Genomic DNA, 57,671 nt, shown 5'->3' with positions numbered 1-57,671 from the left:
TCAATGGTTTCAAAGATAGCGGGAACCGGCCATGAACCGTAATCCACTTCTGCTGCAAGTCCTTCCGGAAGCATACGCGGAATATTTTCCTCAAATCCGCCGCCCGTAATATGAGCTGCGCCGTGTACTTGATAGTTTTTAAAGACATTAAGCAACGGTTTTACATAAATGCGTGTTGGAGCCAGCAGCTCTTCGCCCAATGTTTTTCCATCCGTTCCAAAGCTGCCGTCCAAATCCAGCTGGCCTGATTCCAGAAGAGCTTTGCGGACGAGGGAATAGCCGTTGCTGTGGATGCCATTGGAGGCAAGCCCGATAAGAACGTCTCCTTCTTTTACAAGGTCAGGGTGAATGAGTTTGGATTTTTCTGCAGCGCCGACCGAAAAGCCGGCAAGATCATAATCACCATTGCTGTACATGCCTGGCATTTCTGCCGTTTCTCCACCGATCAGGGCACAGCCTGCCTGCTCACAGCCGTCGGCCACCCCTTTGACGATATCCTCAATTTTCACAGGATCCAGCTTTCCGCATGCGATGTAATCCAGGAAGTACAGCGGCTCGGCTCCCTGTGCCACGATATCGTTCACGCACATCGCCACAGCGTCCACTCCAATGGTATCATGTTTATCCATCATGATTGCGACCATAAGCTTTGTGCCCACTCCGTCCGTACCGGAAATCAGAACCGGCTCCTTGTACGGCAGATTGGACAAGTCAAACATTGCCCCAAAGCCGCCAAGGCCTGCCATGACTTCAGGACGGCGTGTACGCAATGCGTGCTTCTTGATTCTGTCTACCGCCTCGTAACCCGCTTCAATATCCACTCCGGCCTGTCTATATGCCTCTGCCATTGTATTTCCTCCCTTTTTTGCCATTACACCATTTCTTTTTCATACGGAAGCACGGTATCCGGATAAATCTCTGTTGGATACTTCCCGGTAAAGCAAGCCAGGCACTGTCCGTTATTCGGATCGCCGTCCGGGCGTCCGATGCCTCTCAATAATCCTTCAGGTGATAAGAAGGCTAATGAATCTGCTCCGATAATGTCTCTGATTTCCTCTACCGAGTGATTGGAGGCGATCAATTCAGCACGCTCGGATGTATCAATGCCGTAGTAGCACGGATGAGCAATCGGAGGCGCGGTAATCCGCACATGCACTTCAGTTGCTCCTGCTGCACGCAGCATTTTCACGATTCGGCGGCTCGTCGTTCCGCGGACGATGGAGTCATCGACCATCACCACGCGTTTGCCTTCCACGATTCCCCGTACAGGGGACAGCTTCATTTTCACACCAAGCTCCCGCAATTCCTGTGAAGGCTGGATGAATGTCCGGCCCACATAACGGTTTTTGATCAAGCCGATTTCGTATGGAATGCCTGATGCTTCGGCATAGCCGATCGCGGCTGAAATACTGGAGTCCGGAACCCCTGTCACGACATCCGCTTCAACTGGCGCTTCACGGTACAATTCTTTTCCAAGGTTCTTTCTCGCACTGTGAACGTTCACCTGGTCGATATTGCTGTCAGGCCGTGAAAAATAAATATATTCCATTGAACAAATCGAACGGTTCGTCGGTGAAGAAAAACGGTCCGCTGTCATTCCATTATCGTCAATAATCAAAAGTTCTCCCGGTTTCACATCGCGAAGATACTCTGCACCCACCACGTCAAAGGCACAGGTTTCGGAAGCCACCACATAAGCATCTCCCAGCATGCCAATGGAAAGCGGGCGCAATCCGTTTGGATCAAGAGCGACCATCAGCTTGTCCTCGGTCATGATGACAAATGCATAAGCACCTTTCAGCATGGTAAGAGCATTTCTTACCTGATCCTTGAGATCCATATATCCGCTGCGTTTGATCAGATGGGCCAAAACTTCCGTATCAGATGTCGTCTGAAAAATGCTTCCTTGTGCTTCGAGCTGGTGTTTCAGCGCGTTCGCGTTCACAAGGTTTCCGTTATGAGCGACGGCAAGGCTTGACGTTTGTGAGCGGAAAAGCAGGGGCTGAACATTTGCATATTCATTGCCCCCTGCTGTGGAATAGCGCACATGGCCGATGGCCGCATGCCCTGTCATTCCTTCAAGTTCTCCGCGGCTGAACACCTCGGTAACAAGCCCATGTCCTTTGTGCATTTTCAACTTTTCACCGTCTGTTACAACAATTCCTGCGCCTTCCTGTCCTCTGTGCTGAAGGCTGTGCAGCCCGTAATAGGTGAGCTGGGCAGCATCCTGATGTCCCCAGATGCCAAACACACCACATTCTTCGTTTAAGCCTTTGATGTCAGCAAGCATGGTATGGCTCCTTTCCAAGCCGAATGAAGTTCATCGTAAGTTGCGGCCAGCACTTCTTCATTTTCATGGTCGATGCGCAAAACCGCGTTATCCGTTACAAATCCGATCTGTTTCGCGTCTTCATTCATCGATTCAAACGCTTTAGCGTTTTCCGGTTTTACTGAAACAAGGAAGCGTGATTGGGTTTCGCTGTAAAGGGCTGAAACAAGGTCTCCCTCAAGCTCAACGGACGCCCCTGTATTGCCGTTCATCATGCTTTCGGCAAGTGCGACAGCCAATCCGCCCTCTGCTACGTCATGAGCAGATTCCACAAGGCCGTTCTGAATCGCTTCAAGCAATTGCTTCTGGCGTTTGACTTCCGTTTCAAGATTCAGCGCCGGTGCTTTTCCTGAAATTTTGCCAAGCTGCATTTTTTGCAGCTCGCTTCCGCCAAATTCCTGATGGGTTTCACCGACCACATAGATCAGATCTCCCGGTGTTTTAAAGTATTGGGTTGTAATATGGTCAAGGTGAGAAATTAGTCCAACCATCCCGATCACAGGCGTCGGATATACGGCCACACCGTTCGTTTCATTATAAAGAGATACGTTTCCGCCAATAACCGGTGTGCTTAGCGTGCGGCATGCTTCACTCATTCCGTCCGTGGATTTTTCCAGCTGCCAGAAGATTTCCGGCTTTTCCGGATTTCCGTAGTTCAGGCAGTCCGTAATGGCAAGCGGTTGGGCACCGGAACAAACGAGGTTTCTCGCTGCTTCTGCCACTGCAATCTTTCCGCCGGTTTCCGGATCAAGGTAGAGATAGCGTGAGTTACAGTCAGTTGTCATCGCTAGTGCCTTATCCGTTTCACGGATGCGGATAACAGCGGCATCCGATCCCGGAGGCACGACCGTGTTCGTGCGAACCATATAGTCATACTGGTCAAATACCCACGATTTGCTCGCGATCGTCGGCTGTGATAACAGCTCCAGAAGCGTTTCCTTTTTGCTTTCTACTGTTGGAACGAACGCTTCCTCGTTTTGAAACTGTGAAAACATCTCGGGTTCCTTGGATGGCTTATGATAAACCGGTGCTTCTTCTGCAAGTGCATCAACCGGAACATCGGCGACGACTTCGCCGTGATGAAGAAGGCGAAGCTGTTTTTCTTCAATAACCGTACCAACGACTACTGCTTCAAGACCCCATTTTTCAAAAATATCAATGGCTTCCTGTTCTCTGCCTTTTTGCATAACGATCAACATACGTTCCTGAGATTCAGATAGCATCATTTCGTAAGCGGTCATGTTCAATTCACGCTGCGGCACAAGGTCAAGGTTCATCTCGATTCCCATTCCTGCTTTACTTGCCATCTCAGCGGATGAGCTGGTAAGGCCGGCTGCTCCCATGTCCTGGATACCGACAAGAGCATCACAGTTCTGAATCAGCTCAAGGCACGCTTCAAGCAATAACTTTTCCATGAACGGATCGCCCACCTGAACGGCAGGGCGCTTCTCCTCAGAAGCTTCGGTCAATTCCTCGGAGGCGAAAGTCGCCCCGTGGATTCCGTCGCGTCCTGTTCTTGCTCCAACATACATAACCGAGTTGCCAGCGCCTTTTGCCTGTCCTTTTTGGATGTCCTTGTGGTCGATCAAGCCCACACACATCGCGTTGACAAGCGGATTTCCGTCGTAGGAAGCGTCAAACTGAACTTCGCCCCCAACGGTTGGAATCCCGATACAGTTGCCGTAGCCTGCGATCCCGGCTACCACTTCTTCAAACAAATATTTCACGCGAGAAGACGTCAATTCGCCAAAACGAAGCGAGTTTAACAGCGCAACCGGGCGCGCACCCATGGAAAAGATGTCACGGATGATGCCGCCCACTCCTGTGGCTGCACCCTGGTACGGTTCAATCGCAGATGGGTGGTTGTGGCTTTCAATTTTGAAAACAACTGCCTGGCCATCGCCGATGTCTACCACTCCGGCTCCTTCTCCTGGTCCCTGAAGCACGCGTTCTCCATCCACCGGGAACTTTCGAAGCACCGGCTTGGAGTTTTTATATGAACAATGCTCACTCCACATGACCGAGAACAATCCGGTCTCCGTCCAGTTCGGAAGGCGGCCGATGATGGATTGGACCAGCCCAAACTCCTCATCATTCAAGCCCATTTCACGATATAATTTTTGCTCCTGAATTTGCTCTGCAGTCGGCTCATGAAGATAAGACATGGTTTTCCCTCCAGCTTTTTACGATTGATTGAAACAATTTCAGTCCGTCGGCACTGCCCAAAAGCTCGCTTACCGCGCGCTCCGGATGCGGCATCATGCCAAGCACGTTGCCTTTTGCATTCATGATTCCGGCAATATCCGAAATCGATCCGTTCGGGTTATTTTTATAGCGGAAAATAATGCGGTTCTCTTCTTCCAGCTGTTTTAGTGTCTCTTCATCACAATAATAGTTTCCTTCGCCGTGAGCGATCGGAATAACAATCTCTTCGTCCTTCTCATAGGAAGAGCTGAACATGGTTTCGTTGTTTACAACGTTCAATGTTTCGGGCTGGCAGATGAATTTCAATGATTCATTCCGGCGCATGGCCCCCGGAAGCAATCCGGTTTCTAAAAGGATTTGAAATCCGTTGCAGACGCCAAGCACTGGCTTGCCCGCTTGTGCCGCTTTTTTTACTTCATCCATAACATTGGAAAACTGGGCGATGGCGCCTGTACGAAGGTAGTCGCCATACGAGAATCCGCCCGGCAGCAGGATGCCGTCAAAACGGTCGAGATTTTCTTCGTCATGCCACACGTACTCGGCTTCTGCACCAAGCTCGTCCTTTACGGCGTGAAACATGTCAATGTCACAGTTGGATCCTGGAAAAACAATGACCGCAAACCTCACTGTGCGACAACCTCCTCCACCTCATAGCGGTAATCTTCAATGACCGGGTTGGAAAGCAATTTTTCACACATTTCTCTGACGGATTTGTCTAAATCCTGAACGCTGTCTTCAATCGTAAGCTCGAGGTATTTACCGATGCGGACATCCTGTACCTCGTTGTACTCCATGCGGTGCAATGAGCCTTTAACCGCTGTTCCCTGTGGATCCAATACGCTTTCTTTCAATGTGACGAATACTTTTACTTTATACATGAAGGTTTCCCCCTAAGCGTTCTAAGATTTTTTCATAAGCATCTGTTAAGCTGCCAAGATCTCGGCGAAATACGTCTTTATCGAGCTTTTCATTCGTTTCACTATCCCAAAGGCGGCACGTATCCGGTGAAATTTCGTCGGCCACCAGAAGCTCACCTTTGGCATTGGTGCCGAACTCCAGTTTGAAATCTACTAATCTTATATTTTTCTCTGCAAAAAATTGAACAAGAACGGAATTGACCAGAAGCGCAAGCTCCTTCATTTCTTCAAGCTGCTTTGGAACAGCAAGCTCTAAGGCTGCGATATGGTCGGTGTTAAAAAGAGGATCGCCAAGGTCGTCATTTTTGTAATAAAATTCGACGATCGGCTTACGCAGAACGTGTCCTTCCGGCAGTCCCGTCCGTTTGGCCAGTGTTCCTGCCACCACATTACGGACAACCACTTCCAGTGGAATGATCTCCACATGCTGGACAATCTGTTCGGTTGGAGATTGTTTGGAGATAAAGTGAGTTGGAATGTTGTTTTGCTGTAAAAGTGCAAACATCAGGCTGGTGATCTCATTGTTCAAGCGGCCTTTTCCATCGATGGTTGCTTTCTTCTCACCGTTAAACGCAGTTGCTGAATCCTTGTACTCCACCCACACGGTGTTTCTGTCTTCTGTGCTGTAAATCTTCTTCGCCTTTCCTTCATAAAGCAAGGTTTGCTTTTCCATTCAAAATCCCCCTGACATAAGTCGAATTCCATTGCAAAAATCACGAATATTGGCAATATTGAGTGTGGTGCTGAGGCGCCTTGCTTAGAGACGACCAGTATTGGAGGGCTTTTGCATAAAACGCTTTTTGTTTTCTGCAAAAGACCGAAATGATCGAGTCTCTAGGCGCCGAAGCCGGATCATGTAGTGCTGAGGTGTTCAGAAACGAGTGGATTACCCCTCTCGCCCCCTATTGCCTCAAGACTTTATATTACAATCCCAGTCGCTCGAAAATCGTATCAACATGCTGCAGGTGGTACGAGTAGTCGAAGCAGTCTTCGATGTCTTCTGGTGTAAGTTTTTCCGTAATGCGCGGCTCTTCCTGTACGAGCTGCTTGAACTGGATGCCTTCTTCCCAAGCCTGCATGGCTTTCGGCTGAACAATGTCATAAGCAGCTTCACGGCTCATGCCTCTATCGATCAGCTTCAACAGCACACGCTGCGAGTAAATCAATCCGTACGTCCTTGTCATGTTGCGTTTCATGTTTTCCGGGAACACTGTTAAGTTCTTCACGATGTTGCCAAAGCGGTTAAGCATGTAATCGAGCGCAATGGTTGCATCCGGCAGAATGACACGCTCTGCAGAAGAGTGAGAGATGTCACGTTCATGCCAAAGTGCCACATTTTCATACGCGGTCATCATGTAACCGCGGATGACGCGTGCCATACCCGTCATGTTCTCGGAACCGATCGGGTTGCGTTTGTGAGGCATCGCAGAAGATCCTTTTTGGCCTTTGGCGAAGAACTCTTCCACTTCACGCGTTTCACTTTTTTGCAGTCCGCGGATTTCAACAGCGAACTTCTCAATGCTTGTTGCTACAAGCGCCAATGCTGACATGTAATGCGCATGACGGTCACGCTGCAGGGTTTGTGTTGAAATTGGCGATGCTTCAAGCCCCAACCTTTCGCAAACATATTTTTCAACGAATGGATCGATGTTGGCATATGTACCAACAGCTCCGCTGATCTTTCCAACGCGTACGGTGTCAGCTGCCTGCTTGAAACGCTCAAGGTTTCGCTTCATCTCTGCATACCAGAGCGCGAGCTTCAAACCAAAGGTAGTCGGTTCTGCGTGAACACCGTGCGTGCGGCCCATCATGACCGTGTATTTATGTTCTTTCGCTTTGTTTCCGATGATCTCGATGAACTTCTCGATGTCTTTGATCAAAATTTCGTTCGCCTGCAAAAGCAGGTAAGATAATGCTGTATCCACTACGTCGGTGGAAGTCAGTCCGTAATGGACCCACTTGCGCTCTTCGCCGAGTGATTCCGATACCGCGCGTGTAAAAGCAACCACATCATGGCGTGTTTCCTGCTCGATTTCAAAAATACGATTAATATCAAATGATGCGTTCTCGCGCAGTTTCTTAACGTCCTCTTTTGGAATCTCCCCAAGCTCTGCCCATGCTTCACAAGCCAAAATCTCGACTTCCAGCCAAGCCTTAAAGCGGTTTTCGTCTGTCCAAATCGCTCCCATTTCCGGGCGTGTATACCGTTCAATCATGTCGTTACCTCCAGCTTTTCCATCTTGAGTACAGCAGCTTTAATGTATTCTGCTTTGTTGAGTGCTTCGCTTACCGTGTTTCCGAGCACGGTGATGTGTCCCATTTTTCGTTTCACTTTTGCTTCTTCTTTTCCGTAAAGATGCAGCTTGGCGTCTTTCAGAAGTTCCAGGTTTTCAAGCAGCGGTTTCACAAGTTCCCCGAGCACATTGATCATGACTACGGGGCTGACCAGTGACGTCCGGCCGAGCGGAAGTCCGCAAACAGCGCGTACATGCTGCTGAAACTGTGAGGTTTCACAGGCTTCGATGCTGTAGTGGCCGGAATTATGAGGCCGCGGCGCCAGTTCGTTCACGTAAATTTCCCCGTTGATGCCAAGGAACATCTCCACAGCAAGCGTTCCGTACAGGTTAAGCTCATGAGCAATTTTCTTGGCCATGTCATACGCATTGGCCGCTGTTTCCTCTGAAATTCTTGCCGGCACAATCGACTGGTGAAGAATGTTTTCCAGGTGGATGTTCTCCGCCACAGGGAACGTGCTCATTTCACCTTTTGTGCTTCGGGTGACGATTACCGACAGTTCTTTTTCAAAGGATACCCAGCTTTCAAGAACACATTCTCTGCTCCCCGCGAAAAGCTCCTCTGCTTTTTCCATATCCCCTTCTGTCCGGATGACCGCCTGGCCTTTTCCGTCATATCCGCCCTGGCACGTTTTCAAAACGGCAGGAAGACCGAGCTGGCTGACAGCCGCCTGGAGCTCTTCCTTGCTTTGTACAGGAAGGTAAGGAGCAACACGTACGCCCGCTTTTTCAATCGCCTGCTTTTCACGAATGCGGTGCTGAGTCAGATAGAGAAGCTCGCTGCCCTGTGGCATATAGGCGTTATTCTCAAGCCATTGCGCTCTCTCGCTGTCCACGTTTTCAAATTCATAGGTGATCACGTCACTTTTTTGAGCCAGTTCTTCAATGCCCTTTACATCGTCATAAGGTGCAACAATCTGGTGGTCGCTGATTTGTCCACACGGTGAATTTTCACCAGGGTCCAAAACTACAATTCCGTATCCCATTTCTCTAGCGCTGATTGCCATCATACGGCCCAATTGGCCTCCGCCCAAGATGCCAATCGTTTGGCCCGGCAAAATCGTTTTGTTTTTAGCCAAGAGAATCACTGCTTTCTATAACGGCTTGTTCAATCTTCTCACGCCGCTTCGTTAAACGATTGTTTAAATCCTGATCTGTAATGGCTAGAATCTGTACGGCCAGGAGACCTGCGTTGGTGGCTCCAGCTTTCCCGATGGCAACAGTTGCTACCGGAACGCCTCCAGGCATCTGCACGATGGACAGAAGAGAATCCAGTCCGTTTAAGGCTTTGGATTGTACTGGAACGCCGATGACCGGCAGCACTGTTTTAGCCGCCACCATTCCCGGCAGATGGGCTGCACCGCCCGCTCCTGCAATAATAACGCCAATATTTCTGCTTTTTGCCTCTTCAGCATACTGGAACATGCGGTCAGGCGTCCGATGAGCCGACACCACCTGCTTTTCATAAGGAACCTCCAGCTCCTCAAGAATATCACAGGCATGTTTCATTGTTTCCCAATCAGATGTACTTCCCATAATTACGCCAACTTTGTTTTCCATCGTATCCTCCCCGCAATCGAAAATGCTATGTGAAATGAATTTTTTGCAATAAAAAAGTCCAGTGTACTCACCTTCTCTATCTATGAGAGAAAGCTACTACGCTGGACATACTTCATCACCTGCGGATATGCCGAAAACAGCAGTGTGCTTCCCCTCATAGTCCGATGAATAACGGTCATCGGGTAGAGACTTACGGGCCATAATCCCGTGATTATATGAGGTACTATTGTTTTGTCACCCTTATTGTAACGAAGGGTCTTCTCCTATGTCAACCAAAAATCGAACAATAATATATTCTGACAATTTAATGTTCGGTTTTTACTGCAATTTCCCTTCAAAAACGATGCGTTGTTCGTAATATTCCTGAACCATTTTCCCATTCTTCTTCACTTCTTTAAACACAGGCTCTTCCATACGGCGTACGGGAGAATAGCCTTCCCCGGCCATGCGGTCCAGACAATCAGAGATCGTTTCACCGGGCTCTACTTCAAACTTTTTCTTTTTTGGCTTTTTATCCATGCCTACCTCCGTATGCTTTTAACCCAGAATCCACCATGAAAGGCTTTCGGTTCATGAGAAATAATGAACGCCTTCGGATCCAGTGCTCTGACAGTTTCATAAAGGTTGGATTCCGATTTTCGCGAGGTCAGGATTTCCATCATCTGCCGCTGCCCTTCTCGCCCTGAAGCCATCCAGTCGGTTACGCCATATCCTTTTGACCGGATTTCATTCGGCAAGCCCGCTGAGATATTTGTGGTAATAACATTAACCGTAATATAACCGAGTGCCAGCTTTTCTTCAATCTTCATGCCGACGAGTACGCCAAGACCGTAACCGAGCGCATAAGCAATCAGGTTCTGGATTTTATCCAGATTGTCCAGCACAAGTCCAAGACCAATGACATAAATAATAACCTCAAACACACTGATCAATGCGGCGAGGTATCTTTGATTTTTTAATGTCAAAATCATTCTAATTGTGAAGAATGAGACATATACCACATTAATCAGAAGAATAATCCCAATCATCACGAAACCGTTTTCCAACATCATTTACACTCCTTCTTTAGCCTGTCCATTATGATGCCATAAAAGTAATTTACCATGTTTTTCGCTGGTTGAAAAATGAAGATTTATCCAGTAATTTCTATCGTTCACATCAAGCCGGATAGGCACATTTTCCATGTTTCTTCATAGGCTATAAAAGCTTTTCGGGAAAGGAATTGATATCATGTACCCTTATTATTATCAAGCACCCCAACCACCGTTTGAAGAAACCCATTATTATTACGACCCCTACGAGGCAGAGCGTCAGCAGCAGCAGGCCCAGCAAAGCCAGCAGCAGCAATCGTATCAGCAGCTGTTAAATGTGTTAATGTCGAGCATCATTGGTGAAGCGACAGCTGTTGATTTCTATACACGTTTGGCGAAAGAGGCGCCAAACGAATACAGTCGGAAAGTTTTATTGGATGCGGCCAAAGATGAAAAGACACATCTACAGTTGTTTACCCGTCTTTACACATCTATAACAGGTAAGCAGCCGAACTACAAGATTCGTCCGGTAAAAATCCAAAACTTCCGTCAAAGCCTGTTTGAAGCGTATGAAGATGAACTCGCTGATTATGAAAAATACCGTGATGCGTATCTGATGACACAGGATCCCACCATCCGGGATACCTTCTTTCGTCCTTTCTCAGACGAAATCAAGCACGCGACCAAATTCAGCTACCTGCTAAATGCCCGCTAAAAAAGAGTGCCGGACTACGGCACTCAGCTTGTGGAGAAAGCTCTGTTTTTTCTCCACAAGCTTTTTTATTTGTTTAGAATTACTGCCCTGTTGTGTGATTTCTCTGAAGAAAAAGATCCTCACACACCTAGCCAAGCTTGGCTAGGTGTGTGGCGATCTTTTTCATATTCTGACAGGCTGCTGTGAGAAGCACCTGCTCACTCGCATTCTGTAATCCCCTCAACCTGCAATAGCGAAGCCCATGCAGCTCTTTCGAATCTGCGAAGCTTCGCTCCACCTTTTCTTTTCTAAATTTATAAAGCATCTTTCCAGAAGCCGACAGTCTGTTGTCGCGTACTTTTTCTTTATGTTCTTCCCAGACATGGCGCGTTACGACTTTTTGTTTGTTTTTTGAACGCGTGCACTCATTTAATAGTGGGCATTCTGCGCATAGCTTGGGATCCGATTTATACTCCTGATATCCTTCCCTTGTGGTTGTGCAGTAGACGAGTTCCTGGCCATTGGGACAAACATATACTTCCCGTTCTTTATCGTATGTAAATTTCCATTTCGGCATCAGCCCTTTTGTTGGGTGGTATCTGCGGTGGGCGATCACCCCGAAAATCGTCCGGTCATAAAGTCCCTTACAAATCGGAGTGGTGAGATAGCCTGAATCTAAAGCCACAGCTTCTACCCCTAATTGAAATCGTTCGATTTGGCGGTCTAAACGAGAAAGGTAAGGCACAGAATCATGCACGTTCCCAGGGGTGACATAGGCATCGGTGATAATATTGAATTTCATATCGGTCGTTCTATGATCTAAATAACAGAACATTTCTTGTTTATGGTCTCGCGACATAAAACCACAATCGGGATCAGTCGTACTTTTGCGAATTTGCTTCTTTTCTTTCACCTCCTCTTTCTCTTTTAAGGGCTTTTTTCCGTGCTTTTCTCTGTCCTCCTCGACCGCCTGATTTAATTCTTCAATGTATCCTCTTGTTTCTGCTTCCACTTCTTCTCTTGTGAATTTATGTTTATTGGCATTCGCTTTAAGGTGGGTAGAATCGGAAAATAAGACTCTTCCTCCCACCATTTTATGATTCATGGCTTGAAGGACGATCTCATCAAAGATCTCTTGAAAGACGTGGGTATCTTTGAAACGAGTCCGCCGGTTCCAACTGATCGTGGAATGATCTGGAACAGGGTCATTCAGTTTTAAGCCAAGAAACCAGCGATAAGCGATATTGGTTTTGACTTCTCGTTCAAGTTGTCGTTCTGAGCGAATGCCGTAGAAATAGCCGATGAACATCATCTTGAAAAGCAGAATAGGGTCCGAAGGACGTCCTGTAGATTCTGAATAATAAGGACGAACTTTCTCACCGATAAAAGAAAAATCGATATAGCGATCAATCTTCCTCAAGAGGTGGTCTTCAGGAACCAAATCTTCGATAAAAACAAACTCTGCTTCATTCTGAGTATCCTTTTTAGGCTTATACATACAAACACCGTCCGATCCTTATTTGTTAGTTATATTATAACAAATTAACGCGGTGAATAAATAAAGTTGATGGATAAAAAAATAGACTGTCGAGAGTTTCTCGACAGCCTGAGTGCCGGACTACGGCACTCTTTTATTGTAAATAAAAAGCTTAAGGACCGTATTTATCCTTAAGCTTACCTTATTCAGGTTCATCTTGGGTCTGATGCTGCTGATGAATGCCCTCCTGCTGAATTTCATCAATGATAGTTTCCATATCCTCCAGGTGGGCCTCTCCGGTTAGTCCAATATTGAGGGTCCCCTTGAGCTCTTTGACATGCAGTTCCTGAATTTTATAATTAATGTTTTCAATATTCACAGGCTTGATTCTGCTTAACGCTTCTTTCAGGGATTGGTTTTCATGCTGCAGTTCAATAATTTGCTGCTGAAGCTGCTGTAAAATATGGTACAGGTCTTGGTCCATCTCATTGAACCTCCTTCATCTCTCCAACGTTTCACCCACTGGGCGAAAGCTGCATATACTGTCAGGGCAAGGGAGTGAGAGCTATGAATCCTTCATGGGGCAAGGGAAACGAATGGAAAAAGTATGCCGACCAGGTACTCGGTAAGGACTTCTTTGAAGACTTTAAAGAATTTGGATTAGCAAACCAAGGGCCTCTAGTTAATATATATGAAAACAAAGAAGAAATTTACTGCTTAATTAATCTCCCGGGTGTAAAAAATATTGAAGATGTGAATCTGTACGTACATTACCGCACCCTGAAGGTCACAGGAAACATCGATTTTTCCATAAAAAAATTTACGTGTGTTACCGAGGAAATTGTATCAGGTCCGATCGAACGGGAAATTCCTCTCCCCCATTCAGTAGAAGACCGACCGCTGGATGCCGGCTACTATCGTGGACTGCTTTATGTGCGCCTCCAGCGCCTGAAACAGGAAAAAGAAAATCAAAAAGTAAAAATCTACGACTATTTTGAATAAGACCCAGAGGCCTGTTTGAAGCCCTCTGGGTCGTTTTTTCGTTGTGGTGGATTTTAAAACCGTTTAAGGATTGGACACCAGCATGATTGCGATGTAGTAAAGAAGGCAGGCATTCGCCAGAAGCTCGGCTGCCATTTCTTCAGACTGCTTTTTAATATTATCGATGTCAGCCTGTACGGGAGTTGTTTTCGGCTTTTTTGAAGCTGATGACGGCCCCTGGGTTTGGGATTCACCCGGGTTTTGGCTGTTTTGCTTCGCTTCCTTTTGTAAGGAATACCGTTTGATTATGAGCGTTTTACCGATGTTAAGAGAACCCTTCATCATGATTGCATCTACATTTACACTTTTAATCGAAATTTTCATGAGCTATCCCTCTTTACGGTTTTAATGGGATCACCATTACACCAATATATGAGGGAGATAGTGGGATTATGTTTAGTTGGGGTTTTGTGGGATTTTTGACGCGGCATGTGGCTGGGAAGAAGTCTGAATTGTTCCTTTCGTTCAAATAACTCTGTTGCATGCAATTATTGGCTAGTTTCGTGCAATTAAGGCGCTGATCGGTGCAATTATGTAATGATTCCCTGCAATTCTCGCCTTCCGTTCAATGTTTTGCTCAATTATGATAACTTTTCGCCCAATTATCATGTAGTTCCGCCTAATTCAATTAAATACTATTTTGGTTCCTTTATTTTAATTTCGGTTCAATTCTGACTTCACAAACACTATTTCAACAAAAAAAGAACAAAAAAAAGAACGGAACGAATTTTCATTCGTCCCGCCCTTTTTGCCCGGCAACGTCCTACTCTAACAGGGGGAAGCCCCCAACTACCATCGGCGCAAAAGAGCTTAACTTCCGTGTTCGGTATGGGAACGGGTGTGACCTCTTCGCTATTGCCACCAGACATATATCGGTTTGTGATCAACGGCGATTTTCTTCGTCAGCTTCACTCCTCCTCTTCCTCATGTACGGTAAAGTACACTCCGGAGAGTCGTCGTTTTGCTTCCTCGAATCTCTTGTCGCTGACAAACCTTTTGTTTTTGAGGCATATTCCCTCAAAACTAGATAACCTTCATCCAAACATTCGCTGATGATAACGTCCAGCTCCATGAACCATATCCTCGAGGTCGTTTCGCCCCTTCCGACGAACACCAAAACCGTGTTCTTGTCAGGGTCTCCAACGCTTGTCGGATATAAACGGTTCATTCCGCTTTAGTTAATTAAGGATAAGCCCTCGACCGATTAGTATCTGTCAGCTCCACGTGTCACCACGCTTCCACACCAGACCTATCAACCTCATCATCTCTAAGGGGTCTTACTCACTTGACGTGATGGGAAATCTCATCTTGAGGGGGGCTTCATGCTTAGATGCTTTCAGCACTTATCCCGTCCACACGTAGCTACCCAGCTATGCCCCTGGCGGAACAACTGGTACACCAGCGGTGTGTCCATCCCGGTCCTCTCGTACTAAGGACAGCTCCTCTCAAATTTCCTGCGCCCGCGACGGATAGGGACCGAACTGTCTCACGACGTTCTGAACCCAGCTCGCGTACCGCTTTAATGGGCGAACAGCCCAACCCTTGGGACCTACTTCAGCCCCAGGATGCGATGAGCCGACATCGAGGTGCCAAACCTCCCCGTCGATGTGGACTCTTGGGGGAGATAAGCCTGTTATCCCCAGGGTAGCTTTTATCCGTTGAGCGATGGCCCTTCCATGCGGAACCACCGGATCACTAAGCCCGACTTTCGTCCCTGCTCGACTTGTAGGTCTCGCAGTCAAGCTCCCTTGTGCCTTTACACTCTGCGAATGATTTCCAACCATTCTGAGGGAACCTTTGGGCGCCTCCGTTACGATTTAGGAGGCGACCGCCCCAGTCAAACTGCCCACCTGACACTGTCTCCGAACCGGATCACGGTTCCAGGTTAGAATTTCAATACAGTCAGGGTAGTATCCCACCGACGCCTCCATCGAAGCTGGCGCTCCGACTTCTCAGGCTCCTACCTATCCTGTACAAACTGTACCAAAATCCAATATCAAGCTGCAGTAAAGCTCCATGGGGTCTTTCCGTCCTGTCGCGGGTAACCTGCATCTTCACAGGTACTATAATTTCACCGGGTCTCTCGTTGAGACAGTATCCAAATCGTTACACCTTTCGTGCGGGTCGGAACTTACCCGACAAGGAATTTCGCTACCTTAGGACCGTTATAGTTACGGCCGCCGTTTACTGGGGCTTCAATTCAGAGCTTCTCCCCTAAGGGATAACCCCTCCTCTTAACCTTCCAGCACCGGGCAGGTGTCAGCCCCTATACTTCGCCTTGCGGCTTCGCAGAGACCTGTGTTTTTGCTAAACAGTCGCTTGGATCTATTCACTGCGGCTCTCTCGGGCGATAAACCCTACCAGAGCACCCCTTCTCCCGAAGTTACGGGGTCATTTTGCCGAGTTCCTTAACGAGAGTTCTCCCGATCATCTTAGGATTCTCTCCTCGCCTACCTGTGTCGGTTTGCGGTACGGGCACCTCTTTCCTCACTAGAGGCTTTTCTTGGCAGTGTAGGATCAGGGACTTCGGTACTGTAATTTCCCTCGCCGTCACAGCTCAGCCTTCACGATTGCGGGATTTGCCTCACAATCAGCCTAACTGCTTAGACGCGCATTTCCATTCGCGCGCTCTCCCTACCTTCCTGCGTCCCCCCGTCGTTCAAACGGAAAGGAGGTGGTACAGGAATTTCAACCTGTTGGCCATCGCCTACGCCTTTCGGCCTCGGCTTAGGTCCCGACTAACCCTGAGCGGACGAGCCTTCCTCAGGAAACCTTAGGCTTTCGATGGACAAGATTCTCACTTGTCTTTCGCTACTCATACCGGCATTCTCACTTCAAAGCGCTCCACCAGTCCTTCCGGTCTGACTTCACCGCACTTCGAACGCTCCCCTACCACTGTACCTGACGGTACAATCCATAGCTTCGGTGATACGTTTAGCCCCGGTACATTTTCGGCGCAGAGTCACTCGACCAGTGAGCTATTACGCACTCTTTAAATGGTGGCTGCTTCTAAGCCAACATCCTGGTTGTCTGGGCAACTCCACATCCTTTCCCACTTAACGTATACTTTGGGACCTTAGCTGATGGTCTGGGCTGTTTCCCTCTTGACTACGGATCTTATCACTCGCAGTCTGACTCCCGCGGATAAGTCTCTGGCATTCGGAGTTTGACTGAATTCGGTAACCCTGTGGGGGCCCCTAGTCCAATCAGTGCTCTACCTCCAGGACTCTAGCCGCGAGGCTAGCCCTAAAGCTATTTCGGGGAGAACCAGCTATCTCCGTGTTCGATTGGCATTTCACCCCTACCCACACCTCATCCCCGCACTTTTCAACGTGCGTGGGTTCGGGCCTCCATTCAGTGTTACCTGAACTTCACCCTGGACATGGGTAGATCACACGGTTTCGGGTCTACGACAACGTACTATGGCGCCCTATTCAGACTCGCTTTCGCTGCGGCTCCGCCTTCTCGGCTTAACCTTGCACGTTATCGTAACTCGCCGGTTCATTCTACAAAAGGCACGCTGTCACCCGTTAATGGGCTCCAACTACTTGTAGGCACACGGTTTCAGGATCTCTTTCACTCCCCTTCCGGGGTGCTTTTCACCTTTCCCTCACGGTACTGGTTCACTATCGGTCACTAGGGAGTATTTAGCCTTGGGAGATGGTCCTCCCGGATTCCGACGGGGTTTCACGTGTCCCGCCGTACTCAGGATCCACTCAGGAGGGAACGAAGTTTCAACTACAGGGCTGTTACCTTCTTTGGCCGGCCTTTCCAGACCGCTTCATCTACCCCGTTCCTTTGTAACTCCATGTAGAGTGTCCTACAACCCCAGAGGGCAAGCCCTCTGGTTTGGGCTGTTTCCGTTTCGCTCGCCGCTACTCAGGAAATCGCATTTGCTTTCTCTTCCTCCGGGTACTTAGATGTTTCAGTTCCCCGGGTCTGCCTTCTCATATCCTATGTATTCAGATATGGATACCATCCCATTACGGATGGTGGGTTCCCCCATTCGGAAATCCCCGGATCAACGCTTACTTACAGCTCCCCGAGGCATATCGGTGTTCGTCCCGTCCTTCTTCGGCTCCTAGTGCCAAGGCATCCACCGTGCGCCCTTTCTAGCTTAACCTTTAACACGATCGTAAGATCGTTAAAAATAGTACTAAATCAGCGCACAACTAATGAATTAGTTGGCTTGTTTGGATGTTTCGTTATCTAGTTTTCAAGGAACATGACGTGCATTTCATCGGTGTTGCCTTCAAGAGACAACTTTTATATTATACCGACTAAAAAAGAAAATGTCAACAGCATTTTCTAATGGTGGAGCCTAGCGGGATCGAACCGCTGACCTCCTGCGTGCAAGGCAGGCGCTCTCCCAGCTGAGCTAAGGCCCCATCTTGTCTTTATTAGAATGTGTATGGTGGGCCTAAATGGACTCGAACCATCGACCTCACGCTTATCAGGCGTGCGCTCTAACCAGCTGAGCTATAGGCCCATGCACCATATATAGAGAGAAGTTCTCTCAAAACCAAACAAAAGCTCAGAGTAAGATTCATGAGGCACCTGAGTGCTCATGTCTCCATAGAAAGGAGGTGATCCAGCCGCACCTTCCGATACGGCTACCTTGTTACGACTTCACCCCAATCATCTGTCCCACCTTCGGCGGCTGGCTCCAAAAGGTTACCCCACCGACTTCGGGTGTTACAAACTCTCGTGGTGTGACGGGCGGTGTGTACAAGGCCCGGGAACGTATTCACCGCGGCATGCTGATCCGCGATTACTAGCAATTCCGGCTTCATGTAGGCGAGTTGCAGCCTACAATCCGAACTGAGAGTGGCTTTTTGGGATTGGCTCGGCCTCGCGGCTTCGCAACCCTTTGTACCACCCATTGTAGCACGTGTGTAGCCCAGGTCATAAGGGGCATGATGATTTGACGTCATCCCCACCTTCCTCCGGTTTGTCACCGGCAGTCACCTTAGAGTGCCCAACTGAATGCTGGCAACTAAGGTCAAGGGTTGCGCTCGTTGCGGGACTTAACCCAACATCTCACGACACGAGCTGACGACAACCATGCACCACCTGTCACTCTGTCCCCCGAAGGGGAAAGCTTGATCTCTCAAGTGGTCAGAGGATGTCAAGACCTGGTAAGGTTCTTCGCGTTGCTTCGAATTAAACCACATGCTCCACTGCTTGTGCGGGCCCCCGTCAATTCCTTTGAGTTTCAGCCTTGCGGCCGTACTCCCCAGGCGGAGTGCTTAATGTGTTAACGTCAGCACTGAGGGTGGAACCCCCCAACACCTAGCACTCATCGTTTACGGCGTGGACTACCAGGGTATCTAATCCTGTTTGCTCCCCACGCTTTCGCGCCTCAGCGTCAGTTACAGGCCAAAAAGCCGCCTTCGCCACTGGTGTTCCTCCACATCTCTACGCATTTCACCGCTACACGTGGAATTCCACTTTTCTCTCCTGCACTCAAGTCTCCCAGTTTCCAATGACCCTCCACGGTTGAGCCGTGGGCTTTCACATCAGACTTAAAAGACCGCCTGCGCGCGCTTTACGCCCAATAATTCCGGATAACGCTTGCCACCTACGTATTACCGCGGCTGCTGGCACGTAGTTAGCCGTGGCTTTCTGGTCAGGTACCGTCAAGGTACCGGCAGTTACTCCGGTACTTGTTCTTCTCTGACAACAGAGCTTTACGACCCGAAGGCCTTCATCGCTCACGCGGCGTTGCTCGGTCAGACTTTCGTCCATTGCCGAAGATTCCCTACTGCTGCCTCCCGTAGGAGTCTGGGCCGTGTCTCAGTCCCAGTGTGGCCGATCACCCTCTCAGGTCGGCTACGCATCGTCGCCTTGGTGAGCCGTTACCTCACCAACTAGCTAATGCGCCGCGGGCCCATCTGTAAGCGTCAGCCGAAACCGACTTTCAAAAAAGAAGCAGGCGCTTCTCGTTATCATCCGGTATTAGCTCCGGTTTCCCGGAGTTATCCCCGTCTTACAGGCAGGTTACCCACGTGTTACTCACCCGTCCGCCGCTAAATCAGAGGAGCAAGCTCCTCGTCATTCGCTCGACTTGCATGTATTAGGCACGCCGCCAGCGTTCATCCTGAGCCAGGATCAAACTCTCCAATAAAGTGTTTGATATAGCTCTTAATGTTTAAAAATAAGAAATTGATGGGATTGTAAAATCCCTGACTTACTCTGGCTTTTGTTTGGTTTTCAAAGAACTGTTTGTTTCCGTCGCTCTCGTTGGCGACAAGAAATATCTTATCAAATCCTGCTTGCTAAGTCAACAACTTTTTTCAATGTTTTTTTGAAGGAAAGTATGTATCAAAAGCAGCAACGTTTACTACTATACCAGCGATTTCAGGAGTGGTCAACCCTTTTTATCAAAATAAAAAAAGAGCCCGCAGATGAAAACGACCGGGCTCTTGGAATGATTATTTGGTTGCTTCTTTAAGGAGCTCCATTTTTGTAGTCCATGCTTTTTCGCTGAGGTCCACATGATAGGTCTGCGGATTCAGCTTTCGCATGTGCTGAGGCCAGAACATCTTAATCTGGCTGCGGAAATGAGATTTGATTTCATCCACCTGCGGCAAGTCATAAACAAGTTCTCCCTCATTAAAGACCGGCTTGAGCAGTTCTTCCGCTCGGTAGTTATGGATGGTTTTGCTTTTATAGGTTTCCACCGGATCAAAAAGGTAGATGTCTTTTTCCGGAAGGGTTTCGCCTACCATCGCAATGTAATCCGCTTCGGCTTTCCCTGTGTCTTCGTTTACGATACGATATACCGTCTTGAAGCCCGGGTTTGTCACTTTTTCCACATTGCCTGATACTTTTATGGTTGGAACATACTCGCCATTGCTTTCACGGGCAACAAGCTTGTACACTCCGCCAAGTGCCGGCTGGTCAGCAGCTGTAATGAGCTGGGTTCCCACGCCCCAGGAAGTGATTGTAGCACCCTGGCTTTTCAGCTCAGAGATTACTTCTTCATCCAGATCGTTGGAGCCAACGATGACCGTATCCGTCAATCCGGCTTCATCCAGCATTCTTCTCGCCTGAATGGAAAGATACGCAAGATCCCCGCTGTCGAGGCGGATGCCTTTAAGTGCCTTCCCTTTTTCTTTCAATTCCAGGCCAATTTTGATGGCATTTGGAATTCCGCTTTTCAACGTATCGTATGTGTCAACGAGCAAGGTGCTTTGATCCGGAAGAGCTTCGGCAAACTTCCGGAAAGACTCTTCTTCCGTTTCAAAGCTTTGTACCCAGGAGTGAGCGTGAGTGCCCTTGGTCGGAATCCCAAAGTATTTGCCTGCCAACAAATTGGAGGTAGCTCCAAAACCGGCAATATAGGCCGCTCTTGCTCCCCAGATGGCAGCGTCCGCTTCCTGCGCGCGGCGCGATCCGAATTCCATAAAGTAATCTTCAGGTGCCACCTGCTTAATTCTTGCCGCTTTGGTCGCGATCAAGGTTTGGTAATTCATGAAGTTCAATAGAGCCGTTTCGATCAGATGAGCTTCAAAAATTCTCGCTTCGATCCGGAGGAGCGGCTCTCTTGGAAAGACGATGCTCCCTTCCTGGACTGAAGCCAGGCTTCCCGTGAACCGGAATTCCCTCAGTTCCTGAAGAAATCCTTCCTCATATTGTTCTTCCTGTTCTTTTAAATAATTGATATCTTCTTCTGTAAAGCGCAGATTCTGCAAATAATAAACAATACGTTCAAGCCCTGCAAATACAGCATAGCCATTGCCAAACGGGTTTTTGCGATAAAATGCTTCGCAAACGCATTTTTTATTTTGTGTACCGTTTTTCCAATGAGCATACATCATATTGATCTGGTACTTGTCGGTATGTAGTGTCAAATCTTCATGCCGCATCATCGTTCTTCACACCTTTCTCGCCTTATTTTCCCTTAAGTTCACAGTTCCTACTCTACTCGTTATTAAAAAATAAAGAAAGCCCTGAGACCTGAGTCCCGGGCTTACCTTAATATTCAATTCCAGACTTCGTATGGGACTTCTTAAATTCCTCGGGGTTTGGATCAAAATATTTCAAGGTGTAATTCCTGACAAAGCGGCCGTTCTGAAGATAGCCAGAACCCCAGGTCGGATCCATGGTGAGCCAGCGGCCGTCCACCTTTGTTTCTATCCAGGCATGGTCCTGGCCGGCATATCCGATGGCCATCCTTGCTTCCAACCCGCCTGCCCTCAGCAGAGCAATCGCCAAATACGAAAAATCCTGACAGACCCCTTTTTTCTCATGAAGGGTTTTAAGCGCACTGTCATCAAAAGCAAAGGACCGTTTGTCGAGCTTATTGACATCATACTGAATGTTCTTGGCTACGTACTCGTACACGGCTTTTGCCTTGTCTTTGTCATTGTGCCGGTTGGCCATTAACTGAGCCGACAGCCTGCCGATTTCCATATCGTCCGATTGTATGCCTCTTGACGGGAGACTGTAACGGGCATCATGCTGGTTGTTGTTTTCCATCGTAAAATGGGCAATGCCAACAAAATGCTGAACGCTTGTATTGGCCGAGGAAATTTCCGGCGCAAACACATTCACATCATATTTTCCGGGGCCGAACCGAAGATAAAACTTTCCATCAAACGCGTAGTCTTTCACAGGGACAGCGTACATGGCTTCAAGCGATCCCTTTTTGGTTTGAACAAACACGGTGTCTGTATCTTTGGCAAACGGAGCGTTCGAATCAATTTTTCCTTTAAGTTCATAATCCAGATCGGTTTTTATTCCGCCTGCAGCAGGAGACTCCAGTGTGAATCCTCGCTCGCTGTATTCTTTTGAAAACTCGATCGGCTGGGAAATGGTGTCGGATGTGTTATCTACTTTCAGTTCAGCAGCCTCGTTATAATAATTGGCCACGTTAGATGCAGGTGTCATGACTTTCAGGGTATGAACGCCCTCACCAAAATAAAGAGGCACCTGAGTATCAAAATGTCCGTTTTCAACAGGAACCATAATTTTCGTGACCTGAGTTCCTTTGGACATTTCCACCAGCAAATCCTTCGCTTTATCATCATCGATGGATCCCTTGATATCCACATTTCCGTCTTTTTTCATGTAGCCATCAATGGAGGAGTTCAGCTTCAATTTCTGCTGATACGCATTTTGCGTGTACAGCACATCGCGTTTTACTTCCGGGTTCACGTTGGTTACGTTCATTTGAGCCAAGTCATAATAATAATCCTTGCTTTCATCGCTCGGAAGGCTGACTCTCACATCATATTTGCCTTTCCCGTTAAACAGCTGGACTTTTTGCTTGAACCGTCCATTTTCGATGGGTGCCAAATACTTAAAATTGCTTCCGTCTTTTTCACTGCGGATCGTAATCAGCGTATAGCTTGATTTTAAACGCTTGGTATTATTGATTCTTCCCGTAACCATAAAGGAAGAATTCACACTGAATTCTTTGTATTTGGGGCTTGTTAGCGTAGCACCGACCCTTCGGCTGTAGCCGCTGAGCTCCAAACGTTTTAAATCGGCTGTCTCATTATTCTTCTCCGCCGCTTGAGTAAGGGCATTGCCTGGTGTGTCTTTTTCTTCAGTAGGGCTGCCTGAGTCCAATAAACTGCAGCCTGGCAAGCTTAAGAGCAGAAACGGAAGAATGAAAGTGAGGATCGTTTTCCTCATTGTTTTCACTCCTTACTGTACTTACCTCTATTTTAAGGCATTTACAGGTTGGTGGCTAATCGTATTCAATGTATAGGACAAGACAACGTTGACTCCTACTACTTTATCGACCGGCAGCTGCTTGTATGACAGCTTTCTCACTGGGTCTCATTTCCAATTAATACCCGTTGCCAAATTGCGGTTAAACTAAAATGTGAATCCTCCTCCCGCTTTTCACGTATGACAATACATATTAAAATATAAACAGAACCTTATGAGGGTACAGGTTATGAAGGAGTGTTTACGATCGAGTCTCTTGAATTTTTGCAGAAGGAATTGGAAAGTGTTGAGAAATGGGAAAAGGATCAAAAGGATTTATGGTTTTGGGAAAAGCTTGGGCGGATCCCTTTCAAGCTTCTCGATAAAATCACACCAAAATTTTTGCAGGACAAGGCGCTTCAAATTCTCGATGAGATTGGAAGCTATGTTCAAACAGGCGGCAAGTATCTCGTCAGCGAGAAATCCATCTTAAAAAAATTTAAAGAAACAGGAATCCTGCAGGAGGAATTCGCTCCATCAGACATCGCAAACCTGCCGCTTGGCGCCATGGACCAGACCGCTTCTTATTTTAAAAGCAGCCGTACGAAAATGGCCACCGTACAAGGAGCAACAACCGGTGTTGGCGGGCTGTTCACATTAGGGATCGATATTCCTATCATTCTCGGCCTGTCACTGAAAACCCTTCAGGAAATTGCGATCTCCTACGGCTATAATCCCAACAGCAAAGAGGAACGGATTTTCATCATCAAATGCCTGCAATTCGCTTCTTCGGATTATGTAGGGAAACGGGCGATTTTAGAAGAACTATCCATGACGGATGGCGAGCGGAACCGCCAGGCCATCTCCCAGCTTCAGGGCTGGCGGGAGGTCATCGCTGCCTACCGGGACAACTTCGGGTGGAAAAAATTGTTTCAAATGGTGCCTGTAGCAGGGATTGTTTTCGGGGCGTTTATCAACAAGTCCACCATTGATGAAGTGGCTGAAACGGGCATGATGCTCTACAGAAAACGCAGAATCCTGGAACGAATCCAGCAAATTCAACAGGGACCGGCAGATGAGTAAGGAAGAACTGCTCGCTATTGTGCCGTGCCACCGGAAGCCGGAACGCTGTTTGAAAATCAACGGAAAACCGATGGCCTTGTGTGCACGATGCACCGCACTTTATAGCTCTTATCTGCTGCTTCCTTTCCTCTATTTTGTTCCGCAGCTGCACAGCCTTGCGATCGCACTCCTTCTTCAGCTTCCCATGCTGGCAGATGGCCTGTCACAACAATGGAAATGGCGGGAAAGCACCAATACAATAAGGGTAGTGACCGGAGCCATGAGCGGAGTCGGGCAGTGCTTTTTCATATGGTTTATGGCAGATTGGCTGAGCCAAGCACTCAGTTAACTTTCGTAGGAAAGGATGGTTGGAATGTTTATTCTTCAGCTTGTTGCACTATTGAGCTTACTGGTTGCCGGTGTCCAGGTGCTTGCGGTTGGAAACGTGATCGCTGGTGTTTCCCTGATCGGTTCAGGGTCGGTCATCAGCGCTGGCACGTATTATCTCTATTCCAAAAAAGCAAAAAACCGAAAAAAGCAGTCAGGCAAAAAGTCAAAAAGCCTGGATTGCTGTGATTTTGATCTCTGTGACTAATACATAAAAACAAAAAGCAGCAGGACCTTCGTGGTCCTGCTGCTTTTTGTGTTAGATTTGCGGCACCGCTTGTTCGGCCTCTGGAAGAGGAGCTTCCTCTTCAGCCGGAGTGTTATCCGTTGCATCCGTAGTTTGCGCTTCTTCCTCTGATACCTCTTCTTTTGGTGTTTCTGAATGACCTTGTTGTACACTTTCTTGTTCAGTATTGCCTTCTTCAGTCTTTACTTGTTCGGTTTCTTTTTTGTTAGTTGTTTCTTTGGATGGTTCTACTGTTTTTTCTTTACTTACTTCTTTTTTAACAGGTGGTACTTCAGTGTTTTTTTGATTATCAGAGCTGCTGGTGTTATTAGGTTTGCTTTCTGCTTTATCCTCTTCATACAGAGCTGTTAATTTTGCTTTTGCTTCTGTTTTAATCTCACTACTTACTTTTTCTGAATTTAGCAACGTTTTGTAATAGCTAACCGCTGTAGTAAGCTCTTTGTCTTTAATTTTATCTGCTTCACTTAACAGGCTCGCTGACTCTGATTGAAGTACCTGATTCATAAAATTCCATTTAATTGTTGCTTCGTTCAAATATACTACAACTTTTTCATGACTATCTTTTTTCTCAATCATCGCTTTATTGTAATCATCAATAGCTTCTTGACGCTTTTTTGCATCTGCCTTAACATCATTTGGCATTCCTACTGCACTTGTTATATTACGATATGCCTTTAAAAGTTTTTGGAAAGACTCTTCCGCCACCTCTATATTTAATATTTTTTGTGCAGCGCTGATCATAATCAAATCATTTTGATGTTTATTATACAAACTATTGGATTCACTTCCATAAAAAATAACATCATACTGAACATTTATGTCATTACTATTTTGTTCCTCTAAACTCTTTGCTTTTCGATAATATCCAAACGCTTTTTTACGATCAAAAGCTTTATTTTTAATCGTATTATCAACATTTGGTGTTGTGCTTAATAAGTCGTATATTTTTTCCTCTTTATCCATATCTTTTGCAGAATAGGATTCAGCTTTTTTAAGCAATTTGTCAGCAATTTTATTCATTGCTACTTGAAGAGGACTACTATCTTTCGGATTAGCACCCCACTTATCAATCGATTCTGAAGCTAGTATTACCTTTTCAGAAGGATCTGCTGATTCTTCTGCCTGAAGCATAAGATAATATGCATCTAATCTTGTTCCAGCAGCAGAACTTACTTCCTGAGGTACCCCTGATTCTTCTGTAAGCACCTGGTAGTTTCTAATAACATCATTTTTAATTTCATCTTGATCTTCTATGAATCCTTTTTCAATCAAGATATTCGTTTCATTCAGCAGAGCTCTGCTCGCGTTATCAACTACAGGTTTTACCTCCGGATATTCAGATAAAAAATTCTCGTTACCACCCTGTTCAATAATACGCACATACTCTTTTTTCCCAAACAGGTCATTCATTGTTTTTAACTCTTCGCCAGCTGGAATCTCCTCATATTGGCCAGGGATTCTAGGCTCAGTTTTACTTCTTTCATCATTGATTTTATTATTGACGATATTTTGAATATATCCATTTGCTTCTTGCCGATAAGCAGGTGCATATTGTACGAGAAGTTGATATTTATTCAATGCTGCTGCTAAATTATTTGCCAACATATCCTGAAAAGCAGCATCCATGACAACACGATCTGCATGACTGTAATCACTAGGATTCAAGTCATCATTTGGTTCACCATCAAGCTGGTCAACTTTATTGTAAGTTCCTATATAGTAAAGAATTTGCTGAGCTTTTTCTTGATCAGGCTGCTGAGCTTGATCCTGGTTTGTTTCGTCTGGGTTTTCAGGGTTTACTTTCTTGCTCAAATAAATTTCAATTTCTTCTTTGGCAAACTTTTTATAGATTTCATTCCTAACCTCAGCTTTGTAAGCATCTAATTCTTTATTAGAAAAACCAAGAGAGGATATCATTTGGTAAGTTGCCAAATTCTCTTGTGTTAACAATTGTTTTGTTTTTGTCTCAGCAGCTGCATCGACTATCCATTGAATCAAATCTTCTTTAACCTTCTCATCGTCAACGTTATCTATAGCCGCTGGCCCATATGACATTACATTATATAGATCCTTATTTCTAGGGTCATTCCCCTTTATTCCACCATGGTACTTAACCACTCTTTCATACACTGTTTCCGGAACAACTAACTGCACTTTAGGAAACATATCCTGCCACTTTACATCGCCTTGATTATCCCCACCACCGTTGCCTGGATCGGTCGGATCAGTAGGCCCAGGCCCTCCTGGATCAGTTGGATCTGTTGGTCCTCCTGGTGTTCCCGGATCCTGGTCACCAGGATTGCCGCCATTATCACCGCCACCGTTGTCAGGAGGGGTAGTAGTTCCATCATCCGTTTGATCTCCAGGTTGGTCAGGATTTGGATTTTCTGTACCTGGATCTTCTGTACCTGAGTTTTCCTGGTTATTCGGATTATCACCTGTCAGATCTGGTACTGAATCATCATTTGGCGGTAATATCGGCAAAGATGGTTCATCCCCTTTAGGAATCTCCGGCGGTGGCGGTGTTGGGATCACAACCTTATCCGGATCCACAAACAATTGCGTAATCGGTTCATCCGGATTGGATGCATCCACAAGGTATACCGGGCTGTCGGTGTCGTCGTTCAGGGCGAAGTCGTCACCGGTGTTGTCCGGGGAGATTTCGGTTGCTCTTCTTTTTGGCTGGTTATCCCTGTCGTCCTTGACCTGGTTGTCATCGGTATTGAGTGTGATGTCTTTGGCTGGTTTACCCTTGTTCTTTTCTGATTTTGTGGTTTCCACGCTGGCTGTCTCCGTCTTTTGGGTTTGCCAGTAATACGTGCCGGTACCTGCAAGTGCCACAAGTAAGGCGGCAGAAGATGTGAGCATTACCCTCTTCGCTTTGGGGCTTAAAAAACTTTCATTTTCCTGGTCTGCCATGGTTGTCCCTCCCTAGATCAAAACCTTTTTCGATTTCATTTCTTTGATGCGCTGTTTCGCAAGGCTCACATCGGTAGCGTCGTCGTTGATTTGAATCACCTTTTTCAGCAGCGGCAATGCTTTTTTGTAGTTCTTTTCTTTAATCTGGAACATTCCGTACACAAAATAGGCGTGGCCGTAAATTGGATTCAGTTTGATAACTTGCTTGTACGTTTTTTCTGCCTTTTTCTTGTCTCCGACTTTTTCGTACAGAATGCCAATATTGAGAATGGTTGTTTTCTCCTGAATACCCAGGTCGATCACCTGGTTGTACGAGTTCAACGCTTCTTTATATAAATTTTGGCTTTTCGCCTTTTGCTTTTTATCCTCGGCATATAATCCGTATTCATAGTAGAGCTGGCCGGTCATATTCAGGTAATCGATATTCGTATAATCATCGCGAAGCAGTCCGTTCGCCAGCGTAATCGCATTTTCGTAGGTTTTTACCTTTGTGGCATCATCCGTTTGGTTCGTCTTGTTGTTGGTGATGTAAGCTTCAACAAGCTTCTTGGCGTACTTTTTGTTCCCCGGATCCAAATCCACCGACTGTTCAAAGAAATCTACTGCCTCTGAGCTCTTCCCCTGTCTGGTGGCGAGATCGCCTTTTAGATAGGCCACAAACGCCTTGGACTGATTGTCCTTCCCTTGCAGCTGCTCCACCAGCGCATTTGCTTTTTTCAGCTGGTTAATGGACGCATAGCTGACAACCAGGTCACGGATGGCGTCCTGGTGGTATTTGTTCTTTTTATCCTTGTATGCTCCCTGGTAATAAGGAATGGCGGCGTTATAATCCTTCTCCAAAAAGTAGGCGCGGCCCATCAAATAGTTGGCCTCGGTATTTCTCGAAGACAGTTCCTTCTTGAATTTCAAGTCATTCATGTACTGAATGGCCTGCTGGTTCTGCCCCTGGCTGATATAGATCGTGGCCATTTTCGTGTAAAGATCTTCGGTCGGCTTTTTATCAATCGCCTTTTGAATATACTGTTCAGCCTCGCTGTATCTCCGTTCAGAGAACGCTTCGGTTCCCTGCTTTATGTAATCGTTCCATTTCTTCTCCTGAGCTGCCTCGTACAGGTAATAAAGTCCGATGCCAAGGCAGACCGCAGCAACGGTTCCGGCTATCCATTTCCAATGGCGGGAAAAGAACACCTTTGCGTTGAATTTCTGCTTTTCCGCCATTTGCGCTTCAAAGGGCTCAGCCAGTGCGGCGGCTGTTGCCTGTTCCCGTTCCTTGGCGATCAGCTTCAGTTTTTCCGCAGTGGACTGCTGCTCCGCCTCTGCCCTGATCTGATTTTGAATTTCCTCGATAATGATCGACAGCTCTTCCTTGGTCGTAAAGTCAACCGAAGGCAGCTGGGTGCATCGCGTATAAAAAATAAGGGCGGTATTCCAGTCCCGGAGTTTTTCAAAATGCTGGGCAGCCTCCAGATAATGCGACGGAACGAGCTCGGGCCGGCGGCTTTCTTCCTCATCACTCAGCAGCATCTGCAGCTCTTCGACGACCGACTTCTGTTCAGGAAACTGCTGCATGATGTATTGGTACTCACTGTGCGCCGCTTTTTTATTGCCCAGTCCTTCAAACGCTGCGGCAATTTGCAGCAGGGTGTCCAGGCTCATGGAGCCGAGCGGCACGGAAGGTTTTTTTGAAGCCATATACAGTTCATGGCTGTGCATCACAAAGCTTTTCACATTTTCGGGAAAAATCTCGTACCACTGTGAAAACGAAGGACATTCTTGCAAACTTTCACTCTTCCAAGCTTGTTCGAACAATTCCTCTGCTGCCTGACCCATGGTCTCCCGAAGCACACCTTTAAGCTTTTTATAGCGTTCACTCTTACTCTGCATCTCATAGGTATCAAAATAACTGAAGTCATCTGCTTTCAGACTGCGAACTTCCTTATCGTGCCAGGATGCCATTTCCACGATCAAAACCGCTCCGGCAAAACGGTCGGCCTCCTTTGACCAGATGCCATCCTTCACATAATTGGCCGCATATCCGGGCGATCCACCCGGCAGGGCTTTGGGCTCGTCCAATTCGGGTGCGTATAGCTCCTCGATATCAATCAGTTCAATATCGGCAAAAATGGGCCGGGCACTCTCCTGAAGAAACGGCAACATCACATTGCTTGATGACAGGTCACAGTGAGCCACGCCTGCCTCTTCCAGCTCTTTTAAAAGAAAAGCCATCATGCAGGCAATACGAAGACAGGTATCTTTGGACAGTGCCTGTTCACCCATCAGAATGTCGGCCCATGTAGGACCATCGATCCATGGCATGATCAAGGCATAGTTCAAGTCGTCATACCGGCCGACCAGCCTCGCATGCTCTTCTTCCTCGATCACCGAACGCAGACAGGCAGACAGCCCGTAAAAGGAAGAATAGTCTTTAAGCTGTTCGGATAGGCGGACCTGATTCTTATTTTTAAACCTGTCCCTGAACACCTTCAGTGCCGCTTTATTTCTCGTATTCTCTTCTTTGATCTGGTAGACCGTACCCTGGCGCCCTTCCTGTCCGTATGGAATATCAATTCCCACAACGGCGGGGTGCTTGGGGAACGTATATCTCCTTCCAAACAGGCGAATGCTTTCGCCAACTTCCGGCTGAAAACTCATAATGCCAAACTCCTATCCCTGAGACCATTAGGCTATGTAATTGCCAATGATATACATTCTCTTTTTTCGACAATGATAAACCATGAATCTATTGCTTTCTGTATTATTTTACAAAACCCGCGCTCAATAATACACACCCTTTTTATCTCTCAGGCCGTCTTGCTCATGCCATCGATGGCCAATCCGAGCAAAAGAAAAAAGAGGAATGAAACGACAATCATGGCAAGCCTTGCGAGCAGTCTATTCCATTTGTATACGAAGGCGGCAATGTAATAGGCCGGTCCAAAGAGCAGAATCGCTGCAATCGACACGATGATCGTAAAGTCGTTCTCCACACAGCTTTCAAACATTCGTTTAACGCCCCGGAAGCTGAAGATAAAGAGAATACTATAAATAAGATTGGCGGTAAGAATGAGTACAAGTACAAATAGCAGAGCAAACATAGCATCACCTGTTTTATATATTTACTGCACCAATCACTGGAACCCCATGGTGCTTTGCCTGGCCGCCCTTTTCTGTTCAAGAGGCTCAAGCGTCTGTTCAAGGGCTTCTTTATCCAGCAGTGTCTGATACGTGGGAATGATTATTGGATCCTTCCCGTGCCGTTTAATCGTATATCCCTGAATAAGATACGTTCTGACGTCTGACGCGTTCAGCCCATACCGGATATCCTCCACCTCTTCAAAAGGAATGAACAAATCCTTCACCAGAATCCCCTGTTCATTATAGGAAAGGAAGACGGATTTTCTTGGCTTGCACATAAAAAACAAAAAAACAACGGTCATGATGAGGAAAAACAGAAAAGCAATGACGAGGAAAGAGGTCCACAGAAGATGAAAGCCGGGACTTCCCTCCCCCCAGTCACTGAATAGAAAAGCGGCGACTGCCATCGAACACAATAGAAGGCCAGCAAGCACTTTAATCAGCAGGGATTTTCTCTGATAGGTTACATGAATCCATTCCATTCCCCCAACCTCCTTGAAGCTTGCTCACTATTCCAGAATGCCTTGATGAAAATATTGAATGGTAATAATCGGCTGTTCATCATCATGCGTCATCAGCCAGGTGTGATCACTGCCTTTTAAATACAAATAGCTTCTCACGCCTTCGTTTTGCTTTTGTTCATTGAATGAAATCATAAAAATGCTACCGAGAATTCCTTTGCTTGCTGCCAAATCCTGCACCAGGGCATTCACCTCGCTGATACTGTCGGAACGCTGGGACAGCAAACCTTTGATCTCATCCGCATTTTCATTACGGGCATATTCGAGAATCCGGTCAAATTCCGCTTCCGGAAGAGGCAGCTCGAACAAAGGATTTTCTGACGGACGGTAGGCAATAAAATCAAGAAGCTCACTGCGCCAGTCAGACACAGCCTGCAGCTCGTGGGCGATGCCTCCGAATTTGGTCACATGCTTTAAGGTTTGGTCCCCATTGAAATAAAACGCCTGAACCGTCTCCTGCTGGTTTTCTATCCAACTCGTTCTGATGATGCGGTTGCTTTCCGATATTTGGTTCAGCAGCTCTTGATAAGTTGTGTTTAGCTCTCCCTGATTGGGTCCGGTAAGACAGATGAGGTTTTTGGAAAGAAGCCCGTTAGCCGCGGCATCCAGGCGGACGGAAAACAGCTCCTCCTGCTCCTCGCTGTACAACTGGTCACGAAGCTGTTTCGCTTCGTCCATTTTTTCAGACATGATAAATGAAAAAATCAATTCCTCAGCAGATAGTTGATAGACCATGTTTCCTCTCCCTTATCAGAGCCAGCCAAAGACTTTGTCCTTGATGCCGTCTTTAATGTTATTGAACGTCTCTCTTGTTTTTACGGCAACCTTGCCGGCAAAATCTGATGTGTATTTGGCTGCCCAGCCGCCAACCGCATCACCGACGGCAGCCCCGATAAATCCTCCGGCGACTGTACCGATCGGCCCGAGAAGAGAACCTGCCGCTGCCCCAATATAGGCGCCGGCCAGGGCACCGCCTGTCCGCATCGCTACGCGGTTCGTTGCTTCTCCCACCGTTCTGGCGTTCTCAACGTGAAGCTTCTCACCCGAATACTTCTTTTCATTTTCAGCAAATGCTGCTTTTGTGGAAGAGATTTCGCTCATCGTCGTCCCTACTAACGTGACCACCGCATTTCCTTTGGCAAACTTGGAAAAGAATGCGCCTTTCTTGATCACCATATCCGCGCCTGTGCTCTTGAACGTCTTTTTCTTTAACAGTTCAGGCAATGACCTTGCCTGGCTTTTTATCACTTTTGCTTTAATTTTATTCGGAAATCCGCCTTTGACCGTTAATGTCTTGGCGTTTAGTCGCTGGGCCTTCATGGTGCGGTTGAACTTCTGAATACGCTCCCTGAGCCAGCCCGGGCCAATTTTCCCTTTGAGAAACTGGCTGACTTTACGATTGTATTTAAAAATATAATGATTTCCTTTTTTGGATGTCGTGATTTGCAGCAGCTTACTATAATGGGCTGCAGAAGCAATCCCCAGATTCATGAACAGGTCCTTGTAATCGATAGTGAACGCATATTTGTCTGCGTTCTCTACATCACGCGCTTCATCCTCCAGCTCTTCCTGTAGATGAGACAATGAGGAAATTACCTGGTTAACCTGGGTTTTCGCATATTGATACGTATCAAGGAATGAATAGTCGGTCAGCCGCGCACCCGATGCGTTGATTAAGGACATCGCCCCGGATACGGACCCGGCTGAGTTGGAAATCGCTTGATTCGCTGTACTTTTCTCATTCTCAATCTTTTTCGAAAACTCTCGTAAACGATCGGGATTTACAAGCATGGCCGCTTCTCCTCTCAATCTCTCTTCTCTTTATTTATCCGGTTCCGGTATCACTTTTCCCGGAATGCTGTTTACCTGATTGGCCAACTCCCCGAGCAGGCTCGCCGCATTGCTGATTTGCATTTTGCTTTCTTCAAGGCTCTGAATGAACTTCTGCTTTCTCTTGCTGTCCCATTCATTGCTTGTGCCCTGCAGGTATTGGTTCAAGTTATGTGAGATCTTGGCTACCCGCTCGCTGTCTTCTCGTATGGATTGCGCGAGCCGGCTGATGGCATACGCATCAATCTGTGGTTTGGTCATGTATATCCTCCCATCCCATCCAAATGAATGTCTAGGAAACTCCCAAAACAAAAGACCAGCCAAAGGAATTGACTAGTCTTTCTGGTTTGCTTGAAATCAACCGATTCCTTATTGTGCGTCGACTGTGCGGAAACGAGTTGCGATTTGGCGAAGCTCTTGGTCGATGTTGTCAAGTAACTGTACATAAGCCTCCATATGGCGGCGGGATTGTTCGAATTGGTCGAAGAAGCGTTTTTTCGTTGCTCCATCCCATTTCCCTTCAAGTGATTGAAGTGCCTGGTAAAGCTGTTGTGTTTGCTGGCGGCTGTTGTCGGATCCGCTTCTGAATTTTTGTGCGATAGCTTCTAGTTCTTCTGGTGTTACGAGGATTCTTACTGACATTCATTTCATCTCCTTTTTTTCCATTATGAGGCAAATATACAATACATTTACCCAGTTAGAAACATCTGAAACCCTTTTTCATCCTTTTTTCCTATGCAATTTGGTACACATGTACCTGCCTGACCACTCTTACATTTCTAAAACTTGGTTTTTCTCACGGACTATAGACTCCCATTGGTGCTGTTCTTCGGCCGTTATAAACGGAAGGGCCGCCTTGATCCTCGTATGCTTTCCTTTAATAATATAGCCGTCACCTGCAGGAAGCTCCTTATCGGTCTCAGCGTGCGGAAGACGCATGTTAAAGAAGTACAGGTCGTTGCTTAAGGTAGAGCCCAGCAGGAATCCGGCAAACTTTTTCTTGATGTTCATGAACCACGCATCATGCATATAACTGTTCATGCTCGTAAGCGAACCGGCCATCATAAAGTGAATGTTCTTCTGCCGTGCTTCTCTCGTCAGCTTTTCCAAGTGATCCTTGATTTCAAAATCCATGTTCATCTGCTGCATGAAATTTTCTGCATCATCGATCACAATGACGACTGGCGAGTACGCATTGTCTTCCTGGCCGCTTCCCCACCCAAAGGAAAGGCTGTCGGTCTTGCGCTCGTCCATTTTAGCGGCGATTTCGTTAATCAGCTCCTTCGCCTGCATAAAATCAGTGGCATACCCTTTAACATGCGGAAAGCTGGCCATACTCATGATTCCCTTGGATTGCGGCTCCATTTCAATCAAATAGAGATCGATCTGATCCGGTCGGTACTGGTACATCATGGACAAGGTCAGGGACTGCAGCAGTGACGTTTTGCCGGATTCCACACGCCCCGTCACAAAGACATGGTCCGCGTCATCCAGATCCAGCGACTGAATATCGAGATCTTCCACATCAATACCGTACGGCAAAAGCTTAGTATCGGCAGGCGGAAACTCATCAAGCAGCCGGTTGAGCGAAATTTCGCTCGGCAGCATCTGGATCGGCTTGGCCCGCTCGTTCTTCGCTTCCTCCATCATTTTTCCTGATAGCTCGCGGATAAAGGATACCTTCTCAAGCTCGCTGCCGCCATTGTAAGGAAGCATCGCCTGAAAAATATGCGGCGGATTGTGGCCCTTCACAAAGCCCCGGCCCTCAGGCAGGTTGACTGCTTCAAAGTTCGGCCGTCCGACCGCATAGTAATAGTCGGTCGGATCCGCAAGCTCGAACGCCACCATGGACGTGAAATTGCTTCGATAGCGTTCGTACATGTCATTGGTCTGGTTCGCCGTCACAAACACGAGGATGCCGTATGTGGCTCCTTCTCGCAGGATGGTTTCGAGCTTCTCATTTTCAAACTCAAACGTGGACCGGAACCGGTGATAGCCATCAATGCAGAGCAATAGCACCGGCAGCGATTTCTTCGTGATGCTGCGGTACGTTTCCAGAGAACTGACGCCTTCATTGGAAAAAAGCTCTTTGCGCACCTGCAGTTCCTTCAAGAAATAACGGAACAGCCGCTGCATTTTTTCGGTATCTTCTTCATGCACCACACCGCCCACCTGCGGAAAACGGGAAAAGTCCTTCATCTGCCGGCTGAAGTCAATAATATAGGTGTACAGATCACGCGGACCGTGATGATGGAACAGCGACAGCAGCAACGACTGCAGAAACGTTGTTTTCCCTGTTCCCGGCATGCCAAATGCCATCAGGTGCCCTTCCTTCAAATCAATATGGAGCGGATACTGATCCTGATTTTCCACGTCATCAATAATACCGGCGGCAGGTTCCATCCATTTGCCTTCCTCATTCCAAGTATCTGACGTCCACTTGTCTGTTTCGACCAGATAGGTGATTGGCAAGTTTTCCGGCAGCGGCTGCAGCCATGGTCCCGGAAGCGGCTGAACCCCGTTCTTTTCCGCTTCTTCCTTCATATAACGGATGAGCACCTGAATCTGCTTTTCCGCCGTTTTGCTGTCGGTTTTAATTTTCTTCTGCACTTCATCCGTCCCATCCAGCTTCACTTCTGAAATGGTGACGATATTGTTTTCCTCATCGTTTTCCGGATGATAGCTGGCACCGCTCCACGCGGACTGGAAGTATTCGAGTACTTCATTATTGCCGACCTGAAAATAGGCACGGCCCGGCACATTGATGCTCGAGGCGTTCGGAATCTTGATCATCTCGCGGCTGTCATTGTCATCCTGCACGCGCAGACAAACTCGGAACCGTGAGTTACTCCAGATTTTATCGTCGACCACTCCGGCCGGCTTTTGGGTGGCCAGCAGAAGATGGACCCCAAGCGTACGTCCGATCGCCGCAATGGAAATAAGCTCGTCCATGAACTCTGGCTGGTCTTTTTTCAGCTGGGCAAATTCATCAATGATAATGAACAAGTGAGGCAGCGGTTCCTTCGTCTTCCACTCGGACTTGAAGTATTCATCAATATGCTGGATGTTGCCCGCACGGTTGAACAGCTTCTGCCGACGTTCAAGCTCGGCGCGAAGCGATATTTTGGCCCGGTTGATCAGGTTCGGATCCTCCAGGTTCGTGATGGTCGCCACCACATGCGGCAGTCCCTGAAACGTGTTGGACATTCCGCCGCCTTTATAGTCGATCAGCATGAACGCCATGTCATGCGGATGGTAAGTGGCCGCAAGCGAAAGGATCATCGACTGGATGACCTCACTCTTACCGGAACCGGTCGTACCCGCCATCAATCCGTGTGGCCCATGCCCCTTCTTTTCAATCTTGTCGTGTATGTTCAAATAAACCGGTTTACGCCCTTCTCTTACACCGATCGGAACCGGCAGCGTGTCCGGATAGCGGTTTTCGTTCCATTTGTTGATCACATCAAGCTCTTCCACCTTTTTTACACCGTACATATCAAGGAAGGAAAGCACTTTTGGAATCACGCCGGCCGAAGACTGCTTCACCCTGAGCGGTGCAATCATCCGTGACATGTTCTGCGCTTCAATGAGCGAGAAATGATCAATGGCAATTTTTTCGGAACCGGTAAAATAAACCACTTCATCCTCGTCATTTGAGAAGGTTTCATAGAGCTGGGCCACACCGTCCCGCACTTCCACAATAAGCTCGCACTCCATCGGAAGGGCTTCCTTTGCCGGAGCCATCAGCACGGCAGACGCACCGATCGCGTCCCCTTGCTTTAAAATGAGCGGCAGGAGGGAATCATCCTCCAACAGCGCCAGGCTTGGCAAAAAGAACACATACTCGGGAATGTGGGTAACATCATTGTTGTCTTTTCCCTCCTGCTCGAGACGGCGGATATTGAGCTTGCTGTAGAGCCGCTCAAACAGCTTCTGGGCCATGAGCTTTCCTTCTGCTGAATAGCGGCGTTCGCGGTCTTCATCCCACACGTGCGGAAGCCACTTCATCCAGCCCCACTGCTCACTCTCATTTTCCGTATAAGCGGTAACCAGCTTGACCTCTTCCGGCGACTGGTGCGTGACGAGCTGAAGCGCCAGCACACGGGCCATCTCAAGGATATCTCCGCGGTCCCCGACCAATCCGACCACGCGCTTTTCCTGCAGCGGAATGGAGACTGGCACATTCTGAAGCTCCCGGTAGTCGGTCTGCAGCTTTTGCGCCTCTGCAATCAGCGGGTTCACGTCATACCCATCCTGCGCCGGCACCTCGATCTCCATCTGAAACGGTCGGGAGCCAAGGCCAAACCTCAAATCCATAAAGTCTTCAGAGTTATACGCCCGTTCCCAGAGCGAGCTTTTGCGGTCGGCAATCCTGCGTACACAATCCTGAGGGTTCGGATCTTTGTCCCGCAAAAACTGGGACTGCCTGTTTTTCAAATCTTCAATTTCGGCATGATGCTTTTTGATCTGTTCGTAATATTCGTTGTGCAGCTGTTCCACTTCCAGCCGGTACGTTTTCTTTTTCCTGAAATGGATCACGATTGTCGCAATGTATGAGCCAAGCATCGGTATACTCATCGCCATCATAAAAATGGCATAGCTCGCGCTGTTGTACATCGTTTTTGAGATGTAGTACATGATCCCGACCGTGGCGAGTGTCAGAAAGATGGGTATGATCATCGACTCGAACGAAAACTTCGGTTCGCTCGGTTCCGCTTTCGGGCGGTGGACGACCATTCTTCCTGACGGCATTGCCAGCTTAAGCCGCGGTGCCCGTTTAAAATACGGCGATTTTCTCATCCCGTTCCCTCCTATTCAATAATCTTCCAGGCATAGCCGCTTTCGGCCTGAACCTGAGCCTGATCCTCTTCTGTATCGTCATCGGCAACAAAGTCATCTTCTTTTGGGAGAGACGACTGTCCTTCCCGGCAAAATCGCATAAATGCTCCGTCCCAGATACCTGCCTCGCTCAGCGATTTCTTTTTCTCCAGCCGGAACCAGTTCTTCTGGTTAAACGAGTACTCCAGGTCATAGGGCTCCTCTCCCCAGCCCCGTTCAAACCCGAGCCATTCATGAAGTGCCTCGGCGATTTTTTTGCTTTCCAGATGATTGGGCAGGCGCAAATCCCGCTCCTGGTCATTATGTATAAACGTCAAAATAATGTCTTCCATACTTCTTCCTCCTACCAGGCGATATCCAAAAAGGAAAGATCATCACTTAATGGGGATTGCAGCGACTTTTTCACAAGAATCTGCAGCTGATCGGTCGAAGGCAATGTGTTCAAACCATCGATCGTTGAAAATCCATCCGAATAAACCGCAATCCGCCGTGTGTCTTTAAGCATGTTTCCCGTTGCGATTTGAATCTCCCCGCCGATGATGCCGTCTTTAGTGGACCAGCGCTTTTTCGTATCCGAAGTGATGTGCGGATTAGAAATCTCTTCAGCCTCACCCCAGAGCCTGAGCCGCAAATCTCCGGATGAAGCGAGAAAAACGTGAGCCTCATGCGTGATATCATCGGCCATGTCGATCCGCCCGCACAAAAACATCGTCTCACTGCCGTTTGTCCGCTTCTCCTCCAGCACTTCCCTCAGGATGGGCGGCATCGATCCCGGCAGCCGATGCCTTCTGATCGCCTCTGTCCCTTTGGCCGTCAGCTTCCCGAGGTGTTTTGTCAGTTTTTCTTTGATTAAGGACTCGTCCTTTAACTCTTCAGGCGTCTGGCTTCCCAGCCATTGAAGAAGCTCTTCGGATAAAAAGCGTGCAGCCAAATCTCCGCAAAACGACAGGCTGACCCCGTCGCACACGGCAAACACAAGGCTTCTCTCCTTCACTTCAAATGCGAGAAAATCCTGTCCGAAATCGTCTGCTTCCTGAGTCTCGTTCGCCCGGGCATAGCCATATCGTATCGAAAAAGGATCCCGGTACACAGAGGATACCGGCGTTTCTTTCTTTTGGTCACTGTAGAACGTGTACATGAATTCACCTCAAACCGGTTTGATTTTTTATCGTACAGGTGTGGCAGCAGACATCTGAAAGCCAAGAGAAACCAGATCGGCATTCGTGCCCGGCAGCATCATCAGCGCTCCCGGTTCAATTTTATAGCCGGTTTCGATCATCATTTCACGGTAGCTTTCCGGCAGCGGGCTCGACAGACGCTTCAGCTTGTTGCCATAGTCTTCATCCAGCACGGTTTCATACATGATGCCCGGCCATTTTTTCGAATTCTCAATAGGCTTGGACAAAATTTCGTCCGAGATAAAAATATTTTCCACAAGCACTTTGCCATCCGGCACGGTAAGATTCATGATCCGCTGCACAATCGGCTCAGGATCCTCTCCTGTATAAGCACCGTCAGTCATGTGGCAAATTAAAGGTGCCGGACAATCCTGCATCTTGTCCAGTTCCTGAAGCAGAATTTTTTCCGCAGCGGAAAATGCCTTGGCCGTATTTGTCAGACGCTGGGTCTGCACATTATCGAGCGGCTTCATGCGGGCAAGCTCATCAATGCTCTTAATGCCGCCGAGCACATCAAAAACATTGTCACTGTAGGCCAGAATCGAAACCTTATAGCGCGGGCTTAGCCGGCTTCCTTTTGTTGACCGGAACACCATTTGCCGGATGGCTGAGTTCAGCGCGCTCGTCACGACATCGATCCGTCTTTTTTCCTGGCCGTTCCCCGCATCCATCAACTGGTTCATCGAGGCACTGATGTCGAGCAAGTACATAATATACGCGGGTGTTTGTTGTGTTGCTTGAAGGCGATAATCCATTTATTTTCCGTCCCCTAGTTTAATAGTTTTAGTTAGTTCCTACTCTATATTGTAAGAAAAAAAGCTGGAAAAGTGTAGGTCAGAAGAGCAATCCAGCTTACTATGTGACTATTTCCCTATTTCCTGTTTTTTAATACAGTGTTTTCCAGATGATTTTTGGGGGTTTGCGGTAGTGGGCTGTGTTTATGTAAACGCTAGAATAAAGTTGACACTTTTTGCTCGATAGGATTTTACACTTTTGCTCAATCAACCTACTGCTTTAGTAAAATAGATCGTGACGTTATTTTACTGGAGGGTAAGGTTTTGGAGGAGAAGTTAGTGTTATATATAAAGATTCAGGAATTACATAAGAGAAAGTTTAAAGTAGCGCAAATCGCTAAAGAGCTTAAGATCTCAAGACCGACTGTCTATAAGTATTTAGAAATGACATTCGATGAAGCGAGAGCCTATACTGAACAGCCTTTGGGAAAGAAGAAAAAACTAGATCACTATAAGGACTGGATACTTGCCTGGCTAGAAGAGTATCCCCACCTAAGCAGTGCTCAGATACATGATTGGCTATTAGAGAGATACCCCGACCTAGTGGTCGGTGGAAGTACTGTAAGAACATATGTGAGAGGTATTCGAGAAGTCTATCAGATTAATAAAAAGGTGATTGTCCGTCAATACGAAGCAGTTCCTGAACAACCCATGGGTAAACAACTACAGGTAGACTGGGGAGAAACAAAACAGAAAACAGTAAACAACAAAGAAATCAAACTGTACTTTATTGCCTTTGTGCTCGCTAGCTCCCGACATAAATATATGGAATGGCAAGCGCGCCCATTTACCACAAGAGATGCGATTCGTTGTCACGAAAATGCATTTCAATTCTATGGAGGGCGAACAGAAGAGATTGTCTATGATCAGGATCATTTAATCTCAGTGAGTGAAAATGCAGGACAACTGCTTTTAACAGCTGAATTTCAAAGCTATGTAAACGAGCGTAATTTCAAAATTCACCTGTGTAGAAGAGCTGACCCAGAATCTAAAGGTATGATTGAAAATGTCGTGAAATACGTAAAAGGCAATTTCGCTGACAGCCGTGTATTTAGTGATATAGAAGATTGGAATGAACGAGCAAGACAATGGCTTGAGCGGACTGGAAACCATCAGGTTCACCAGACAACAAAAAAAAGACCAGCAGAAGTGTTTCTCCTCGAAAAGCAACACTTACAGCCAGTCTCTTCGTTACTTTCATATGAAAGTACCAATAACCAAAGTATAACAAGAAGTATAAGCAAGGACAATACGATCCGGTATAAGTCTAACCGTTATTCCGTCCCTCTCGGGACTTATCAAACGATGAGTGAGAACCTTGTTTGGATTGAAGTGAAGGAAGAAGATCACAAGACCCTTGTCATACGTAGAGAAGCAAATGGTGAAGTGATTGCCGAGCATGTGATCAGCTCGGAAAAGGGAAAACTTATTCAAAACCGCCACCATACCCGAGATCGCTTTAAAGGCATTAAGGAGCTTAAGCAACGCCTCATGTCTCACTTTGAAGATCAGGTTCAGGCAGCTGCATACTTAGATGAAATTAGTCAAAGATACCCAAGGTATCATCGAGACCAGTTTTCGATTATCTATAAGGTAATCCAACAGTATCCAGCGTTAGTTGATTCTGTTTTGACCAAGTGCATGACAGAGAAGCTTTACAATGCGAATGATTTTCGTGATATCGCTCATCATCTTGATACATTACAAGGTGAACCGGCTGAAGAAGTACAATCCTTTTACACGAGATCGCCAAAACACTCTCATATCAAAGCCTCTACCCGTTCTCTCAATGCGTACACCAGCATTTTAGGAGGTAGAGCATAATGAACAAGACGGTACATGAATTACAAGATCAATTCCGTCAACTCCGTCTAGCAGAAACGGCGGAGGAGCTGCCGCAGCTTCTTCGTGAAGCTGAAAAAGCATCATGGACCTACTTGGAATTTTTAGAGTCTATTACCCGATATGAATTAGCCAAACGTGAAGCGAAAAGCCTTGAGAAAAGAATGAAATGGGCACGCTTTCCTTTCGTGAAGTCATTAGATGAGTTTGAGCTAAAAGGACAAAACGTTCTGACTGCTCGCCAACTCTCTCAACTCCGGGAATTAAGCTGGCTCGAGCAACAATACAATTTGATCCTTCTCGGTCCCCCTGGCATTGGAAAAACGTATATCGCAATTGGACTTGGACTCGAGGCTGTTTATGGAGGGTTCAATGTTTATTTCGCCACAATGGGTGAACTTGTGCAGCTTCTAAAATCAGAAGAATACCTGAACAAATCTAAAGTTCAGCTTAAAAGACTTAGAAATGCCGACCTTGTGATCATTGATGATTTAATGTATATGGCTATGGATCAGAGAGAAGCGAACCTATTTTTTCATTTGATTAATCATTTGTACGAACGAAGTTCGATTATCTTGACATCAAACAAAAGTCCAGATGAATGGGGCAATTTAATAGGAGACCAAGGGATCACCACAGCTATTTTAGATCGTTTACTACATCGTGCGGAGGTCATCCATGGAGGCGAAGAAGAGGAAAGTCATCGGATGAAAAATCGGAAGAACATTTTTTCAGCAGAAGTGTAAAAAGGAAACGAGCAAAAAATGTAAAATTCAACTTGACGTCTACAGTTTACTTGCGGTGCTGGGTGATTTAGTTGCGCTTCGACATGAATTAGTTGCGTCTCTGCCGTTTTTACTTGCGGTTCGACACAATTTACTTGCGGTTCGACAAGACTTACTTGCATATCACGTCATTTTCATAACGAACCAGCCGTGAAAAACCAAAAAAAGCCCGGACAGCTGTCCGGGCTCCTCACTTATCTTCCTACTCCACCAAGAAAGCAAAGTAACAAACGAAGATGACAAACAATACATACATGATCGGGTGAATTTCTTTGGCGCGGCCCTTCACAAGCATCGTTACCGGGTACATGACAAACCCGAGCGCAATCCCTGTGGCAATTGAGTACGTGAGCGGCATTGCGATGATCGTCAGGAATGCCGGTACGGCAATCTCAAGCTTTTCCCATTCAATCTTGCCAAGCACACCAACCATGAGCACACCGACAACGATCAAGGCCGGAGCGGTTACGGCTGGGGTGACTACTACCAACAGTGGTGAGAAAAACAACGCTAATAATAGGAACAAACCCGTTACGACAGAAGTAAAACCTGTACGTCCGCCCGCTGCAACACCGGAGGCTGACTCGATGTAAGCGGTGGTGGATGATGTACCAAGAGTTGCACCAACCACAATTGCCGATGAATCCGCCAACAACGCGCGTCCTGCACGCGGAAGCTTGTTGTCTTTCATGATTCCGGCCTGGCTAGCTACTGCCATGATCGTTCCAGCCGTATCAAAGAAATCAACGAAGAAGAATGTTAACACAACGACAATGATATGCGGCGTAAAGACTTTATCGAAGTTCGTGAACGCTTCGCCAAACGTTGGCGCAAGGCTCGGAACAGAACCAACAATTTTGGAAGGTGTATCGATCAGTCCGAAGATCATGCCGACAACCGCCGTAATAACCATTCCGTAAAAAATCCCGCCGCGCACACCGCGGACAACCATCAAAATCGTTACGATGAATCCGAAAATCGCAAGCAGTGTATCCGGCTTCGTCAAGTGGCCAAGCCCTACAAATGTTGCTTCATTGGATACGACAATCCCTGCACTCTTTAAACCGATAAAAGCAATAAACAAACCGATTCCGCATGCGGTTGCGTATTTTAGTTCAACCGGAATCGCGTTGATGATCGTTTCACGAATTTTAAAAATGGTGATCGCAATAAAGATAAGTCCGGATAACAAAACACCTGAAAGGGCGGTCTGCCAAGGAATCCCCATGCCAAGCACAACGGAAAACGTAAAGAACGCGTTTAGTCCCATTCCCGGCGCAAGTGCGATCGGGTATTTGGCCACAAGCCCCATAAATAACGTTCCGTATGCCGCAGCCAGAGCTGTTGCGGTAAATACGGCACCCTTGTCCATGCCCGTTTCACCCAACACGGACGGGTTGATAAAAAGGATATACGCCATGGACAGGAACGTTGTCAGTCCTGCGATAAATTCTTTCCGGTACGTGGTACCGTGCTTGTCGAAGTTGAAGTAATTCTTCATGTTCATCCCCCTGATTTCTCTAATATGAAAAAACAAAAAAGCTCAAGGCGTTTGTTTCTGCCTTGAGCTAACATACAAAGGGAACGGAAAAAGATATGATAAATCTGCTGCAGCTGCTGCAAATCACATATACAATTCCATGTACCTTCGTAGTCAGGCCATTTACGGCAGCCTGGTAGAAACTTTTGGGCCATATTCCCAAATTTATACGAATGACTTAAGCATCACGGTTAAAAGCGGTCAAAAGCTTTGATCCTGTGACTTTTATACTGTATACATGGAAATTATACAAATTGCTACACGTTTCGTCAATCTATTTCCGAATATTTTTCTGGTAAGATTATCTAACGTTCGTATTTTGCTGTTATTCCCACTCGATTGTTGCCGGTGGCTTGGACGTAATGTCATACACCACGCGGTTGATGTGGTCTACTTCGTTCACAATGCGTGTGGAAATTTTCTCTAGCACTTCATACGGAATACGGGCCCAATCGGACGTCATTCCGTCAACGGATGTAACGGCACGGATACCGATCGTGTAATCGTACGTTCTCATATCACCCATAACGCCTACGCTGCGAATGTCCGGAAGAACGGTAAAGTACTGCCATACATCACGCTCAAGACCTGCTTTGGCGATCTCGTCACGCAAAATAAAATCGGATTCACGCACGATTTCAAGCTTCTCATCCGTAATTTCACCAAGAACACGGATGCCAAGACCAGGTCCTGGGAATGGCTGGCGCCAAACAATGGCGTCAGGAATTCCAAGCTCTGTTCCTACTTTGCGGACTTCGTCTTTAAAGAGGGTATTCAATGGTTCAATCAATGTAAATTGCATATCTTCAGGAAGCCCGCCAACATTGTGGTGAGACTTGATCGTTTGTGCTGTAGCCGTTCCGCTTTCCACGATATCGGTATAAAGCGTTCCTTGGGCAAGATAGTCCACACCTTTAAGTTTGCTTGCTTCTTCATCAAACACATAAATGAATTCATTACCAATGATTTTACGTTTTTTCTCAGGGTCGGAAACACCTTTCAGTTTGCCCAGGAAACGGTCCTTGGCATCGACCTTGATGACGTTCATGTGGAAACCTTCACTGAACGTTTTCATAACACTATCCGCTTCCCCTTTTCGAAGGAGACCGTGGTCCACAAAAATACACGTCAGCTGGTCACCGATTGCTTTATGAATCAACACGGCAACAACGGAAGAATCCACACCGCCGGAAAGCGCACAAAGAACACGCTTGTCGCCGACAATATCGCGGATTTTTTGAAGCTCGTCCTCAATCCAGTTTTCCATCGTCCAGTTACCTTCGCACTCACAGATCGAGAAGATGAAGTTGCGGAGCAGTTCGTTGCCGTATTCGCTGTGGCGCACTTCCGGGTGGAACTGCACGCCATACAAATGGCGGGAAACATCGCTCATCCCGGCAACCGGGCAAGAAACGCTTGTTACATCAGTAACGAATCCTTGCGGTGGCGCAAGAACAAGGTCACTGTGGCTCATCCAAACGACCTGCTGTTCCGGAAGGTCCTGATACAGTTTGGACTGGTTCACAATCGTAATTTCTGCTTTTCCGTACTCACGGTGATTGGCGCGTTCAACTTTTCCGCCAAAGTGGTGGCTCATCAGCTGCATGCCGTAGCAAATTCCGAGTACCGGAATTCCCAGGTCAAAAATCGCTTCATCCGCGGAAGGCGAGTTTTCTGCATAAACGCTGTTCGGTCCGCCGGAGAAAATGATTCCCTTCGGATTCAGCTTTTTGATTTCCTCTGCAGTGGTCGTGTGCGGAAGCAGTTCGCTGTATACGCCAAGATCACGAATACGTCTTGCGATCAGCTGATTGTATTGGCCTCCAAAATCTAAAACGACAATCATCTCATTGGCTAAATTCATTCTGTCACCCCATCTATTGATCTTTCCGTAGTATTTGCAATATTTACCCCCGTATATCCTTTTGCCTATAAAAAAACCGGAATCCCGACTCTGTTTTTTCAACAAAAAAAACAAAGGCAGAATTCCGGCTTATACATCAAGAACCCTGCCTTCATAGTCAGGCCATTTACGGCGGCCCGGTAGAGACTCTCGATCCTTATTATCGAGGATATACGAAGGTGAATCATATATACGGCATAATATCTTAAGCACATTCTAACAATGGCTTGTCAGGCGGTCAACCCCGCAGCCTTTTAATTAAATTTTCCCACAATTTGCGGTTCGTATCGTTCCAGTAATCCGTGCTGTCCCGTCTTCCGTATTGCAGCGATTCATACGCAGATGTCAGGACTTTCATATCTTTCGTATCAAGAGAACGGTCAACATAGGCGGCATATTCCCTCAATGTGAAGGCCGGGTCGCGCTTTAAACCGTACAGCTGAGTCAGATACAAAAGACGGTGGTACGCTTTTGCGAAGGTACCCGTGCCTTTTTGCCGGCGGAACTTCCAGATGTAATATTGGCGCAGCCATTTTTTACGGAATAAAACGACGATCAGTACAGCGGCCAACACAAGGAACAGCGTCACAAAACCGGCGATGTTCACACCGGAATCGCTTTTCTTTGCCGCTTTATCCGAACCCTGCTCTTTTTGTTCCGGTTTCATCTCGTTCTTTTTCTTGTCTTTTGAAACTTCAGGAGCAGCAGGAGCGGCAGCGCTTTGAATTTCCTCTTCAAAAGAACTCGGGTTGGAAAAACCGCGTGTCGGTTCAAATGGGACCCAGCCTACTCCTGAAAAATATACTTCCGGCCAGGAGTGGGCATTGGCATTGGTGATTTTGTAGGTTTTGTATTCTTTATTCGTTTCCTGGTATTCACCGTACGTAAATCCTTTCACCCAGCGGGCCGGAATGCCGACTGACCGCAGCATTACCACCATGGCAGAAGAAAAGTTATCACAGTACCCCTTTTGCGCCTTGAACAAAAATTGGTCCACATAATCCTCATTCTTTTCCGGCGCCCGCACATTGACCGTATCATAGCCAAAGTTGTTGAGAGCAAAATAGTTTTCCACGGTTTTAGCTTTATCGTACGGATTATCCAGTTTACCGGTCACCTTGGCGGCAAGCTGCTTTACACGTTTTGGCAGTTCAGCCGGCAGCTGGAGGTAAAGGCCGGAAACATATCTCGGGTAATCTCCCCCGCTTTCGCGCAGCCTTTTTTCATCATACTGCGGCAGTTCATAATCCATCTTATAGCTTTTCAGTTCGGTCGAACGGTTCTGGCTGAACGTATTGATTTTTCCGGTTTGGGGATGCATCAGAAAATTCACATCTTCCCTTGCACGGAGCGAAGTAATCACCCCGGGGGAAACAATAAACGGATACCGTTTGGTCATTTTAATGGAGGCTTTTTGCTTTTCCATTTCCGCCCCGCCCGGTTCAATCAGGTTAGAGCCCAATGCATTGTATTCCACATGGTCCCGGTTCAGAAACAACGGTTCATCCCGCTCAGAGCTCTCCCACCCTTTTCCGGTATACGTATCCTTCGTCTCCACCCGCCAATAATGGCGCTCTTTCACCTTTGCCGTAAACACTTCATCATAATTAAACTTGAATGGACCGCCGAGCCGGCTGTCATTGGTGCCGTAGCCGATGCGGCCAAACGAGTTGCCATTTCCCGGAATATCCTCATCCGAGTTGTTCAATGCAGAAAGAAATGGTACAGGATCCGGCCATTGCGGAGACGCTTTTGGAGCGAGCAGCCCCAATGTGGACGACAGAGCGATCACTATCGTCAGCGGCACCATCCACATCACCGGAAACCGGCCTTTCATCAGGGAAAAGCCTTCTTTCTCCACAATCTTCATGATCCGGAGAATACCGACGAGAATGAGTCCGATAAATACGGTCCGGACAATCGCCACCTTCGCATCATACGGAGTGAACGTATCAAGAACGGTAATGTAAAAAACGGTCATGAACAAAAACAAAAAAATCCGCTTTGTCTGCATGAGCCAGTAATTCATCAGATAGCTTACAAGCCAAAGCAAAACGAGGAACAGCAGTGACCGGGTGATCGAGGACAATTCGGTCCAGCTCCGGCTCCAGATCATCGCCATGTTGGCCTGGATATCTCCCAGCAGATGTGGAACCCATTGAAAGGAAAGAAACAGATCCGGATAGTAGAGGGAATGAAGTGCATACAAAAGGGCAACGAATTTAATGGGAAATGAGATCCACAACGGCAATTGAAAATAGGTGATCAAAAACAAAAACGCCGTAAACACCACAAAGACGTGGGTGTCTTCAGTTGATGAAATCTGGTTCAGCGGCCGGAGCCACTCCCACAGCAGCATGAAACCCAGAAAATAAAGCACAAGAGAATAAAGCGCCGACGGCCGTTTTTCTTTAAATGCTTGCACGATTTGCACCTGCCTTTAACGCCTCATTGAAATAAGGCCCATAAATGGCTGTGGTCGGAATTAAACCATTGTTTAACCGGTGAATATAGGTTAATTCCTGCGGATGAAGTCTGTCATTCGGTGACATGTAAAAGAAAATCACATTCGCCTGGCGGGCCGAAACCAATTCCAGTGTCTTCATCATCACATCATCCAGCAGCGGGGAAATGACCACAACCGTCCGGCTCTCCAGCCGGCCTTCCTTAAACTCGCGCCGGAGCCATTCGTAAAAAGGCTCCTGAAGACGGGGCTGGATCCCTGCCAGCTCATGAAAAATCCGCCATTCATGGTCAGTACCGGTATTCATCGGCACCCTCTGCTTGCTGCGGCTGCTGTGAAGGCCGAGTGATGCTCCTTTTTGCACCGAATAATGGGTGATGGAGGCAGTAAACGACACCGCCTTTTCAAATAGAGAGTCGTTATTTTTATAGCTCGGCGCGGACTGGTCGAGCACGATGACATAATCGTTGTTGCGCTGGTGTTCAAACACTTTTGTGACCAATTTATTGGAGCGTGCGCTTGCCTTCCAATGCAGCCAGGACAGACGGTCACCTTGCACATAATCCCTGATGCTCACGCTTGACGTATAATCGGTCATTGAATTTCTCCCTGACTTTTGAACCCCGTTTTGGAGGTGTTTATCCATCTCCAGGTGCTCAATTTCCTGGTAGCGCGGATAGATAAAAACCCGGTCGCTAAGATGGACCTTGATTTCCTTTTGAACAAAACCGAAAACATCCCCGGTCCGAAGCGAAATGCTGTTCAGCTCAAATATGCCTCTTGGTACCGGCTTAATTCGGTATAGATAGACCAGCTTCTTTTTAAACAACGGAAAAAACAGCACGCGGGAATGAATCTGGTCCTCCTCCCCGTCATGCAGGGCTTCATTATATAAAGGGGCGGGAATTTCATCATGAATGATCAGATAGAACAACGGAAATGGCGTCTTGCGTTTCAGTTCAATCGTGACCACCAGTTCCTCACCCGCCATCATAAGATCTTTATTCAGTGTCCGGGTGATTTCAATTTTATGAAGCGGATAGAATACCATGGTAATGGTATACGCCACAAACGGAAGCATGCTGTAAAACAGAAACCAGCTTACAAATCCTCCCTGGAACATGGCGTATGAAAAAAGCAGTCCAAGCAGGATCATGATGCCGGTCAGGCCAAGTAGAGTCTTGTACTTGCTGCCCAGTTTCCATGTTAATCGTTTCATCTGGCATGCTGACCTTTCTGAATCGGTACAGGAACACGGTTTAAGAGTTCCATAACCACAGACTCTGCTGACTCCCCTTCAAACCGCGCTTCCGGTTTTAAAAGGATCCGGTGGGTCAGTACGTATGGTGCAAGATATTTCACATCGTCCGGCACCACAAAATCGCGGTCCATAATAAACGCCAGCGCCTGGGAAGCCTTCATTAGCGCAAGCGATCCGCGCGGGCTTGCTCCGAGGTAAATGGAGCGGTGGTTCCGTGTACGATTGACCAGATCAATAATGTATTTTTTAACGGTGTCGTCCACATAAACTTCCGTTACTTTTTGTTTCATCTCCTGCAGCTGCCCGGATGTAACAACGGGCTTCAGGTTATCAATGGGATGGTCATGAATCATCAGGTTGAGTATGGACATTTCTTCGTCTGGAGTGGGGTAGCCCATGTTGAGCTTCAGGAGAAAACGGTCCAATTGGGCTTCAGGAAGCGGATAGGTTCCTTCATATTCAATCGGGTTCTGAGTAGCCATCACAAAGAAAGGGTTGGGAAGGATATGAGTGTGGCCATCGATCGTTATGCTTTTTTCTTCCATGGACTCAAGCAGGGCGGACTGTGTCTTTGGTGAGGTACGGTTGATTTCATCGGCCAGAACCACATTGCCCATCAACGGGCCGGGCCGGAATTCAAAATTCATTTCTTTTTGATTAAAGATGGAAACACCAGTAATATCAGAAGGCAACAGATCCGGGGTAAACTGAATCCGGTTAAACTGCAGGCCGAGGGATTTCGCGATCGCACGCACCATCATCGTCTTACCAACACCCGGTACGTCTTCGAGCAGCACATGCCCGCCGGCAAGCAGGGCAACAAGGCTCAACTCGGAAATCTGCTTCTTTCCTACAATTACGTGCTCTATATTCTTAATTACCGCATCAAGTTCAGAACGATAACTGTCATACCTGGCTTTGTTTACACTCATTAGAATCCCCCTTCATAATCGGCTACTGGCGGGCATACCATACTTTGGATATTCCCGTACTTTCAGCCTTATAACCCTCATCCCCCAAATTCTGTCTAGGCGATAGTACCTATAGTATTAAATTCGGAAACCCTCGCCTCTTCTCCTTGTTTCGGCAAAAATTTTACAAAGGCGCTGAAGCCGGAAGCTGCCCACAACATAAAAAAGCCGCTGGGAAATCCCCGGCGACTTATGTGCGGTTTCGTGAATGTTATTTTTTAGCCGATGACTCTATAAAATATTTTACACCGGCGACTGTTCCAATGCCAAGTAATGCGTACTTTAACCCAACCAATGTAGTTTGCGGCGATACGCCCGATTCCCAGAAGGAATACAGCACGCCAAGCACAATCGCCACAATCGGAATATAGCGGTTTGATACCCTGGATGTCTGACGGATGGCATACAAAATGACGGCTAACCCAACATACGGAGCAAAATCATTGATAATGTCCATTCTTAGCCCTCCTTATTGATGCGTTGCTATTTGTATTAATGTATGTCGGATAACTTCACGGCAGAACAGAACGGTCCTGTTCTAATTCTGTCGATATCCACAAAAAGCTGTAGATATTTCTCGGGAAATGTTGAAGGCCATCGAGATAGAGCATTTAACTTGTGATTTATTTTGATAGGCGTAATATGTTTTAGGTATAGGTCAAGGAGGCACAACGATGAAACAACTTTCACGAGCACAAACCGCCTTTCTGCTTACATTCCTTGTGATTTTATGGGGGATCAATTGGCCGTTATCCAAAATGGCTCTTAACTACACACCCCCATTATTATTTGCAGGAATCAGAACGATTTTGGGCGGTCTTATCTTACTTCTTTTCGCACTTCCACGGTTGAAGAAGCTTCGTTTTAAAGAAACATGGCACTTTTATTTCATTTCCGCTTTTTTTAACATCATCCTTTTTTACGGACTTCAGACGTTAGGCCTCGGGTACGCCCCGGCAGGTTTATTCTCCGCCATAGTTTTCGTTGAGCCTGTGCTGCTTGGGATCTTCTGCTGGATTTGGCTTGGGGAATCGATGTACGGTTTAAAAATTATCGGGTTATTTCTCGGATTTGCAGGTGTGGCGATCATCAGCGCCAGCGGATTTACAGGAGACATTTCCGCAATCGGCATTATACTCGCGCTTGGCTCCGCCATCGGCTGGGGACTTGGTACCGTTTATGTGAAGAAGACCGGTGACCGGGTGGATGCTATCTGGATGGTTACCATACAGTTGCTTATCGGGGGAATCTTCCTGTTAGGCGCGGGCACCGGGTTTGAAAGTTGGTCAATGATCAAATGGGAGACTCCATTTATCGTGAATCTACTCTTCATTTCTACCTTTGTGATTGCTTTTGGCTGGCTCGCTTTCTTTACGCTGGTCGGTTCTGGCGAGGCGAGCAAAGTTGGATCCTTTACCTTCCTGATCCCGCTCATTGCCATCCTTTGCAGTTCGTTTTTGCTGCATGAAAGCATTACCCTGAATTTGGTCGTAGGGTTGTTGTTTATCGTAGTCAGTATCATGTTTGTAAATATGAAGCTTAAATCGAAGTCGATACCCGATTCGAGTGTTTAATACTACTAGAAGGGGCTGTCCAATAAGTCCCTAAAATGAAAGCAGGACGGAAAAACGATAAGTTTTTCCGTCCTGCTTTTTTTGGTTGTTCTTTTTTCCTGAAAGTAGTCAGGCGAATGCCTGCTACTTTCAGGAGGTTGTGGGCCAATGCCACGATTCCAAACTCTACATGTACCTTGTCCAGTCCCCGCAACGACCACCTGCGGAACGACCGATTGCCCTTGATGTGGCCAAAGACGCTTTCCACTTCGACTTTACGTCGGGCATAGATCGCGGCTTTTTCCTCACATTCAAGGGCTGCTTTTGCTTTGGCCTTCATTTCTTCATAGATCGTGTTCCAATGCACCTGGCGGTTCCCTTTCGCTTTGGTGCACTTGGTTTTAAACGGGCAATCCGTACAATCTTCGCATTCATAAATCTTGAAACTTTGTTCCAGACCGGATCGGTTCTTTTTCTTCAGATATTTCTTAAACGGTACCCTTCTGCCATTGGGACAGATAAACCAATCATCGAGTTCCTCATATACCCAGTTCTTTGCGTTTTTGATCTCGTTTTTATAGCTTCGGGTTTGTTCCTTCAAATAGCTTCCATAGGGAATCAGAAAATCAAATCGCGGTTCTGTTTCTTCTCCGACCGCAAACAAATAGTTCTCTTCGCTGCCATAACCGGCATCCGCAATCACGGTTTTCGGCATCGGTAAAGAAGACGCGGCCAGTTTCTCAAAATGAGGAATGAAACACCGCGTATCTGTCGGGCGTTGATGAAGGGAATAAAACAAAACAAATTGGTTCTCGGTCGCCATCTGTACATTGTAGCCGGGTTTCAACTGGCCGTTCTTCATGTGGTCTTCTTTCATGCGCATAAAGGTGGCGTCGGTATCGGTTTTGGAGTAACTGTTCCGGTCTCCAAACCGTTCGTTCTGTTCCTTATATTTGGCTAAACGAGGCAAGAAATCGTGACGAATAAGCTTCAAGGGTTTTTTGTAGATACTGCGCTTCTTACGCATCTCTTTGCGTTTTTCGGTATTCGTTTCCTTCTCGATCGCATCCGTCAGGGACGTGACTTCTTCATCGAGAATCGTTGCGGCTTCTTCTAATGGAAGGGAGAGCTCATCGCTGGTTTCATCCCCTTCTGGCAACGCTTCTAATTCAGTGAGGCGGTTGATGTGGTGCAGTGTTTCTTGAATTTTCTCTTTCAACTTCGCTTCATGTTTCACGGTGGATTTTTTCCACACGAAAGAATACTTATTGGCATCGGCTTCGATCTTTGTACCATCCAAAAAGTAGTGATCCATCGTAATATACTCGTCCTGGATGAGTTGCCTGATCATGGTTTCAAACAGTTCATCCATCAAGGCTTTCATCCGTTGGCCGCGAAAGTCGTTCAACGTTCGGAAATCGGGCTTCTGCATGGCTGCGAGCCACATGGCCGGAAGATTTTCCTGAAGCAGCTTTTCAATTCCGCGACACGAATAGACCTTCTGTGAATACCCATAGAGGAGGACTTTCACCATCATTTTTGGGTGATATGAGCTCCGTCCACCGCCGGAGTAATAAGAAAATAGCCGGTCATCAGGAATGCCCTCCACCATCTCATCAATTACACGTGCCACATGGTGGGCTGGAATCCATTCCTGCAGATCAAAGATCATTTGAACTTGTTGGTTATCGTACGGTTTGAAGGTGGGAGCTAATTTTCGTTTAGTAGAAGAACTTTCTTGGATTCCCCCTAGAGGAAGGCTCGTTTGCGTGGTATAATTTTCAGTAGTAATCGTAAGATTGCGCATAAAAAATCGTCCTTTCTTTTCGTGAAAATGTTGGTGTGGTAACTTTCATTTTACTAAAGAGGACGATTTTTTTGTGTACTTTTTATAGTATTTTAAAAAAAGGCTGCCAGAAAGTCAGTTTACACTGACTTTCTGGACAGCCCCTTCTTTGTTTTTCTAACCACCCTTTTTTGTGCATCAGTCACCAATATAATTAGAGAATCGTTGATTTATAAAATGGGTAAATTATGTATCAGCGTAAATCTTTTCAAAGTAACGAAGTATATGTTGGACATACATACAGAAAACAAACCCCGCCTTTATATGAAAGGAGGGCACGCATGAAGACCATTCGGGGCCGCCTGCTGCTGATGCTCGTTCTTTTTATTCTTATTCCTTATTTCTTAACGGTTGTTATCCTCTATGGTGTAACTAAAAATAGCGTAGAGAAGCACGAATTGGAAAACAGCCGGGCGCAAATGCAGAAAAACGCGGAGGAACTTCAGCAGTACTTTGGTGATCTGGTGGACCTGCCGTATATCCTGTACCGCAATCCTGATTTGTTCCGGATTTTTCAGCATGGATTCAAGGATTCCATCTACCTGGATCAGTCTTCCATGGAAAAAAGCCTGGAGACCTTTTATCTGATGCGAAAGGAAATCCGCCAGCTCCGTTTTTACATCGCCAGGGATCAGGAGTCGTTCACCGTTTACAATGCGATTGTCAGCACACGGAAACACAAGCCGGACGTCCTTAGGGAAAAGCCTGTTCAACACCTGCTTCACTCGAAGCAAAAGTACATCATTAAACCGCCACATCCATTGAGAAACTACAATAATGTAGCCATTGTTCCACAATCCGATAATACAAGCGTGCTGACGATTCACCATAAGATCACAGATATCCTGTCAGGTCAGTTCCTTGGCATCATGACGATGGACATCAACCTTAGCACCTATTCCAGCATCATTGAAAAAGTAGAACAGAAAAACGGCGCTTCTGTTCTGTTGATTGATAAATACAATCACGTGATGTACGGAAGCGATCGGTCCCTCATCGGCAAGGAGGTTCCTGCTTCTTTACAAAGAAAGATGGATGCTCCTAAATCGCAGGAGAACATCGTCTTTTCCCAAACCCTGTCAGGGCCGCTCGATGGATGGAAGCTTGTGAAGATTACCCCTAGTGATGTCTTGTTTTCCAACGTAAGGAAAACAGCCTACACCAACATTTTAATCGGCCTTGGTGTGGGACTACTCGGACTTTTAATGATCGGCTTCATTTCCTACCGGATCACCCGTCCGATCCAGGAGCTTAGCGACAAAGTCCGGTCCATTGAAGGCGGAAAGATGAATGTCTCCTTCAATACGAGCAGAAAAGACGAGATCGGCCACCTGGAGACCCACATTCAGGAAATGATGCACCGGATCAATCATCACATCGACCGTGAATATAAGCTTGAAATCGAAAACCGGAAAAACCAGCTCAGGGCGCTAAAATCCCAGGTGAATCCGCATTTTCTCTTTAATGCCCTCCAATCGATCGGAGCCGTTGCCCTCCGGTCCAAGGCACCAAGAGTCTATCAGCTGCTGACGTCTCTCTCGAAAATGATGAGATACTCCATTCAGGCAAACCAGTGGGTGATGATGAAGGACGAAATAGCCTATATCAGAGCCTACCTTATCCTGCAGCAAGAACGGTTTGGCCGCTCGTTAAATTATTCGATCGAGCTCAGTGATCAGATCATGCAACTGACCATTCCCAGCATGATTGTTCAGCCGCTCGTGGAAAACTTTTTTAAACACGGGTATGAAAAAACGCATCAGGCCCATTTGTTCATTTACGGAACGCTTGAACAAGAGTATTTATACCTCTTTGTGGAAAACAACGGCCCCCCCCTGAGGGATGAAGCCCTTCAGGAGTTAAGGAAGAACATTTACGCCTCCACCGTTGACGGAGATTTTCCAAATGAACATATCGGGCTAAAAAATATATACGACCGGCTCCTGTTAAATTACGGGCCAAACGCAAGCCTTGAGATTGATACATTACATGGAAAAGGATTCTCTGTGAAACTATCGATCCCCCTGTCAGAACCAACCGATGGAAAGGAGGATGGCCATGAAAGTTTTAATCGCTGATGATGAATTTAATGTACGGGACGTGATCCGACACCTGGGACAATGGGACGCAAATGGAGTGACTCAAATATTGGAAGCAAGCAATGGAGATGATGCCCGGCAGATCATTGAGACAGCTGAGCCGGAACTTATTTTTACCGACATCAAAATGCCCGGCATGAACGGGATTGAACTCATTGAATGGCTGAACAGCATATCCTATCCCGGAAAAGTAGTGATGATTACCGGGTATGACGATTATGCGTTTATGCGAAAAGCCATCCAGAACAACAGCTTCGATTATTTGCTGAAGCCGATTGAGGAAGAGGCTTTTAACGCTACTCTTGAAAAGGCGGCCAACGCATGGAAAGAAGAACAACAGAATCTTCTTTTCACTGAAGATGCCAAACGGCTCCGGCTGAACCAGGTGATCACAGCAGCGTGTCAAGGTGAACCGGCCGAACTGGAATTGGTTGCACTCTACCTTCCCGAAGCGGAAACCTATGAGGTGACTCTTCTTTCTTTCTATCAGATGCATCAGCCTGACGCTCATCTTGATGATCTGGCTGATCACCTTTTGGAACACTGGCTCGGGTATGCCTTCAAGCTTCAGCATCAGCACAACTCCGGATTGGTGGTCACAGCGCGCGGAGAGTGGCTCGCGGCGGAGGAATGGCTCGTTCATCACCTGGACATACCCGTCCGGCTGGTAAGCGGGATCATCGAATCCTTGGACCACCTCCCCCTCCTTTTCCCCAAACTGCAAAAAGAAATGGAGGAACAGAATTTCCGGTCCATCCAGCGGCTGGATGATTTGGAAGCCGCCCGCCGCATGCAGGACATCATTTCCTATGTGGACCATTATTATATGGAAGACATTACATTGGAGAAGCTCGCAAACCGCTTCTTTTTCAGCCGCGAACATATCTCAAGAAAGTTTAAGCAGGAAACCGGCATGCCCCTGTCCAAGTACCTGGCCCGGTTAAAAACGGATCAGGCTAAATATTGGCTGCGGGAAACAGACGAAAGCATCTTCTCCATTTCCTCGATGCTAGGGTACCAGGACGAAAAGTACTTTTCCAAACTGTTCAAAAAGGTTGTCGGTGTGACGCCGTTCGAATACCGGAACAGCGAAAGACAGGAGTAGAATGATGAGAAAACTTCCTTTGATCCTGTTAACCGGAGTGATCAGCCTTTCGCTCACGGGTTGCCAAAACCCTGACGACAGGGAAACGAAAAAGCCAACACCCTCAAAGCCGGACGTCACCTTGACGATCCGAAATCCGAAGGTGGAAATTTCCACGCAGTTCGAGCAAATGGCCAAGA

The 57,671-nt window shown here is 47.0% G+C and carries 46 protein-coding genes, 2 tRNA genes, 3 rRNA genes and 3 riboswitches (2 of these 54 only partly in view); of the genes, 11 read left to right on the top strand and 40 right to left on the bottom strand.

The genetic code is table 11. The features are described 5' to 3' along the window. The 11 genes from purM to QNH15_RS02115 form a co-directional block, all read right to left on the bottom strand. A protein-coding gene (gene purM, locus QNH15_RS02165; RefSeq protein ID WP_061974997.1) for a phosphoribosylformylglycinamidine cyclo-ligase crosses the window boundary here: on the bottom strand, window positions 1–848 show its 5' portion. The gene continues 193 nt to the left of window position 1, outside the view; only the first 848 of its 1,041 coding nucleotides appear in the window; the start codon lies at window positions 846–848; its stop codon lies off the left edge, out of view. 23 nt (window positions 849–871) lie between these two features. Further along, entirely contained in the window at window positions 872–2,290 is a 1,419-nt protein-coding gene (gene purF / locus QNH15_RS02160; RefSeq protein ID WP_283892217.1) for an amidophosphoribosyltransferase, read from the bottom strand. Further along, window positions 2,266–4,494, bottom strand: coding sequence for a phosphoribosylformylglycinamidine synthase subunit PurL (purL, locus tag QNH15_RS02155; RefSeq protein ID WP_283892215.1), 2,229 nt, complete (start codon window positions 4,492–4,494; stop codon window positions 2,266–2,268). Before purL ends, purF begins: the two co-directional genes overlap by 25 nt. Continuing rightward, complete coding sequence (gene purQ, locus QNH15_RS02150; RefSeq protein ID WP_129478215.1) at window positions 4,478–5,161, bottom strand: phosphoribosylformylglycinamidine synthase subunit PurQ; 684 nt, start codon at window positions 5,159–5,161, stop codon at window positions 4,478–4,480. The genes purL and purQ overlap by 17 nt, the downstream gene beginning before the upstream one ends. Beyond that, window positions 5,158–5,412: a phosphoribosylformylglycinamidine synthase subunit PurS gene (purS, locus tag QNH15_RS02145; protein WP_283892212.1), complete on the bottom strand. Its 255-nt coding sequence runs from the start codon at window positions 5,410–5,412 to the stop codon at window positions 5,158–5,160. Before purS ends, purQ begins: the two co-directional genes overlap by 4 nt. Then, on the bottom strand, window positions 5,405–6,124 hold the full coding sequence (gene purC, locus QNH15_RS02140; protein ID WP_283892210.1) for a phosphoribosylaminoimidazolesuccinocarboxamide synthase: 720 nt from the start codon (window positions 6,122–6,124) through the stop codon (window positions 5,405–5,407). Before purC ends, purS begins: the two co-directional genes overlap by 8 nt. Before the next feature lie 250 nt (window positions 6,125–6,374). After that, window positions 6,375–7,667 carry an adenylosuccinate lyase gene (gene purB, locus QNH15_RS02135; protein ID WP_283892208.1) on the bottom strand — a complete coding sequence of 431 codons (1,293 nt, stop codon included), beginning with the start codon at window positions 7,665–7,667 and terminating at the stop codon, window positions 6,375–6,377. Next, window positions 7,664–8,824 (bottom strand): 5-(carboxyamino)imidazole ribonucleotide synthase, encoded by a 1,161-nt coding sequence (purK, locus tag QNH15_RS02130; RefSeq protein WP_283892206.1) that lies wholly within the window; start codon window positions 8,822–8,824, stop codon window positions 7,664–7,666. Before purK ends, purB begins: the two co-directional genes overlap by 4 nt. Further along, window positions 8,817–9,305, bottom strand: coding sequence for a 5-(carboxyamino)imidazole ribonucleotide mutase (purE, locus tag QNH15_RS02125; protein WP_283892204.1), 489 nt, complete (start codon window positions 9,303–9,305; stop codon window positions 8,817–8,819). Before purE ends, purK begins: the two co-directional genes overlap by 8 nt. A 137-nt stretch (window positions 9,306–9,442) precedes the next feature. After that, window positions 9,443–9,544: riboswitch (purine riboswitch) on the bottom strand. Window positions 9,545–9,623: 79 nt separating this feature from the next. After that, on the bottom strand, window positions 9,624–9,824 hold the full coding sequence (locus tag QNH15_RS02120; RefSeq protein ID WP_283892202.1) for an NETI motif-containing protein: 201 nt from the start codon (window positions 9,822–9,824) through the stop codon (window positions 9,624–9,626). Between the two features lie 2 nt (window positions 9,825–9,826). After that, on the bottom strand, window positions 9,827–10,354 hold the full coding sequence (locus QNH15_RS02115) for a DUF2179 domain-containing protein (RefSeq protein WP_283895399.1): 528 nt from the start codon (window positions 10,352–10,354) through the stop codon (window positions 9,827–9,829). Window positions 10,355–10,535: 181 nt separating this feature from the next. On the opposite strand from QNH15_RS02115, the gene QNH15_RS02110 reads away from it, so the two are divergent. Next, window positions 10,536–11,051 carry a ferritin family protein gene (locus QNH15_RS02110; RefSeq protein WP_283892201.1) on the top strand — a complete coding sequence of 172 codons (516 nt, stop codon included), beginning with the start codon at window positions 10,536–10,538 and terminating at the stop codon, window positions 11,049–11,051. A gap of 127 nt (window positions 11,052–11,178) precedes the next feature. On the opposite strand, the gene QNH15_RS02105 is transcribed toward QNH15_RS02110, so the two are convergent. Together QNH15_RS02105 and gerPC are read right to left on the bottom strand one after the other, a co-directional pair. Continuing rightward, window positions 11,179–12,528 carry an IS1182 family transposase gene (locus QNH15_RS02105; protein ID WP_283889030.1) on the bottom strand — a complete coding sequence of 450 codons (1,350 nt, stop codon included), beginning with the start codon at window positions 12,526–12,528 and terminating at the stop codon, window positions 11,179–11,181. Window positions 12,529–12,709: 181 nt separating this feature from the next. After that, the gene (gerPC, locus tag QNH15_RS02100; RefSeq protein WP_283892199.1) at window positions 12,710–12,991 is read right to left on the bottom strand and encodes a spore germination protein GerPC; all 282 of its coding nucleotides are present in this window, start codon (window positions 12,989–12,991) and stop codon (window positions 12,710–12,712) included. An 83-nt stretch (window positions 12,992–13,074) separates the two neighbouring features. Between gerPC and QNH15_RS02095 the strand changes: the two genes are divergently transcribed. Next, window positions 13,075–13,509: an Hsp20/alpha crystallin family protein gene (locus tag QNH15_RS02095; protein WP_061975024.1), complete on the top strand. Its 435-nt coding sequence runs from the start codon at window positions 13,075–13,077 to the stop codon at window positions 13,507–13,509. Window positions 13,510–13,572: 63 nt separating this feature from the next. Here the strand turns inward: QNH15_RS02095 and QNH15_RS02090 are convergent, their stop codons facing one another. The 8 genes from QNH15_RS02090 to QNH15_RS02055 all read right to left on the bottom strand — a co-directional run bounded on the left by QNH15_RS02090 (window position 13,573) and on the right by QNH15_RS02055 (window position 23,193). Then, a complete protein-coding gene (locus tag QNH15_RS02090) occupies window positions 13,573–13,872 on the bottom strand; it encodes a hypothetical protein (protein WP_283892195.1) in 300 nt (99 codons plus the stop codon). A gap of 426 nt (window positions 13,873–14,298) precedes the next feature. Further along, window positions 14,299–14,414 (bottom strand): 5S ribosomal RNA (gene rrf / locus QNH15_RS02085). A 318-nt stretch (window positions 14,415–14,732) separates the two neighbouring features. Next, window positions 14,733–17,671, bottom strand: a 23S ribosomal RNA gene (locus QNH15_RS02080). Between the two features lie 189 nt (window positions 17,672–17,860). Further along, window positions 17,861–17,936: transfer RNA gene (locus QNH15_RS02075), tRNA-Ala, on the bottom strand. Window positions 17,937–17,960: 24 nt separating this feature from the next. After that, window positions 17,961–18,037 (bottom strand) — tRNA-Ile (locus QNH15_RS02070). Window positions 18,038–18,127: 90 nt separating this feature from the next. Then, window positions 18,128–19,675, bottom strand: a 16S ribosomal RNA gene (locus tag QNH15_RS02065). The 16S, 23S and 5S rRNA genes sit together here with 2 tRNA genes alongside, the layout of an rRNA operon. Before the next feature lie 307 nt (window positions 19,676–19,982). Continuing rightward, window positions 19,983–21,419 (bottom strand): nicotinate phosphoribosyltransferase, encoded by a 1,437-nt coding sequence (locus tag QNH15_RS02060; RefSeq protein WP_283895398.1) that lies wholly within the window; start codon window positions 21,417–21,419, stop codon window positions 19,983–19,985. 109 nt (window positions 21,420–21,528) lie between these two features. After that, complete coding sequence (locus tag QNH15_RS02055) at window positions 21,529–23,193, bottom strand: transglutaminase domain-containing protein (protein WP_283892194.1); 1,665 nt, start codon at window positions 23,191–23,193, stop codon at window positions 21,529–21,531. Window positions 23,194–23,469: 276 nt separating this feature from the next. Between QNH15_RS02055 and QNH15_RS02050 the strand changes: the two genes are divergently transcribed. Genes QNH15_RS02050 through QNH15_RS02040 form a run of 3 tightly spaced genes read left to right on the top strand, consistent with a single transcriptional unit; the run spans window position 23,470 to window position 24,868 of the window. Then, window positions 23,470–24,294 carry an EcsC family protein gene (locus QNH15_RS02050; protein WP_283892192.1) on the top strand — a complete coding sequence of 275 codons (825 nt, stop codon included), beginning with the start codon at window positions 23,470–23,472 and terminating at the stop codon, window positions 24,292–24,294. After that, window positions 24,287–24,622 (top strand): DUF2085 domain-containing protein, encoded by a 336-nt coding sequence (locus QNH15_RS02045; RefSeq protein ID WP_283892191.1) that lies wholly within the window; start codon window positions 24,287–24,289, stop codon window positions 24,620–24,622. The genes QNH15_RS02050 and QNH15_RS02045 overlap by 8 nt, the downstream gene beginning before the upstream one ends. A 24-nt stretch (window positions 24,623–24,646) precedes the next feature. Then, a complete protein-coding gene (locus QNH15_RS02040; protein WP_283892189.1) occupies window positions 24,647–24,868 on the top strand; it encodes a hypothetical protein in 222 nt (73 codons plus the stop codon). Between the two features lie 51 nt (window positions 24,869–24,919). Here QNH15_RS02040 and QNH15_RS02035 read toward each other — a convergent pair whose 3' ends face one another. From QNH15_RS02035 to QNH15_RS01980, 12 genes are all read right to left on the bottom strand, one after another. Further along, entirely contained in the window at window positions 24,920–27,826 is a 2,907-nt protein-coding gene (locus tag QNH15_RS02035) for a hypothetical protein (RefSeq protein WP_283892187.1), read from the bottom strand. 12 nt (window positions 27,827–27,838) lie between these two features. Next, on the bottom strand, window positions 27,839–30,478 hold the full coding sequence (locus QNH15_RS02030; protein ID WP_283892185.1) for a tetratricopeptide repeat protein: 2,640 nt from the start codon (window positions 30,476–30,478) through the stop codon (window positions 27,839–27,841). Window positions 30,479–30,627: 149 nt separating this feature from the next. Further along, on the bottom strand, window positions 30,628–30,921 hold the full coding sequence (locus QNH15_RS02025; RefSeq protein WP_283892183.1) for a hypothetical protein: 294 nt from the start codon (window positions 30,919–30,921) through the stop codon (window positions 30,628–30,630). A 33-nt stretch (window positions 30,922–30,954) separates the two neighbouring features. Then, window positions 30,955–31,443, bottom strand: a complete 489-nt coding sequence (locus QNH15_RS02020; protein ID WP_283892181.1) for a DUF5381 family protein — start codon at window positions 31,441–31,443, stop codon at window positions 30,955–30,957. A 27-nt stretch (window positions 31,444–31,470) separates the two neighbouring features. After that, window positions 31,471–32,217, bottom strand: a complete 747-nt coding sequence (locus tag QNH15_RS02015; RefSeq protein ID WP_283892179.1) for a hypothetical protein — start codon at window positions 32,215–32,217, stop codon at window positions 31,471–31,473. A 15-nt stretch (window positions 32,218–32,232) separates the two neighbouring features. Beyond that, window positions 32,233–33,291, bottom strand: coding sequence for a hypothetical protein (locus QNH15_RS02010; protein ID WP_283892178.1), 1,059 nt, complete (start codon window positions 33,289–33,291; stop codon window positions 32,233–32,235). Window positions 33,292–33,303: 12 nt separating this feature from the next. Next, a complete protein-coding gene (locus QNH15_RS02005) occupies window positions 33,304–33,573 on the bottom strand; it encodes a hypothetical protein (RefSeq protein ID WP_283892177.1) in 270 nt (89 codons plus the stop codon). 108 nt (window positions 33,574–33,681) lie between these two features. Then, a complete protein-coding gene (locus QNH15_RS02000) occupies window positions 33,682–33,954 on the bottom strand; it encodes a WXG100 family type VII secretion target (RefSeq protein WP_061975586.1) in 273 nt (90 codons plus the stop codon). A 129-nt stretch (window positions 33,955–34,083) separates the two neighbouring features. After that, on the bottom strand, window positions 34,084–38,112 hold the full coding sequence (gene essC, locus QNH15_RS01995; protein ID WP_283892176.1) for a type VII secretion protein EssC: 4,029 nt from the start codon (window positions 38,110–38,112) through the stop codon (window positions 34,084–34,086). A gap of 11 nt (window positions 38,113–38,123) precedes the next feature. Continuing rightward, window positions 38,124–38,483, bottom strand: a complete 360-nt coding sequence (locus QNH15_RS01990; protein WP_129478243.1) for a ubiquitin family protein — start codon at window positions 38,481–38,483, stop codon at window positions 38,124–38,126. Between the two features lie 11 nt (window positions 38,484–38,494). Continuing rightward, window positions 38,495–39,289, bottom strand: coding sequence for a hypothetical protein (locus QNH15_RS01985; RefSeq protein WP_283892174.1), 795 nt, complete (start codon window positions 39,287–39,289; stop codon window positions 38,495–38,497). Between the two features lie 27 nt (window positions 39,290–39,316). Continuing rightward, the gene (locus tag QNH15_RS01980; RefSeq protein WP_283892173.1) at window positions 39,317–40,084 is read right to left on the bottom strand and encodes a vWA domain-containing protein; all 768 of its coding nucleotides are present in this window, start codon (window positions 40,082–40,084) and stop codon (window positions 39,317–39,319) included. Window positions 40,085–40,402: 318 nt separating this feature from the next. On the opposite strand from QNH15_RS01980, the gene istA reads away from it, so the two are divergent. Further along, window positions 40,403–41,947, top strand: coding sequence for an IS21 family transposase (gene istA, locus QNH15_RS01975; protein ID WP_283895387.1), 1,545 nt, complete (start codon window positions 40,403–40,405; stop codon window positions 41,945–41,947). Then, window positions 41,947–42,711: an IS21-like element IS643 family helper ATPase IstB gene (gene istB / locus QNH15_RS01970; RefSeq protein ID WP_283889660.1), complete on the top strand. Its 765-nt coding sequence runs from the start codon at window positions 41,947–41,949 to the stop codon at window positions 42,709–42,711. The genes istA and istB overlap by 1 nt, the downstream gene beginning before the upstream one ends. A gap of 241 nt (window positions 42,712–42,952) precedes the next feature. Here the strand turns inward: istB and QNH15_RS01965 are convergent, their stop codons facing one another. The 6 genes from QNH15_RS01965 to QNH15_RS01940 form a co-directional block, all read right to left on the bottom strand. Continuing rightward, on the bottom strand, window positions 42,953–44,251 hold the full coding sequence (locus QNH15_RS01965; RefSeq protein WP_283892171.1) for an NCS2 family permease: 1,299 nt from the start codon (window positions 44,249–44,251) through the stop codon (window positions 42,953–42,955). A gap of 130 nt (window positions 44,252–44,381) precedes the next feature. Next, window positions 44,382–44,483: riboswitch (purine riboswitch) on the bottom strand. Window positions 44,484–44,615: 132 nt separating this feature from the next. Beyond that, window positions 44,616–46,154: a glutamine-hydrolyzing GMP synthase gene (gene guaA / locus QNH15_RS01960; RefSeq protein ID WP_283892169.1), complete on the bottom strand. Its 1,539-nt coding sequence runs from the start codon at window positions 46,152–46,154 to the stop codon at window positions 44,616–44,618. A gap of 134 nt (window positions 46,155–46,288) precedes the next feature. Then, window positions 46,289–46,390: riboswitch (purine riboswitch) on the bottom strand. A 41-nt stretch (window positions 46,391–46,431) separates the two neighbouring features. After that, entirely contained in the window at window positions 46,432–48,618 is a 2,187-nt protein-coding gene (locus QNH15_RS01955) for a DUF4129 domain-containing transglutaminase family protein (RefSeq protein ID WP_283892167.1), read from the bottom strand. Further along, complete coding sequence (locus tag QNH15_RS01950) at window positions 48,605–49,876, bottom strand: DUF58 domain-containing protein (RefSeq protein WP_283892165.1); 1,272 nt, start codon at window positions 49,874–49,876, stop codon at window positions 48,605–48,607. Before QNH15_RS01950 ends, QNH15_RS01955 begins: the two co-directional genes overlap by 14 nt. Beyond that, window positions 49,873–50,850 carry an AAA family ATPase gene (locus QNH15_RS01945; RefSeq protein WP_283892164.1) on the bottom strand — a complete coding sequence of 326 codons (978 nt, stop codon included), beginning with the start codon at window positions 50,848–50,850 and terminating at the stop codon, window positions 49,873–49,875. Before QNH15_RS01945 ends, QNH15_RS01950 begins: the two co-directional genes overlap by 4 nt. A gap of 250 nt (window positions 50,851–51,100) precedes the next feature. Next, window positions 51,101–51,346, bottom strand: coding sequence for a phage holin family protein (locus tag QNH15_RS01940; protein WP_283892163.1), 246 nt, complete (start codon window positions 51,344–51,346; stop codon window positions 51,101–51,103). A 217-nt stretch (window positions 51,347–51,563) separates the two neighbouring features. Between QNH15_RS01940 and QNH15_RS01935 the strand changes: the two genes are divergently transcribed. Next, window positions 51,564–52,463: a DMT family transporter gene (locus QNH15_RS01935; RefSeq protein ID WP_283892162.1), complete on the top strand. Its 900-nt coding sequence runs from the start codon at window positions 51,564–51,566 to the stop codon at window positions 52,461–52,463. On the opposite strand, the gene QNH15_RS01930 is transcribed toward QNH15_RS01935, so the two are convergent. Further along, complete coding sequence (locus tag QNH15_RS01930; RefSeq protein ID WP_283892160.1) at window positions 52,429–54,249, bottom strand: IS1182 family transposase; 1,821 nt, start codon at window positions 54,247–54,249, stop codon at window positions 52,429–52,431. The two genes, QNH15_RS01935 and QNH15_RS01930, sit on opposite strands and share 35 nt — an antisense overlap. A 320-nt stretch (window positions 54,250–54,569) precedes the next feature. Here QNH15_RS01930 and QNH15_RS01925 point away from each other — a divergent pair, with 320 nt between their 5' ends. The 3 genes in view from QNH15_RS01925 to QNH15_RS01915 are tightly spaced (at most 1 nt apart) and all read left to right on the top strand, a layout consistent with a single transcriptional unit that may run on beyond the window. Continuing rightward, window positions 54,570–56,366, top strand: a complete 1,797-nt coding sequence (locus QNH15_RS01925; RefSeq protein ID WP_283892159.1) for a sensor histidine kinase — start codon at window positions 54,570–54,572, stop codon at window positions 56,364–56,366. Then, window positions 56,347–57,492 (top strand): response regulator, encoded by a 1,146-nt coding sequence (locus tag QNH15_RS01920; RefSeq protein WP_283892158.1) that lies wholly within the window; start codon window positions 56,347–56,349, stop codon window positions 57,490–57,492. Before QNH15_RS01925 ends, QNH15_RS01920 begins: the two co-directional genes overlap by 20 nt. A 1-nt stretch (window position 57,493) precedes the next feature. Next, window positions 57,494–57,671 carry the 5' end (the start) of an ABC transporter substrate-binding protein gene (locus QNH15_RS01915; RefSeq protein ID WP_283892157.1) on the top strand. The gene runs 1,103 nt beyond the window's last position, so only the first 178 of its 1,281 coding nucleotides appear in the window; the start codon lies at window positions 57,494–57,496; its stop codon lies off the right edge, out of view.

It is taken from the genome of Fictibacillus enclensis, assembly GCF_030123385.1.
GTDB lineage: Bacteria > Bacillota > Bacilli > Bacillales > Fictibacillaceae > Fictibacillus_C > Fictibacillus_C enclensis.
Note: the sequence above shows the minus strand (reverse complement) of the source record. Positions and strands in the feature narration are given on the sequence as shown.

Coding starts and splice junctions, on each gene's coding strand:
- purF (WP_283892217.1), bottom strand. CDS start 2,290: ATGCTTGCTGACATCAAAGGCTTAAACGAAGAATGTGGTGTGTTTGGC.
- purL (WP_283892215.1), bottom strand. CDS start 4,494: ATGTCTTATCTTCATGAGCCGACTGCAGAGCAAATTCAGGAGCAAAAA.
- purS (WP_283892212.1), bottom strand. CDS start 5,412: ATGTATAAAGTAAAAGTATTCGTCACATTGAAAGAAAGCGTATTGGAT.
- purC (WP_283892210.1), bottom strand. CDS start 6,124: ATGGAAAAGCAAACCTTGCTTTATGAAGGAAAGGCGAAGAAGATTTAC.
- purB (WP_283892208.1), bottom strand. CDS start 7,667: ATGATTGAACGGTATACACGCCCGGAAATGGGAGCGATTTGGACAGAC.
- purE (WP_283892204.1), bottom strand. CDS start 9,305: ATGGAAAACAAAGTTGGCGTAATTATGGGAAGTACATCTGATTGGGAA.
- QNH15_RS02120 (WP_283892202.1), bottom strand. CDS start 9,824: ATGGATAAAAAGCCAAAAAAGAAAAAGTTTGAAGTAGAGCCCGGTGAA.
- QNH15_RS02115 (WP_283895399.1), bottom strand. CDS start 10,354: ATGTTGGAAAACGGTTTCGTGATGATTGGGATTATTCTTCTGATTAAT.
- QNH15_RS02110 (WP_283892201.1), top strand. CDS start 10,536: ATGTACCCTTATTATTATCAAGCACCCCAACCACCGTTTGAAGAAACC.
- QNH15_RS02105 (WP_283889030.1), bottom strand. CDS start 12,528: ATGTATAAGCCTAAAAAGGATACTCAGAATGAAGCAGAGTTTGTTTTT.
- gerPC (WP_283892199.1), bottom strand. CDS start 12,991: ATGGACCAAGACCTGTACCATATTTTACAGCAGCTTCAGCAGCAAATT.
- QNH15_RS02095 (WP_061975024.1), top strand. CDS start 13,075: ATGAATCCTTCATGGGGCAAGGGAAACGAATGGAAAAAGTATGCCGAC.
- QNH15_RS02090 (WP_283892195.1), bottom strand. CDS start 13,872: ATGAAAATTTCGATTAAAAGTGTAAATGTAGATGCAATCATGATGAAG.
- QNH15_RS02060 (WP_283895398.1), bottom strand. CDS start 21,419: ATGCGGCATGAAGATTTGACACTACATACCGACAAGTACCAGATCAAT.
- QNH15_RS02055 (WP_283892194.1), bottom strand. CDS start 23,193: ATGAGGAAAACGATCCTCACTTTCATTCTTCCGTTTCTGCTCTTAAGC.
- QNH15_RS02045 (WP_283892191.1), top strand. CDS start 24,287: ATGAGTAAGGAAGAACTGCTCGCTATTGTGCCGTGCCACCGGAAGCCG.
- QNH15_RS02040 (WP_283892189.1), top strand. CDS start 24,647: ATGTTTATTCTTCAGCTTGTTGCACTATTGAGCTTACTGGTTGCCGGT.
- QNH15_RS02035 (WP_283892187.1), bottom strand. CDS start 27,826: ATGGCAGACCAGGAAAATGAAAGTTTTTTAAGCCCCAAAGCGAAGAGG.
- QNH15_RS02030 (WP_283892185.1), bottom strand. CDS start 30,478: ATGAGTTTTCAGCCGGAAGTTGGCGAAAGCATTCGCCTGTTTGGAAGG.
- QNH15_RS02025 (WP_283892183.1), bottom strand. CDS start 30,921: ATGTTTGCTCTGCTATTTGTACTTGTACTCATTCTTACCGCCAATCTT.
- QNH15_RS02020 (WP_283892181.1), bottom strand. CDS start 31,443: ATGGAATGGATTCATGTAACCTATCAGAGAAAATCCCTGCTGATTAAA.
- QNH15_RS02015 (WP_283892179.1), bottom strand. CDS start 32,217: ATGGTCTATCAACTATCTGCTGAGGAATTGATTTTTTCATTTATCATG.
- QNH15_RS02005 (WP_283892177.1), bottom strand. CDS start 33,573: ATGACCAAACCACAGATTGATGCGTATGCCATCAGCCGGCTCGCGCAA.
- QNH15_RS02000 (WP_061975586.1), bottom strand. CDS start 33,954: ATGTCAGTAAGAATCCTCGTAACACCAGAAGAACTAGAAGCTATCGCA.
- essC (WP_283892176.1), bottom strand. CDS start 38,112: ATGAGAAAATCGCCGTATTTTAAACGGGCACCGCGGCTTAAGCTGGCA.
- QNH15_RS01990 (WP_129478243.1), bottom strand. CDS start 38,483: ATGGAAGACATTATTTTGACGTTTATACATAATGACCAGGAGCGGGAT.
- QNH15_RS01985 (WP_283892174.1), bottom strand. CDS start 39,289: ATGTACACGTTCTACAGTGACCAAAAGAAAGAAACGCCGGTATCCTCT.
- QNH15_RS01980 (WP_283892173.1), bottom strand. CDS start 40,084: ATGGATTATCGCCTTCAAGCAACACAACAAACACCCGCGTATATTATG.
- istB (WP_283889660.1), top strand. CDS start 41,947: ATGAACAAGACGGTACATGAATTACAAGATCAATTCCGTCAACTCCGT.
- QNH15_RS01965 (WP_283892171.1), bottom strand. CDS start 44,251: ATGAAGAATTACTTCAACTTCGACAAGCACGGTACCACGTACCGGAAA.
- guaA (WP_283892169.1), bottom strand. CDS start 46,154: ATGAATTTAGCCAATGAGATGATTGTCGTTTTAGATTTTGGAGGCCAA.
- QNH15_RS01950 (WP_283892165.1), bottom strand. CDS start 49,876: ATGAAACGATTAACATGGAAACTGGGCAGCAAGTACAAGACTCTACTT.
- QNH15_RS01945 (WP_283892164.1), bottom strand. CDS start 50,850: ATGAGTGTAAACAAAGCCAGGTATGACAGTTATCGTTCTGAACTTGAT.
- QNH15_RS01940 (WP_283892163.1), bottom strand. CDS start 51,346: ATGGACATTATCAATGATTTTGCTCCGTATGTTGGGTTAGCCGTCATT.
- QNH15_RS01935 (WP_283892162.1), top strand. CDS start 51,564: ATGAAACAACTTTCACGAGCACAAACCGCCTTTCTGCTTACATTCCTT.
- QNH15_RS01930 (WP_283892160.1), bottom strand. CDS start 54,249: ATGCGCAATCTTACGATTACTACTGAAAATTATACCACGCAAACGAGC.
- QNH15_RS01925 (WP_283892159.1), top strand. CDS start 54,570: ATGAAGACCATTCGGGGCCGCCTGCTGCTGATGCTCGTTCTTTTTATT.
- QNH15_RS01920 (WP_283892158.1), top strand. CDS start 56,347: ATGAAAGTTTTAATCGCTGATGATGAATTTAATGTACGGGACGTGATC.